Source organism: Geodermatophilus sp. SYSU D00710 (assembly GCF_054050195.1).
The window spans coordinates 1-54968 of sequence record NZ_JBJGYX010000011.1 but is presented as its reverse complement, the minus strand read 5'-3'; the positions used below and the strand labels follow the sequence as shown (position 1 = coordinate 54968).

At 76.4% G+C, this 54968-nt stretch carries 62 protein-coding genes (1 of these 62 running past the window's edge); 28 read left to right on the top strand and 34 right to left on the bottom strand.

The genetic code is table 11. The annotated features are described in order from the left end of the window. The 4 genes from ACI78U_RS07410 to ACI78U_RS07395 form a co-directional block, all read right to left on the bottom strand. Positions 1-524, bottom strand: partial view of a DUF4192 domain-containing protein gene (locus ACI78U_RS07410; protein ID WP_456874645.1) — the beginning only. 562 nt of this gene lie to the left of the window's left edge; only the first 524 of its 1086 coding nucleotides appear in the window; it begins with the start codon at positions 522-524; the stop codon falls past the left edge of the window. 117 nt (positions 525-641) lie between these two features. Then, entirely contained in the window at positions 642-1310 is a 669-nt protein-coding gene (locus ACI78U_RS07405) for a DUF6875 domain-containing protein (RefSeq protein ID WP_456874644.1), read from the bottom strand. Between the two features lie 133 nt (positions 1311-1443). Next, a complete protein-coding gene (locus tag ACI78U_RS07400) occupies positions 1444-2181 on the bottom strand; it encodes a hypothetical protein (protein ID WP_456874643.1) in 738 nt (245 codons plus the stop codon). Between the two features lie 54 nt (positions 2182-2235). Continuing rightward, complete coding sequence (locus ACI78U_RS07395) at positions 2236-2529, bottom strand: Dabb family protein (protein WP_456874642.1); 294 nt, start codon at positions 2527-2529, stop codon at positions 2236-2238. Positions 2530-2582: 53 nt separating this feature from the next. On the opposite strand from ACI78U_RS07395, the gene ACI78U_RS07390 reads away from it, so the two are divergent. From ACI78U_RS07390 to ACI78U_RS07370, 5 genes are read left to right on the top strand one after another with little or no spacing between them, the layout of a single operon-like run. Then, positions 2583-3836: a glycosyltransferase family 4 protein gene (locus ACI78U_RS07390; protein ID WP_456874641.1), complete on the top strand. Its 1254-nt coding sequence runs from the start codon at positions 2583-2585 to the stop codon at positions 3834-3836. Continuing rightward, positions 3830-4615 (top strand): methyltransferase domain-containing protein, encoded by a 786-nt coding sequence (locus tag ACI78U_RS07385; RefSeq protein ID WP_456874640.1) that lies wholly within the window; start codon positions 3830-3832, stop codon positions 4613-4615. The genes ACI78U_RS07390 and ACI78U_RS07385 overlap by 7 nt, the downstream gene beginning before the upstream one ends. 37 nt (positions 4616-4652) lie before the next feature. Beyond that, the gene (locus tag ACI78U_RS07380; protein WP_456874639.1) at positions 4653-5690 is read left to right on the top strand and encodes a prenyltransferase; all 1038 of its coding nucleotides are present in this window, start codon (positions 4653-4655) and stop codon (positions 5688-5690) included. After that, positions 5687-6571 (top strand): glycosyltransferase family 2 protein, encoded by an 885-nt coding sequence (locus tag ACI78U_RS07375; protein ID WP_456874638.1) that lies wholly within the window; start codon positions 5687-5689, stop codon positions 6569-6571. Before ACI78U_RS07380 ends, ACI78U_RS07375 begins: the two co-directional genes overlap by 4 nt. After that, the gene (locus ACI78U_RS07370) at positions 6568-7503 is read left to right on the top strand and encodes a glycosyltransferase family 2 protein (RefSeq protein WP_456874637.1); all 936 of its coding nucleotides are present in this window, start codon (positions 6568-6570) and stop codon (positions 7501-7503) included. The genes ACI78U_RS07375 and ACI78U_RS07370 overlap by 4 nt, the downstream gene beginning before the upstream one ends. A 59-nt stretch (positions 7504-7562) precedes the next feature. On the opposite strand, the gene ACI78U_RS07365 is transcribed toward ACI78U_RS07370, so the two are convergent. Genes ACI78U_RS07365 through gdhA form a run of 5 tightly spaced genes read right to left on the bottom strand, consistent with a single transcriptional unit; the run spans position 7563 to position 11722 of the window. Next, a complete protein-coding gene (locus ACI78U_RS07365) occupies positions 7563-7901 on the bottom strand; it encodes a TraR/DksA family transcriptional regulator (RefSeq protein WP_456874636.1) in 339 nt (112 codons plus the stop codon). Further along, positions 7891-8508, bottom strand: a complete 618-nt coding sequence (locus ACI78U_RS07360) for a class I SAM-dependent methyltransferase (protein ID WP_456874635.1) — start codon at positions 8506-8508, stop codon at positions 7891-7893. The genes ACI78U_RS07365 and ACI78U_RS07360 overlap by 11 nt, the downstream gene beginning before the upstream one ends. Beyond that, positions 8505-9785 carry a YibE/F family protein gene (locus tag ACI78U_RS07355; protein ID WP_456874634.1) on the bottom strand — a complete coding sequence of 427 codons (1281 nt, stop codon included), beginning with the start codon at positions 9783-9785 and terminating at the stop codon, positions 8505-8507. The genes ACI78U_RS07360 and ACI78U_RS07355 overlap by 4 nt, the downstream gene beginning before the upstream one ends. A gap of 50 nt (positions 9786-9835) precedes the next feature. Next, positions 9836-10315, bottom strand: coding sequence for an STAS domain-containing protein (locus ACI78U_RS07350; protein ID WP_456874633.1), 480 nt, complete (start codon positions 10313-10315; stop codon positions 9836-9838). Positions 10316-10372: 57 nt separating this feature from the next. After that, positions 10373-11722, bottom strand: a complete 1350-nt coding sequence (gdhA, locus tag ACI78U_RS07345; protein ID WP_456874632.1) for an NADP-specific glutamate dehydrogenase — start codon at positions 11720-11722, stop codon at positions 10373-10375. 254 nt (positions 11723-11976) lie between these two features. Here gdhA and ACI78U_RS07340 point away from each other — a divergent pair, with 254 nt between their 5' ends. Both ACI78U_RS07340 and ACI78U_RS07335 read left to right on the top strand, forming a co-directional pair. Next, positions 11977-12462 carry an Hsp20/alpha crystallin family protein gene (locus ACI78U_RS07340; RefSeq protein WP_456874631.1) on the top strand — a complete coding sequence of 162 codons (486 nt, stop codon included), beginning with the start codon at positions 11977-11979 and terminating at the stop codon, positions 12460-12462. A gap of 103 nt (positions 12463-12565) precedes the next feature. Next, on the top strand, positions 12566-13048 hold the full coding sequence (locus tag ACI78U_RS07335; RefSeq protein ID WP_456874630.1) for a MerR family transcriptional regulator: 483 nt from the start codon (positions 12566-12568) through the stop codon (positions 13046-13048). Between the two features lie 36 nt (positions 13049-13084). Here the strand turns inward: ACI78U_RS07335 and ACI78U_RS07330 are convergent, their stop codons facing one another. Continuing rightward, positions 13085-13666, bottom strand: a complete 582-nt coding sequence (locus tag ACI78U_RS07330; protein ID WP_456874629.1) for a TetR/AcrR family transcriptional regulator — start codon at positions 13664-13666, stop codon at positions 13085-13087. Between the two features lie 64 nt (positions 13667-13730). On the opposite strand from ACI78U_RS07330, the gene ACI78U_RS07325 reads away from it, so the two are divergent. Beyond that, the gene (locus tag ACI78U_RS07325; RefSeq protein ID WP_456874628.1) at positions 13731-14624 is read left to right on the top strand and encodes an oxidoreductase; all 894 of its coding nucleotides are present in this window, start codon (positions 13731-13733) and stop codon (positions 14622-14624) included. A gap of 76 nt (positions 14625-14700) precedes the next feature. Here the strand turns inward: ACI78U_RS07325 and ACI78U_RS07320 are convergent, their stop codons facing one another. Both ACI78U_RS07320 and ACI78U_RS07315 read right to left on the bottom strand, forming a co-directional pair. After that, a complete protein-coding gene (locus tag ACI78U_RS07320) occupies positions 14701-15630 on the bottom strand; it encodes a M56 family metallopeptidase (protein ID WP_456874627.1) in 930 nt (309 codons plus the stop codon). A 1-nt stretch (position 15631) separates the two neighbouring features. Continuing rightward, positions 15632-15997 (bottom strand): BlaI/MecI/CopY family transcriptional regulator, encoded by a 366-nt coding sequence (locus tag ACI78U_RS07315; protein WP_456874626.1) that lies wholly within the window; start codon positions 15995-15997, stop codon positions 15632-15634. Positions 15998-16164: 167 nt separating this feature from the next. Between ACI78U_RS07315 and ACI78U_RS07310 the strand changes: the two genes are divergently transcribed. Genes ACI78U_RS07310 through cydC form a run of 3 tightly spaced genes read left to right on the top strand, consistent with a single transcriptional unit; the run spans position 16165 to position 22100 of the window. Beyond that, complete coding sequence (locus tag ACI78U_RS07310) at positions 16165-17709, top strand: cytochrome ubiquinol oxidase subunit I (RefSeq protein ID WP_456874625.1); 1545 nt, start codon at positions 16165-16167, stop codon at positions 17707-17709. A gap of 12 nt (positions 17710-17721) precedes the next feature. Then, entirely contained in the window at positions 17722-18729 is a 1008-nt protein-coding gene (cydB, locus tag ACI78U_RS07305; RefSeq protein WP_456874624.1) for a cytochrome d ubiquinol oxidase subunit II, read from the top strand. After that, entirely contained in the window at positions 18726-22100 is a 3375-nt protein-coding gene (gene cydC, locus ACI78U_RS07300; protein WP_456874623.1) for a thiol reductant ABC exporter subunit CydC, read from the top strand. The genes cydB and cydC overlap by 4 nt, the downstream gene beginning before the upstream one ends. Before the next feature lie 17 nt (positions 22101-22117). Here the strand turns inward: cydC and ACI78U_RS07295 are convergent, their stop codons facing one another. Together ACI78U_RS07295 and ACI78U_RS07290 are read right to left on the bottom strand one after the other, a co-directional pair. Further along, positions 22118-22471: a hypothetical protein gene (locus tag ACI78U_RS07295; RefSeq protein ID WP_456874622.1), complete on the bottom strand. Its 354-nt coding sequence runs from the start codon at positions 22469-22471 to the stop codon at positions 22118-22120. 98 nt (positions 22472-22569) lie between these two features. After that, entirely contained in the window at positions 22570-23217 is a 648-nt protein-coding gene (locus tag ACI78U_RS07290; RefSeq protein ID WP_456874621.1) for a hypothetical protein, read from the bottom strand. A 19-nt stretch (positions 23218-23236) separates the two neighbouring features. Between ACI78U_RS07290 and ACI78U_RS07285 the strand changes: the two genes are divergently transcribed. The 3 genes from ACI78U_RS07285 (at position 23237) to ACI78U_RS07275 (ending at position 25367) form a co-directional block, all read left to right on the top strand. Further along, a complete protein-coding gene (locus tag ACI78U_RS07285) occupies positions 23237-23500 on the top strand; it encodes a hypothetical protein (RefSeq protein WP_456874620.1) in 264 nt (87 codons plus the stop codon). A 29-nt stretch (positions 23501-23529) separates the two neighbouring features. Then, positions 23530-24837 carry a PP2C family protein-serine/threonine phosphatase gene (locus ACI78U_RS07280; RefSeq protein ID WP_456874619.1) on the top strand — a complete coding sequence of 436 codons (1308 nt, stop codon included), beginning with the start codon at positions 23530-23532 and terminating at the stop codon, positions 24835-24837. A gap of 134 nt (positions 24838-24971) precedes the next feature. Beyond that, on the top strand, positions 24972-25367 hold the full coding sequence (locus tag ACI78U_RS07275; protein ID WP_456874618.1) for a nuclear transport factor 2 family protein: 396 nt from the start codon (positions 24972-24974) through the stop codon (positions 25365-25367). A 3-nt stretch (positions 25368-25370) separates the two neighbouring features. On the opposite strand, the gene eutC is transcribed toward ACI78U_RS07275, so the two are convergent. From eutC to ACI78U_RS07250, 5 genes are all read right to left on the bottom strand, one after another. Next, on the bottom strand, positions 25371-26156 hold the full coding sequence (gene eutC, locus ACI78U_RS07270; protein ID WP_456874617.1) for an ethanolamine ammonia-lyase subunit EutC: 786 nt from the start codon (positions 26154-26156) through the stop codon (positions 25371-25373). After that, positions 26153-27565 carry an ethanolamine ammonia-lyase subunit EutB gene (locus tag ACI78U_RS07265; RefSeq protein ID WP_456874616.1) on the bottom strand — a complete coding sequence of 471 codons (1413 nt, stop codon included), beginning with the start codon at positions 27563-27565 and terminating at the stop codon, positions 26153-26155. Before ACI78U_RS07265 ends, eutC begins: the two co-directional genes overlap by 4 nt. After that, the gene (gene eat / locus ACI78U_RS07260) at positions 27562-29028 is read right to left on the bottom strand and encodes an ethanolamine permease (protein WP_456874615.1); all 1467 of its coding nucleotides are present in this window, start codon (positions 29026-29028) and stop codon (positions 27562-27564) included. The genes ACI78U_RS07265 and eat overlap by 4 nt, the downstream gene beginning before the upstream one ends. Positions 29029-29140: 112 nt before the next feature. After that, entirely contained in the window at positions 29141-30022 is an 882-nt protein-coding gene (locus ACI78U_RS07255) for an SDR family NAD(P)-dependent oxidoreductase (protein WP_456874614.1), read from the bottom strand. 69 nt (positions 30023-30091) lie between these two features. Beyond that, on the bottom strand, positions 30092-30490 hold the full coding sequence (locus tag ACI78U_RS07250; protein WP_456874613.1) for a hypothetical protein: 399 nt from the start codon (positions 30488-30490) through the stop codon (positions 30092-30094). Positions 30491-30607: 117 nt separating this feature from the next. Here ACI78U_RS07250 and ACI78U_RS07245 point away from each other — a divergent pair, with 117 nt between their 5' ends. The 5 genes from ACI78U_RS07245 to ACI78U_RS07225 all read left to right on the top strand — a co-directional run bounded on the left by ACI78U_RS07245 (position 30608) and on the right by ACI78U_RS07225 (position 34117). After that, positions 30608-31234, top strand: a complete 627-nt coding sequence (locus tag ACI78U_RS07245; protein WP_456874612.1) for a hypothetical protein — start codon at positions 30608-30610, stop codon at positions 31232-31234. 146 nt (positions 31235-31380) lie between these two features. After that, positions 31381-31650, top strand: a complete 270-nt coding sequence (locus tag ACI78U_RS07240) for a DUF2277 domain-containing protein (RefSeq protein WP_456874611.1) — start codon at positions 31381-31383, stop codon at positions 31648-31650. 116 nt (positions 31651-31766) lie between these two features. After that, positions 31767-32297: a hypothetical protein gene (locus tag ACI78U_RS07235; RefSeq protein ID WP_456874610.1), complete on the top strand. Its 531-nt coding sequence runs from the start codon at positions 31767-31769 to the stop codon at positions 32295-32297. Between the two features lie 43 nt (positions 32298-32340). After that, entirely contained in the window at positions 32341-32844 is a 504-nt protein-coding gene (locus tag ACI78U_RS07230; RefSeq protein WP_456874609.1) for a PGPGW domain-containing protein, read from the top strand. A gap of 82 nt (positions 32845-32926) precedes the next feature. After that, positions 32927-34117 carry an FUSC family protein gene (locus ACI78U_RS07225; RefSeq protein ID WP_456874608.1) on the top strand — a complete coding sequence of 397 codons (1191 nt, stop codon included), beginning with the start codon at positions 32927-32929 and terminating at the stop codon, positions 34115-34117. A 7-nt stretch (positions 34118-34124) separates the two neighbouring features. Here ACI78U_RS07225 and map read toward each other — a convergent pair whose 3' ends face one another. Next, positions 34125-34907: a type I methionyl aminopeptidase gene (gene map / locus ACI78U_RS07220; protein WP_456874607.1), complete on the bottom strand. Its 783-nt coding sequence runs from the start codon at positions 34905-34907 to the stop codon at positions 34125-34127. A gap of 52 nt (positions 34908-34959) precedes the next feature. Next, complete coding sequence (locus ACI78U_RS07215) at positions 34960-35208, bottom strand: hypothetical protein (RefSeq protein WP_456874606.1); 249 nt, start codon at positions 35206-35208, stop codon at positions 34960-34962. 146 nt (positions 35209-35354) lie between these two features. On the opposite strand from ACI78U_RS07215, the gene ACI78U_RS07210 reads away from it, so the two are divergent. Beyond that, the gene (locus ACI78U_RS07210; protein ID WP_456874605.1) at positions 35355-35906 is read left to right on the top strand and encodes a DUF6328 family protein; all 552 of its coding nucleotides are present in this window, start codon (positions 35355-35357) and stop codon (positions 35904-35906) included. 87 nt (positions 35907-35993) lie between these two features. Next, the gene (locus ACI78U_RS07205; RefSeq protein WP_456874604.1) at positions 35994-36380 is read left to right on the top strand and encodes a hypothetical protein; all 387 of its coding nucleotides are present in this window, start codon (positions 35994-35996) and stop codon (positions 36378-36380) included. 60 nt (positions 36381-36440) lie between these two features. Here ACI78U_RS07205 and ACI78U_RS07200 read toward each other — a convergent pair whose 3' ends face one another. After that, the gene (locus ACI78U_RS07200; RefSeq protein ID WP_456874603.1) at positions 36441-37835 is read right to left on the bottom strand and encodes a DUF222 domain-containing protein; all 1395 of its coding nucleotides are present in this window, start codon (positions 37833-37835) and stop codon (positions 36441-36443) included. Between the two features lie 10 nt (positions 37836-37845). Further along, positions 37846-38370 (bottom strand): very short patch repair endonuclease, encoded by a 525-nt coding sequence (locus tag ACI78U_RS07195; RefSeq protein ID WP_456874602.1) that lies wholly within the window; start codon positions 38368-38370, stop codon positions 37846-37848. 65 nt (positions 38371-38435) lie between these two features. Here ACI78U_RS07195 and ACI78U_RS07190 point away from each other — a divergent pair, with 65 nt between their 5' ends. Further along, positions 38436-39866 carry a hypothetical protein gene (locus ACI78U_RS07190; protein WP_456874601.1) on the top strand — a complete coding sequence of 477 codons (1431 nt, stop codon included), beginning with the start codon at positions 38436-38438 and terminating at the stop codon, positions 39864-39866. Here the strand turns inward: ACI78U_RS07190 and ACI78U_RS07185 are convergent. From ACI78U_RS07185 to ACI78U_RS07160, 6 genes are all read right to left on the bottom strand, one after another. Continuing rightward, a complete protein-coding gene (locus ACI78U_RS07185) occupies positions 39781-40533 on the bottom strand; it encodes a glycosyltransferase (RefSeq protein ID WP_456874600.1) in 753 nt (250 codons plus the stop codon). The genes ACI78U_RS07190 and ACI78U_RS07185 overlap by 86 nt on opposite strands. Then, positions 40530-41387 carry an NAD-dependent epimerase/dehydratase family protein gene (locus tag ACI78U_RS07180; protein ID WP_456874599.1) on the bottom strand — a complete coding sequence of 286 codons (858 nt, stop codon included), beginning with the start codon at positions 41385-41387 and terminating at the stop codon, positions 40530-40532. The genes ACI78U_RS07185 and ACI78U_RS07180 overlap by 4 nt, the downstream gene beginning before the upstream one ends. Next, the gene (locus ACI78U_RS07175) at positions 41384-42175 is read right to left on the bottom strand and encodes an aldolase/citrate lyase family protein (RefSeq protein WP_456874598.1); all 792 of its coding nucleotides are present in this window, start codon (positions 42173-42175) and stop codon (positions 41384-41386) included. The genes ACI78U_RS07180 and ACI78U_RS07175 overlap by 4 nt, the downstream gene beginning before the upstream one ends. 59 nt (positions 42176-42234) lie before the next feature. Beyond that, on the bottom strand, positions 42235-43296 hold the full coding sequence (locus ACI78U_RS07170) for an ABC transporter ATP-binding protein (RefSeq protein WP_456874597.1): 1062 nt from the start codon (positions 43294-43296) through the stop codon (positions 42235-42237). Further along, positions 43293-44810, bottom strand: coding sequence for an ABC transporter permease (locus ACI78U_RS07165; protein ID WP_456874596.1), 1518 nt, complete (start codon positions 44808-44810; stop codon positions 43293-43295). The genes ACI78U_RS07170 and ACI78U_RS07165 overlap by 4 nt, the downstream gene beginning before the upstream one ends. An 83-nt stretch (positions 44811-44893) precedes the next feature. Beyond that, positions 44894-45931: an iron ABC transporter substrate-binding protein gene (locus ACI78U_RS07160; protein WP_456874595.1), complete on the bottom strand. Its 1038-nt coding sequence runs from the start codon at positions 45929-45931 to the stop codon at positions 44894-44896. Positions 45932-46103: 172 nt separating this feature from the next. Here ACI78U_RS07160 and ACI78U_RS07155 point away from each other — a divergent pair, with 172 nt between their 5' ends. Genes ACI78U_RS07155 through ACI78U_RS07145 form a run of 3 tightly spaced genes read left to right on the top strand, consistent with a single transcriptional unit; the run spans position 46104 to position 48462 of the window. Continuing rightward, positions 46104-47138: an ATP-binding cassette domain-containing protein gene (locus ACI78U_RS07155; protein WP_456874594.1), complete on the top strand. Its 1035-nt coding sequence runs from the start codon at positions 46104-46106 to the stop codon at positions 47136-47138. Beyond that, complete coding sequence (locus ACI78U_RS07150) at positions 47135-47983, top strand: ABC transporter permease (RefSeq protein WP_456874593.1); 849 nt, start codon at positions 47135-47137, stop codon at positions 47981-47983. The genes ACI78U_RS07155 and ACI78U_RS07150 overlap by 4 nt, the downstream gene beginning before the upstream one ends. A gap of 32 nt (positions 47984-48015) precedes the next feature. After that, the gene (locus ACI78U_RS07145; protein WP_456874592.1) at positions 48016-48462 is read left to right on the top strand and encodes a GNAT family N-acetyltransferase; all 447 of its coding nucleotides are present in this window, start codon (positions 48016-48018) and stop codon (positions 48460-48462) included. 21 nt (positions 48463-48483) lie between these two features. Here the strand turns inward: ACI78U_RS07145 and ACI78U_RS07140 are convergent, their stop codons facing one another. Continuing rightward, positions 48484-49020, bottom strand: coding sequence for a DM13 domain-containing protein (locus ACI78U_RS07140; protein ID WP_456874695.1), 537 nt, complete (start codon positions 49018-49020; stop codon positions 48484-48486). Positions 49021-49117: 97 nt separating this feature from the next. Here ACI78U_RS07140 and ACI78U_RS07135 point away from each other — a divergent pair, with 97 nt between their 5' ends. Continuing rightward, positions 49118-49501 (top strand): PaaI family thioesterase, encoded by a 384-nt coding sequence (locus tag ACI78U_RS07135; RefSeq protein ID WP_456874591.1) that lies wholly within the window; start codon positions 49118-49120, stop codon positions 49499-49501. Positions 49502-49513: 12 nt separating this feature from the next. On the opposite strand, the gene ACI78U_RS07130 is transcribed toward ACI78U_RS07135, so the two are convergent. Then, on the bottom strand, positions 49514-49756 hold the full coding sequence (locus ACI78U_RS07130) for a hypothetical protein (RefSeq protein WP_456874590.1): 243 nt from the start codon (positions 49754-49756) through the stop codon (positions 49514-49516). Positions 49757-49904: 148 nt separating this feature from the next. Between ACI78U_RS07130 and ACI78U_RS07125 the strand changes: the two genes are divergently transcribed. Beyond that, entirely contained in the window at positions 49905-50186 is a 282-nt protein-coding gene (locus tag ACI78U_RS07125; protein WP_456874589.1) for a DUF427 domain-containing protein, read from the top strand. A gap of 30 nt (positions 50187-50216) precedes the next feature. Here ACI78U_RS07125 and ACI78U_RS07120 read toward each other — a convergent pair whose 3' ends face one another. The 3 genes from ACI78U_RS07120 to ACI78U_RS07110 all read right to left on the bottom strand — a co-directional run bounded on the left by ACI78U_RS07120 (position 50217) and on the right by ACI78U_RS07110 (position 52566). After that, positions 50217-50642, bottom strand: a complete 426-nt coding sequence (locus ACI78U_RS07120) for a hypothetical protein (protein ID WP_456874588.1) — start codon at positions 50640-50642, stop codon at positions 50217-50219. Positions 50643-50758: 116 nt separating this feature from the next. Further along, positions 50759-51730 (bottom strand): ferritin-like domain-containing protein, encoded by a 972-nt coding sequence (locus tag ACI78U_RS07115; RefSeq protein WP_456874587.1) that lies wholly within the window; start codon positions 51728-51730, stop codon positions 50759-50761. Between the two features lie 86 nt (positions 51731-51816). Beyond that, complete coding sequence (locus ACI78U_RS07110; RefSeq protein ID WP_456874586.1) at positions 51817-52566, bottom strand: TetR/AcrR family transcriptional regulator; 750 nt, start codon at positions 52564-52566, stop codon at positions 51817-51819. Between the two features lie 103 nt (positions 52567-52669). Here ACI78U_RS07110 and ACI78U_RS07105 point away from each other — a divergent pair, with 103 nt between their 5' ends. Continuing rightward, positions 52670-54856: an MMPL family transporter gene (locus ACI78U_RS07105; RefSeq protein WP_456874585.1), complete on the top strand. Its 2187-nt coding sequence runs from the start codon at positions 52670-52672 to the stop codon at positions 54854-54856. The last annotated feature ends 112 nt before the right edge of the window (positions 54857-54968 follow it).

The window sequence follows — 54968 nt, the reverse complement described above, 5'->3', positions numbered from 1 at the left end:
ACGGCGCCACCGGCGACCGCGGCCGCCGCCAGCGGGCTGGCGCCGCCGGGGACGGGCGTGCCGGCGCCGGGCTCGCAGCAGGCGTGGGGACAGTCGTAGTCCCACCAGCGTCCGCCGCGGACCAGCAGCGCCTCGCGGACCGACACGTCCTGCGCGTCGAGGGCGAGCACCAGCTCGTGCACCGCGTCGCGGTGCGGCAGCTCCGGCCAGGGCTCGGGGACGCCGACCTCGGGCGGCAGCACGGGCAGGCCCGCGACGTCGGGCGCCTCGGACACCACCGCGAGCAGCACCGCGTCGGGACCGTCGGTGACGACCTTGGCGGCGAGGGTGCGGGCCAGCGCGGCGGCCGCGCCCGGAGGCGGGAGGTCGGCGCGCACGGTCAGGCCGACCCGGCTGCCGCCGGGCCCGCGCAGGCTGACCAGCACCAGCGACTCGGCCGGCCGGAAGCCGAGCAGGTGCGGCAGGGCCGCGGCGACCTCGCCGCTGTCGGAGAGCCGGATGACGGGGATCGGGGGTTCGTCCACGCCGCCGACCCTGGGTGGACGACGAGGCCGGCGGGCCCGATCACCCTCGGCTGTGGAGCGGCCGGGACCCTGTGGACGGCCGGGACCCGGAGTGTCAGCCGGCCGTGCCGGCGCAGGTCACCGGTCGCGGCGGGCGTTCCACGGCAGGCGGCGGAGCTCCCCGGCGAGCTCGTGCACCGCCGCCTCGCCGAAGCGCCGCGCCCAGTGGCCCAACCAGTCCTCCTGGTCCAGGAAGAACTTCCAGTCGCTGACCACCCCGTGCCGCACGAACAGGAACGGGACCGGCGACTGGAACGGCCGGAACCCCCCGTTGTAGATCGCGGTCGACCGGTTGCCGTCGTAGAACGGCCCGAACACGATGCCGTCCTCGACGTAGGACGGCACGGCGATCTGCTGCAGGACGTCGTCGAAGACGCCCTGCGCACGCTCGGCCGGCAGGTCCGGGAAGACGACGACCGTCACGTCGTAGGTGGTGTCCCCGCCGTCCGCGGCCCCGGCCTCGAGCAGCCGGCGCCTGTGGCCCTCCACCAGCTCGACGACGCGGGGCACGCCGCCGTCGCCGACCTGCTCGGGAGCCAGCCAGAGCCGCTGGCGTTCGAGGGACGTGGGCACGAAGGGGCAGACGGGGCCCGGCCGGCCGAGCTCGTCGTGCGGCCGGACGATGAAGCTCCGGATCCAGTCGGCGACGGCGCGCAGCGCGTCCCTGTCACGGTCGGCCAGACCACTCGTCCTCCCCTCGCTCTCGAGGTCCTCGAGGAGGAACAGGTCAGCGGTCGGTGTCGACATCGGGGCCTCCCGTGGGCGGAGAGCCGGCGCCGGTCGCCGGTCCTCCCGAGCCTGCCCGTCCCCGGCTGCCCGTCGCCCCCGTGAACGGCCCTGGTCCGCACCCGGGCGTCACCGTGCCCCGCGCGCACCGGCCTCAGTCGAGCGCGGCGGCCTGGGTGTCGTAGGCCTCTTCGAGCAGGCCGGTGAACGCCGTCGGGTCCGGCCGGCCGCCCGAGGTGTCGGTGGTGAGCAGCACCAGCACCCGCTCGCCGTCCTGCACGACGCCCACCAGCGCCGGCACGGTCACCTGCTGCCCGTCGGGCCCGGTCGCGGTGGTGGTGAAGACGATCCCGGCCGAGCCGTCGCCCAGGTCGGGCACGGTGAGCTCGTCGAAGGCGATGGTCACCGTGCCGACCTCCGGGGAGGTGACCTGCACCGACCGGCAGCCCGCCAGCTGCTCGCCGAAGGCCGTGAGCGCGTCCTCGGCCGGGCCGCCGGAGGCCAGCGACTGCACCGTGGTGACCGTCCCGAGGACGGCGACCTGCGCGGCGACGTCGTCGTCGTACTCGTCGAACGACGGCTGGGTGCCCTGCACCGCCGGTGCGCACTCCGGCGGGGTCACCTGCACGTCCCCGGCCGCGCCGCCGGCGGCCGCCGCGCCCTGCGCCAGCTGCGCCTCGGTCAGCGGGGTCACCTGCGCGCCCGGCCCGAAGGCGTCCGCGGGCAGCAGGCCCGGCGCGAGGTCGGTGCCCGACGCCGGGGACCCGGACGCCGGGGCCGAGGACGCCGTCGACGACGCGGGCGAGGCCGTGCCCTCGACCGCACCGCCCGCGCACCCGGTGAGCAGGACGGCGGCCGCCAGGCCGGCGGAGGTGCGCAGACGGACGCTCATGATCGCGACGCTAACCGCGGGGGGACGCCGCCGCAGACCGGTTCCCCGGGCGGGTCACAGCTCGTACTGGACGGCGCTGCGGGCGGCCAGGTACGGGCGGACGTGCGCGGCGATCACGGCCAGGTGCACCGGGTCGGTCGCGTATCGGCGGAACGCCTCGGCGTCGGCGAAGTCGGCGACCAGAACCGTGTGCGCGTTGCCCTCGACCAGCCCGGCGTCGGCGGCCACGGTGAACGCCAGCGGACCGGGGACCTGCTCGGGCAGCCGGCGCAGCGCGGCGACCGTCTCCGCGCGGCGGTCCTCGTCGGCGGCGTCGGACCAGGTGAAGTGCACGACGTGTCGGATCACACCGGTCACCCTGTCAGCCGGGCGGACCGGAGGGGGTCGGTAGTGTCCGGCGCATGGGACGACGGCTGCGGATCGCACTGCTGTCGTACCGCAGCAAGCCCCACGGCGGCGGGCAGGGCGTCTACGTCCGGGCGCTCTCGCGGGAGCTGACCGCCCTGGGCCACTCCGTCGAGGTGCTCAGCGGCCAGCCCTATCCCGAGCTCGACGACGGCGTCCCGCTGACCCGGGTGCCCAGCCTCGACCTCTACCGCGAGCCCGATCCGTTCCGCACCCCGCGGCCCTCGGAGTTCCGCGACTGGATCGACGTCGCCGAGTGGGCCGCGATGTGCACCGCCGGCTTCCCCGAGCCGCTGACGTTCACCCTCCGCGCGGCCCGCCTGCTGCTCCCGCGCGCCGCGGAGTTCGACGTCGTCCACGACAACCAGAGCCTGGGCTACGGGCTGCTGCGGCTGGTCCGCGCCGGGGTCCCGACGGTGGCCACCGTGCACCACCCGGTGGCCATCGACCGGCAGCTCGAGCTCGCCGCCGCGCCCACGCTGCGCCGCCGGCTGACGCTGTCCCGCTGGTACGGCTTCACCGCGATGCAGGCGCGGGTCGCGCCGCGGCTGGACGCGGTCACGACGGTGTCGGAGAGCTCCCGCCGCGACATCGAGACCCACCTGCACGTGCCCGCGGCCGGCGTCGAGGTCATCCCCGTGGGCATCGACCCCGGCGTCTTCACCCCGCCGCCGGCCGGCCGCCCGCGCGAGGTCGACTCGATCGTGGTCACCACCAGCGCCGACGTCCCGCTCAAGGGCCTGGTGCACCTGCTCGAGGCGCTGGCCAAGCTGCGCACCGAGCGTGCGGTGCGGCTCACCGTGGTCGGCACCGCCCGGCCCGGCGGCCCCGCCGAGTCGGCGCTGGACCGCCTGGGCCTGCGCGACGCCGTCCGGTTCACCGGCCCGCTGCCCGAGGCCGACCTCGTCCGGCTGCTGCAGTCGGCGACGGTGGCCGCGATCCCCTCGCTGTACGAGGGCTTCTCGCTGCCGGCGGTAGAGGCCATGGCGTGCGGCACCCCGCTGGTGACCACCGACGCCGGCGCGCTGCCCGAGGTCGTGGGCACGCAGGCCGGGCTGCGGGTGCGGGCCGGCGACGTCGACGAGCTGACCGCGGCGCTGCGGATGGTGCTGGAGAACCCCGCGCTGCAGGAGCAGCTGGGCCGCGCCGGCCGCCGACGGGTGCTGGCGGCCTACACCTGGCGGGCGACCGCCGAGCGGACCGCCGACTGGTACGCCCGCGTGCTGGAGGAGAAGGGCCGCCCGTGCTGACCGTCGACTACGACCTGCTCGACCTGCGGCCGGGGGCGACCGTCCTGGACCTCGGCTGCGGCGAGGGCCGGCACGCCTTCGAGGCCTACCGCCGCGGCGCGCGCGTGGTCGCCGTCGACCGGGGCGGGTCCGAGGTGGAGACGACGAAGCGCTGGCTGGAGGCGATCGCGGAGGCCGGCGAGGCGCCCGAGGGTGCCCGGTACGAGGTGGTGCGCGGCGACCTGCTGCACCTGCCCTTCCCCGACGCGAGCGTCGACCGGGTCATCGCCTCGGAGGTGCTCGAGCACGTCCCCGACGACGCCCGGGCGATGGCCGAGATCGTCCGGGTGCTCAAGCCGGGCGGGCGGGCGGTGGTGACCGTGCCGCGGTACGGCCCCGAGCGGGTGTGCTGGGCGCTGTCGGACGCCTACCACGCCAACGAGGGCGGCCACGTGCGCATCTACCGCGGCGACGCACTGCGCGCGCGGCTGCGGGTCGCCGGGCTGGTGCCGGGCCGGAGCCACCACGCCCACGCGCTGCACGCGCCGTACTGGTGGCTCAAGTGCGCCGTCGGCGTGGAGCGCGACACCGCCGTCGTGCGCGCCTACCACCGGCTGCTCGTCTGGGACCTGACCAAGCGGCCGTGGCTGACCCGGACCGCCGAGCGGCTGCTCGACCCGCTGATCGGCAAGAGCCTGGTGGTCTACGCGGACAAGCCCGCCGCCGGTGGCGCGGGCCGCGCCGGCCGCCGCACGGTCACCGCGGCCGGGGAGCGGGAGCGGACCGCTGCCACGCGCTGACCTCCCCGAGCTCCCCGGTGTCCTCGACGGCGCCGCCGTGCGCCGCACGGTGGCGGCGATCGCGGCGGAGCAGGGTGCCGACGGTGCGCTGCCGTGGTTCCACGGGGGGCAGCTGGACCCGTGGGACTCGGTCGAGGCGGCGATGGCGCTGGAGGTGGGCGGCGAGCACGGCCGCGCCGCGGCCGCCTACCGCTGGCTGGCCGGCCGGCAGCGCCCCGACGGCTCCTGGGCCGCGGAGTACCGCGCCGGCGGGGAGACCTCGCCTGCCGTGGAGAGCAACCACGCCGGCTACCTCGCCGTGGGCGCCTGGCACTCCTGGCTGGCCAGCCGCGACGAGGCGCTGGCCGGTGAGCTGTGGCCGGTGGTGCGCCGCGGCCTCGACCTCGTGGTGCGCATGCAGCTCGACAGCGGCGCGGTGGGCTGGGCGCTGCGGCCCGACGGCAGCCCCGACGACACCGCGCTGCTGACCGGCAACGCGAGCCTGTTCCAGTCGCTGCGCTGCGGCATCGCGCTGGCCGGGCTGGTCGGGGACCCCCAGCCGGACTGGGAGCTGGCCGTCACCGGCCTCGGGACGGCGCTGCGCAGCGAGCCCGGCGCCTTCGCCGACCGGTCGCGGTACTCGATGGACTGGTACTACCCGGTGCTGGCCGGCGCGGTGACCGGCGAGGCCGCGCGGGCCCGGCTGGCCGCCGACTGGGACCGCTTCGTCGTCCCGGGCCTGGGTGCCCGCTGCGTCGCCGACCGCCCCTGGGTGACCGGCGCGGAGACCTGCGAGCTGGCGCTGGCGCTGGCCGTCGCCGGCCAGCCCGAGGCCGCGCGCGAGCAGGTGGCGGCCATGCAGCACCTGCGCCACGACGACGGCTCGTACTGGACGGGGCTGGTCTACGCCGACGACGCCCGCTGGCCGGTCGAGCGCACCACCTGGACGGCGGCGGCGGTGGTGCTCGCCGCCGACGCGCTCTCCGGGGCGACCCCGGCGTCGGGGCTGTTCGCGGACCCGTCCGCGCTGCCGGCGCCGGGCACCGAGGACGCGCCCGGTTCGGCGGCCCCGCTGCCGGGCAGTCGACAACCGTGACCAGCACGACCGAGCACCCCGACACGTCCCCGCCCCCCACCGCCGACGGCGTCACCGTCGTCGTCATGAGCCGCGACCGGCGCGACGACCTGCTGGCGACCCTCCCCCGGCACGAGGCGCCGGTGGTGCTGGTCGACAACGGCTCCACCGACGGGACGGTGGACGCCGTGCGGGCGGCCCTGCCCGAGGTGACCGTGCTGCCGCTGACCGAGAACGTCGGTGCCCGGGCGCGCACCATCGGCGCCGGGCACGCCGGCACGGAGTTCGTGGCCTTCGCCGACGACGACTCCTGGTGGGCGCCGGGCGACCTCGCCCGTGCCGCGGCGGTCATGCGCGCCCACCCGCGGCTGGCGGTGCTGAACGCGCGCGTCCTGGTCGGCCCGGAGGAGCGGCCGGACCCGCTGTGCCCCGAGCTGGCGGCCAGCCCGCTGGGCACGCCCCCGCACCTGCCCGGCCCGCGGCTGCTCGGCTTCATCGGGTGCGCGGCGATGGTGCGCACCGAGGCCTTCCTCGCCGCCGGCGGCTTCGACCCGGTGGTGCGCTTCCCCGGCGAGGAGGAACGGCTCGCGCTCGACCTCGCGGCGGCCGGCTGGGACATCGCCTACGTCGACTCGGTGACGGTGCACCACCACCCCTCGACGCGGCGGTCCGACCCGGCGGAGCGGCGGGCGGCGATCTGGCGGTCGAAGGCGCTCACGGCGGTCATGCGGCTGCCGTGGCACGACGTCGCGCGCACCGTGGGAGCCGCACTGCGGGCCGGCGCCGCGGAGCGGCGCGGCCTGCGGCGGGCGGCGCCGGACCTGCCGGCCGCGCTGCGCCGCCGTCGCCGGGTGCCGGCGCACGTGCTCGCCGACCTGCGCCTGCTCGCGGGGGACGCGTGACGGCCACCCAGGCCCGGCCGGAGGCCACCGGCACCGGGCCGGACCCACGGGTCGCCGTCGTGGTGATCACCCACCAGCGGCGCGACGAGGTGCTGAGCGCGCTCACGCGGCTGGTGGCGCTGCCCGAGCGGCCGCACGTGGTGGTGGTCGACAACGGCTCGACCGACGGCACCGCCGACGCGGTCCGCGAGCGGTTCCCGGCCGTCGATCTGGTGGCCAGCCCGGAGAACCTGGGCGCGGTCGGCCGCAACGTGGGCGTCGCCCGGCTCGCCACCCCCTACGTCGCCTTCTGCGACGACGACACGTGGTGGGACCCGGGGTCGCTGCGGACCGCCGCCGACGTGCTCGACGCCCATCCGCGGCTGGCCGTGGTGACCGGGCGGATCCTCGTCGAGCCCGGCGGCCGCGAGGACCCGATCGTGCCGGAGCTGCGCGACTCCCCCGTCCCCGGCGCCGACTGGCTGCCCGGGCCGGCGCTGGGCTCGTTCCTCGCGGGCGCCAGCGTGGTGCGCCGGGAGGCGTTCCTGGAGGTCGGCGGCTTCTGCGAGCGGCTGTGGCTGGGCGGGGAGGAGGAGCTCATGGCCGGCGACCTCGCCGCCGCCGGCTGGGAGCTGTGCTACCTGCCCGCGCTGACCGTGCACCACCAGGCCTCGCGGGCCCGAGACTCCCACCGCCGCCGCCGCGACGGCATCCGCAACACGCTGTGGACGACGTGGCTGCGGCGCCCGCTGCGGCCGGCGCTGCGCCGCACGCTGCACCTGCTGGCCACGCTCCCCCGCGACCGGGTGACCGTGCAGGGGCTGCTGGCCGCGGTGCGCGGCGTCCCGTGGGTGGTGCGCGAGCGCCGGGTGCTGCCCCCGCACGCCGAGGCGCGCTTCGCCGCACTCGACGCCCTCCAGCGGCGCAGCACGGCACGGAGGTACGTCAGCTGACCGGCGAGGCATAGGAAGCTTTCCGCACGTCTACGGGCTCCGCACGTGCGGAGAGCTTCCTATGCCCGGCGAGTCGCGCAGTCGATGCAGGTGCGGGCCGTGGGACGGGCCTCCAGGCGCTCGGGGGCGATCGGCCGGCCGCAGGACTCGCACCGGCCGTAGGTGCCGGCCTCCACGGCGGTGACCGCGGCGTCGACGTCGGCCAGGCGGCGGCGCGCCTGCTCGAGCAGCGCCGCCACCTGCTGCCGCTCGAACGCGATCGTGGCGCCCTCCGGGTCGTGCTCGTCGTCGGCGTTGGACGCCTGCGAGGCGGCGACGATCTCGTCGAACTGGCGGGTCAGCGCCTCGATCTGCGCCTGGGCGGCCGCCCGCTCCGCCCCCAGCGGGTCAGCGCTCACGGCGCAGCAGCCGCAGGGAGCCGGTGCCGGGCAGCTCGGTGAAGTCGCCGGTGGCCAGCACCCGCGTGTAGACGCCGAACGGGGCCTGCCCGCCGTCGGCGGGGTCGGGGAAGACGTCGTGGATGGCCAGCGTCCCGCCGACGGCGAGCTTGGCCACCCAGGCGTCCTGGTCGCGGCGGGCGGACTCCTCGGTGTGGCTGCCGTCGAGGAACAGCAGCGCCGGCGGGGTCGACCACAGCGGCGCCAGCACCTCCGACCGCGCGACGACGGCGACGACGACGTCCTCGGCGCCGGCGTCGGCGATGGTGCGGCGGAACCGCGGCAGCGTGTCCACCAGCCCGACGGCGGGGTCGACCAGCGACGGGTCGTGGTACTCCCAGCCGGGCTGGTGCTCCTCGGAGCCGCGGTGGTGGTCGACGGTGACCACCTGCCGCCCGGTCTCCCGCGCGGCGGCGGCGAGGTAGAGCGCGGACTTCCCCATCCAGGAGCCGATCTCGAGCAACGGCCCGGGGACGGCGACGGCGCGGGCGGCCTCGTACAGGGCGCGGCCCTCGTCGGCGGGCATGAAACCGGGGGCCGCCTCCGCGGCGGCCAGGAGATGGCTCATCGGGCGAACCTCGCACGCAGGGCCGACATCCGCCGCTCCGGGGCTGCGCCCGCCGCCGTCCCGGCCGCGGTGGCGAAGAACGCGCCGGCCGCCGTCGTCACCGGGACCGCCAGCACCAGCGCGATGGCGCCCACCATCGTCCGGATGACCTCCTCGGCCAGCGCCGAGCTGGTCAGCACGACCCCGGCCGGCTGGGCGTAGATCTCGAACAGCAGCAGCAGCGGCAGCGCGGCCCCGGCGTAGGCGAACACGATCGTGTACACCGTCGAGGCGATGTGGTCGCGGCCCACCGCCATGCCGCGGCGGTAGAGCGCCCGCCAGCCCATCGCGGGGTCCACCTCGTGCAGCTGCCACAGCGCCGAGGCCTGGGTGATCGTGACGTCGTTGAGCACGCCGAGCCCCGCGACGACGACGCCGGCGATGACCAGCCCGGAGAAGTCGAGCGTCGGGTCGTACGTGAGCAGCTGGGTGGTCTCCTCGCTGGTCAGGCCGGTCAGCCGCGCCGCGGCGACCGATGCCGCGCCGAGCCCGGTGACCAGGGCCAGGCCGAACAGCGTGCCCACGAGCGCCGTCGTCGTCCGGGCGGAGAAGCCGTGGGCGAGGTAGAGGACGACGAACATGATCGCGGCCGAGCCGACGAGGCTGACCAGCGTCGGCGAGGAGCCCGCCAGCAGGGCGGGCAGCACGAACTGCAGGAGGATGAAGAACGCGAACGCGAGTCCCACCAGCGCGGCCAGCCCGCGCAGCCGGGCGACCGCGACGGTGACGAGCGCGAACGCGATCGCCAGCGCGAGCATCGGCGTGCTCCGCTCGACGTCGTAGAACTGGTAGCTCGTGCCGCCCTCGGCCCCGGGGTCGCGGGTGAGCACGATGGTGTCGCCCTCCCCGATCCCGTTGGCGACGACGTCGGCCTGCAGGTCGACCTGCTGGAACTCCCCGGCGCCGGGCCCCTCGAGCACCTCGACGACGGCGGTCGCGCAGGTGGCCTGGGAGGTGCCGGCCTCGCCGCAGGGGAACGTCTGCAACGACACGACCCGCCCGTCGGGATAGGTGGTGCCCGGGGGGAGGAAGGTCTCGGCGACCTGCTGGGCACGGGTCGGCCCGTCGTCGGGCCAGAGCACGACCAGGCCGACGACGGTGGCCAGCCCGGCGGGGACGAGCAGCAGCAGCATCAGCCACACGGCCCGGCGCCGGCGGGTCAGCGTCTCCGCGCTCGGCGGCGGCGCGTCGGGGTCCGCACCGTGGGAGTGGCCGTGGGAGGAGGAAGAGGGCGGCACCCGGTCAGGCTAGGAGCCGCGTCCCTCCGGGCCCCGCCCGACACCGGGGCTCAGGCGCTGCGCCCGTCGGGCCCGTCGGGCCGTCGGGTCTGGGCGCCGGAGGGCGGCGAGCCGCCGCCGTCGGCCGGCCCCGCCTCGGGGTCGACCACCTCGAACCGCCGCCAGAGGCCGGTCAGCTGCAGCGGCCGGACGACCGCGATCGGCGGCGAGACCAGCGCGACGGTGACCGCCCGCGGCTGCGTCATGCGCTGCAGCTGCACCAGCACCGCCATCCCGGCCGAGTTCATGAACGTCACCCCGGCCAGCTGCAGCTCCAGCCGCGAGAGCGTGGGCACCGACAGCAGCTGGTCGGTGACCGCGCGGACCAGGGGACGGCGGGCGGTCTCGGTCAGCTCGCCGGTGACGGTCACCCGGCTGACGTCACCGTCGAGCTCCACGGCGACGTCGGGGGCCTCGCCGTCGTGCCGGCCCTCTGCCTCGGGGCCGTGGTCGGCCGTGGCGCCCTCGTCCGGCGGTACGGAGTCGTCCATGTACGCGCACTTCCCGCTGCCCGCGGATCCCATGCCCGGGCGGCCGCCAGGAGCGCCTCAGACCAGTCCGTGCGCGTGGACGGCCTCGGCGACCTGCAGGAAGCCGGCGACGTTCGCGCCGAGGACGAGGTCGCCCGGGGAGCCGTACTCCTCGGCGGTGGCGGCGCACCGCTCGTGGATGCCGCGCATGATCTCCTCCAGCCGGGCCTCGGTGTGCTCGAAGGTCCAGCGGTCGCGCGAGGCGTTCTGCTGCATCTCCAGCGCGGAGGTGGCCACGCCCCCGGCGTTGGCGGCCTTGCCCGGCGCGAAGCCGATCCCGGCCTCGCGGAACACCCGCACCGCGTCGGGGGTGGCCGGCATGTTGGCGCCCTCGACGACGTAGCGGCAGCCGCCCCGGGCCAGGACCGCCGCGGCGTCCCCGTCCAGCTCGTTCTGCGTCGCGCTGGGGACGGCGACGTCGCAGGGTACGTCCCAGATGCTGCCGCCGGCCACGAACGACGCCGACGGGACGCGCTCGGCGTAGGCGCCGATCCGGGCCCGCTCGACCTCCTTGACCTGCTTGAGGACCTCGAGGTCGATGCCCTTCTCGTCGACGACGTAGCCGCTGGAGTCCGAACAGGCGACCACCGTGCCGCCGAGCTGGTGCACCTTCTCGATGCCGTGGACGGCGACGTTGCCCGACCCGCTGACGGTGACCCGCCGGCCGTCGAAGGACTCCCCGGCGGCCTCCATCATCGCCTCGGCGAAGAAGGCCGCCCCGTAGCCGGTGGCCTCCGTGCGCACCAGCGCTCCGCCCCAGCCCAGGCCCTTGCCGGTGATGACCCCGGACTCGTAGCGGTTGGTGATCCGCTTGTACTGGCCGAACAGGTAGCCGATCTCGCGGGTGCCCACCCCGATGTCACCGGCGGGCACGTCGGTGTACTCGCCGAGGTGCCGGTACAGCTCGGTCATGAAGGACTGGCAGAAGCGCATGACCTCGGCGTCGGAGCGGCCCTTGGGGTCGAAGTCCGAGCCGCCCTTGCCGCCCCCGATGGGCATGCCGGTGAGCGCGTTCTTGAACACCTGCTCGAAGCCGAGGAACTTGACGATCCCGAGGTTGACCGACGGGTGGAAGCGCAGCCCGCCCTTGTAGGGCCCGAGCGCGGAGTTGAACTCGACGCGGAAGCCGCGGTTGATCTGCACCTCCCCGGCGTCGTCCTGCCAGGGCACCCGGAAGATGACCTGCCGCTCGGGTTCGCAGATCCGCTCGACGGTCTTCATCTCGGTGTACTCGCTGTGCCGGCCGAGCACCACGGCCAGCGACTCGAGGACCTCGCGGACCGCCTGGTGGAACTCCGGCTCCGCGGGGTTGCGGCGCAGCACCTCCTCGTGGATGCGCTCGACCACCGGCGGGAGGCTGTCGGCCACGGCTGTCCTCCACTCCTCGACCGGATCCGTTCCGGATCCGCGACCCCATGATGCCGTCCGGGTACCGGCGTCCCCCTCGGGGGAGGAGGGCGCCCGAGACGTGCGGAGCCGCCGGCCTCGTCGAGGGGGGCCGGGAACAACATCCGCAGATGGACGTTTACACGAGTGCACGACCGAGGTAATCTCAAGTCGCCACTAGAGGTCCTGCCTCGGGCAGCGAACACCACACGGACACACCAGGAGGTGCACCGGCCATGATGCTGACCGCCTACGACCCGTTCGCCGCCACGTCCGCCGCCTTCCGCGCGCTCGACCAGCTCTCCGGTCGCGGCGGCACCGCCCGCGCGCTGTCGGGCATGCCGATGGACGCCTACCGGGTCGGCGACAAGTTCGTCGCCCACTTCGACCTGCCCGGCGTCGACCCCGGCTCGATCGACCTGTCCATCGAGGGCACCACGCTCACCGTCAGCGCCGAGCGCTCGGTGCCGCAGCTGGAGAACGCCGAGTGGGCCGTGGCCGAGCGTCCCTACGGCGCCTACACCCGGCAGCTGGTCCTGGGTCGCAGCCTCGACACCGACCGGCTGGAGGCCAGCTACCACGACGGCGTCCTGACCGTGAGCATCCCGGTGGCCGAGAAGGCGCGGGCCCGGAAGATCACCGTCACCCGTGCCGACGCGCCGACCCCCGTCGAGGGGCGCACCATCGAGCACGACAACGAGCAGCGCGCCGTCGAGAGCTGACCGGCGCACCGATCGGTGACCCGAGCGCGGGGCCGGGCCGCGACGGCCCGGCCCCGCGCCGTTCCCGGGCGGTCCCCGGGCCCCCGTCCGACGAGGAGTCCCCGTGAGAAGCGAGGCCAGGCACACCGCCGGCGACGGCGGCCCGGCCGGGGACGCCGCACCCGACCACGCCACAGCCGACGGCACCACGACCGACGGCACCACGGCCGACGGCACCACGACCGACAGCGCCGCCGCCGACGCCGTCCGGCAGCTCGACGACCCCGACTACCCCGCGCTGACCATGAGCCAGGCCGCGGCGCTGCTCGGCGTGCAGGCGGCCTTCCTGCGCAGCCTCGACGGCTCCGGCGTGCTGCACCCGCACCGCTCGCCCGGCGGCCACCGGCGCTACTCGCGCCACCAGCTGCTGCTCGCCGCCCGGCTGCGGGGCCTGCTCGACGAGGGCCACCCGCTGGCCTCGGCCGAGGTCATCGTCGGCCTGCAGGACGAGCTGGCCGACGCCCAGGCCGACAACGACCGGCTCCGCGACGCCGTCGACCGGCTGCGCTCACCGCGCGCCGCAGCCGGGGAGCCGGACGGCACCTGACACCCGGGCCCAGGGCCCGCCGGTCAGTGCGACCGGTCAGCGCGGCCGCAGGCCGTCGAGGAGCGCGTCGACGGTCTGCACGAGCAGCGCGTCGACGTCGGCGCCGCGGAGCACGCCGCTGACCGAGAGCGCGGCGACCCCGTGCAGGGCGGCCCACAGCGCCGTCGCGAGCGCTCCGGGGTCGCCGGCGCACACCTCCCCGCGGGCCTGCGCATCGGCGATCAGCGCGTCCGGCCCGGACAGCCCCGGGCCGTCGTGCGACTCACCGGCGGCCTTGCCGGCGAACATCAGCTCGAGGAGGGCCGGCTCCCCGGTGGCGAAGTGCACGTAGGCGCGGCCGAGAGCGAGCAGCCGGGGCCGCAGCCCGGCCTCGGCGCCGGGGTCGGCGGCGGCCAGGGCGGCGTCGAGCCGCTGCCAGCCCGAGCGGGCCAGCGCGGTCAGGAAGGCCTGGCGGTCGGGGAAGTGCCGGTTGGGGGCGGCGTGGCTGACGCCGAGGTCGCGGGCCAGCGCCCGCAGGGACAGGTCGGCGACCGTGCCGGTGCGCAGCTGGTGCGCCGCCCGCTCCAGCAGGGCGGCCCGCAGGTCGCCGTGGTGGTAGGGCTGCTCGGGTGCACGCACGTCGGAGGAGCGTAGTCCGAGTAGACGTTGACCACATTGTTGACGCCGACTACATTCACTCGGCATGACGAAGTCCTCGTTCACCGTCCCGTCCCAGGCCGGCCGCACCGCCGTCGTCACCGGCGCCACCAGCGGGCTGGGCCTGGCCACCGCCCGGGCCCTGGCCGCCGCCGGCGCCCGCGTCGTGCTCGCCGTCCGCGACACCGCCCGTGGCGAGGCCGCCGCCGCGGGCCTGCCCGGCGACGTCGAGGTGCGCCGGCTGGACCTCGCCGACCTCGCGTCGGTGCGCGACTTCGCCGCCGCGTGGCGCGGTCCGCTCGACGTCCTCGTCAACAACGCCGGGATCATGATGGTCCCCGAGGCGCGGACCGCCGACGGCTTCGAGCTGCAGTTCGGCACCAACCACCTGGGGCACTTCGCGCTGACCAACCTGCTGCTGCCGCACGTCACCGACCGGGTGGTCACGGTCTCCTCGGGGGCGCACCGCATGGGCTCGATCGACCTCGCCGACCTGAACTGGGAGCGGCGGCGCTACTCCCCCGAACGCGCCTACGGCCAGTCGAAGCTGGCCAACCTGCTGTTCACGCTCGAGCTGCAGCGCCGGCTGACCGCGACCGGCTCGCCGGTGCGCTCCGTGGCGGCGCACCCGGGGTGGTCGGCGACCGCGCTGCAGGGCCGGACGGAGAACCGGGTCAAGCACGCGGCGATGGCGCTGGGCAACCGGCTGGTCGCCCAGTCCGCCGAGCAGGGCGCCCTGCCCACGCTGTTCGTGGCCACCGCCGACCTGCCGGGCGGCAGCTACGCCGGCCCCGACGGCGCCTTCGAGATGCGCGGCGAGCCGACCCTGGTCGGGCGCACCCGCGCGGCCAGCGACCTCGACCTCGCGGCCCGGCTGTGGGCGGCCTCCGCGGAGCTGACCGGCGTCGACTTCCCGGCCACCCTCCCGGCCGGCGTCTGAGCACTTCCGCGGAAGTGCACGGCGCACCCCGTCCGGTGCGGCCCACCAGCCGCGCACGTCGGCGGAAGTGCACGGACTAGAGGGCGGGGAGGAGCAGCAGGGCGGTCGGGACGAGCAGCAGCAGCCCGGCGCCCAGCAGCGCCGCGGCCCGGCCCGCGGGAGGCAGGGGCTCGGGCGGCGCCAGCAGCCGCACCACCCGGGCGGCCACCGCGCTGCCGGCCACCGACAGCGCGCCGCTGGGGACCCCGCCACCCGCTCCCCCGGCCGCCACGACGATCGCCTGCGCCAGCGTCCGCCGCGGGTCCGTCCCGCGCAGCGAGGCCAGGGCGCGGTCGTCGGCGCGCATCTCCACCAGCTCCCGGACGGCGGCGTGCGCCCGCGCCGCCGCCGGGAGCACCGGCAGCGCCGTCTCCCACGCCACGAACGGCAGCAGGTAGAGGTGGTGCCGCTCGGCGAGGTGCGCACGCTCGTGGGCGACGACGGCGGCGAGCTGGTCGTCGTCGAGCTCGGCGACCATGCCCGAGGAGAGCACCAGCAGGGGGCGGGCGCCCGGGATGCAGAAGGCCACCGGCGCGGGGTGCTCGAGCAGCCGGGCGTCGGGCGCGGCGGCCGCGGGCCGGACGACCAGCTCGAGCAGCTCCCGGTGGCGGCGGCGGGTGCGGGTGGTGCGGACCCAGGACAGCGCGAGCACGCCCAGCAGCTCCAGCGCGAGGACGGCGGCCAGCGTCAGGGTGACCCAGTGGTCGCCGCGGACGGGGTCACGGGCGGGGTCGCCGGTGAGCACCGCCGCACCGGCCTCGGGCAGCGAGTGACCCCAGGGCGCCAGGCCGTGCACCAGCAGCGCGCCGATGATCGACAGACCGCCGGCCAGCCCGATCGCCTGCCAGCACACCAGGGCCACGAGCGGGTCGCGGCGGGGCCAGCGGGCGCGTCCCAGCAGCGCCGGGACCGGCCAGGCCAGCGCCGCGGCGAGGACCGCGAGCGCCGCGGCGGTCGCGGGCAGCACGTCAGCGGGTGCCGGCGTCCGGCGCGCTCCCGTCCAGCAGCCGGCGGAGCAGCCGCGCCTCCTCCGGGTCGACGCCGCCGACGAACCGGGCCAGCACCGCCTGCCGGTCACCGGACCGGCCGAGCACCTCGTGCATCAGCTCGGCGGCGTGCTGCTCCCGGGTCGCGGTCGGGCGGAAGCGGCGCGGCCGGGCGTCGTCGTGCTCGACGAAGCCCTTGCCCTCCAGACGGGACAGGACGGTGTGCACGGTGGTCAGCGCCAGCTCGCGGTCGGCCAGCGCGTCGCGCAGCTCCGCCGCGGCGACCGGCCCCTCGGCCGCCCACAGCACGTCCATGACGGTCCGCTCCAGGTCCCCCAGCGACGCCACGACTCCTCCTGTCGATCGGTTCTACCCAGCGTAGAACGCTCGCGCCACCCCCCGCACGGAGGCTGTCGCGCACCTCACGCCAACATCTTCTACGCGCCGTAGAGAAGCAGTTCTACGAGGCGTAGAAAGGAGGTGCCGGGAGTTCCGGCAGGTGAGGAGCAGGTGCCGTGGACGTCCTGGACATCGCCCGCTGGCAGTTCGGCATCACGACCGTCTACCACTTCCTGATGGTCCCCCTGACCATCGGCCTGGGGATCCTGGTCGCGGTGATGCACACCCTCTGGCTGCGCACCGGCAAGCCCGAGTGGCTGCGGATGACCCGCTTCTGGGGCCGCGTCTACCTGGTCAACTTCGTGCTCGGCGTGGCCACCGGCCTGGTGCAGGAGTTCCAGTTCGGCCTGGCGTGGAGCGAGTACTCCCGCTTCGTCGGCGACGTCTTCGGCTCGCTGCTGGCGATGGAGGCGCTGCTGGCCTTCTTCCTCGAGTCGACCTTCCTCGGCCTGTGGATCTTCGGCTGGGGCCGCATCCCGCAGAAGCTGCACCTGGCCGCGCTGTGGGCAGCCGTCGTCGGCTCGATCGTCAGCGCGTACCTCATCATCGCGGCCAACTCGTGGATGCAGCACCCGGTCGGCGTCACCGTCGGCCCGGACGGCCGCCCGCAGCAGGTCGACTTCCTCGCCGTGCTGACCAACAACACGGCCCTGGCCGCCTTCACCCACGCGATCGTCGCGGCGCTCATGGTCGCCGGCGCCCTGCTCGTCGGCATCGGCCTCTACCAGCTGCGGAAGCGGAGGCTGGCGCAGGCCCCCACCACCGACGTCGACCACGCCGTCTGGCGGCGCTCGGTCCGGCTGGGCGGCTGGGTCTCACTGGCCGCCTTCGTGCTGGTCGCCGTCACCGGTGACTGGCAGGGCAAGCTCATGTACCACCAGCAGCCGCTGAAGATGAGCTCGGCCGAGGCGCTGTGCGAGACCGAGGCGCCCGCGCCGTTCTCGGTGTTCGCCTGGGCCAAGCTCGGCTCCAACGAGTGCGACGACGTGCACAGCATCACCGTCCCGGGGCTGCTCTCCTTCCTCGCGCACAGCGACTTCTCCACCGCCGTCCCCGGCATCGAGGACCTGCAGGAGCAGTACGCCGAGGTCTACGGCGCCACCTACCCCGACGACCCGAGCTTCGGCGACCGCGCCGGCCAGCCCATCGACTACACCCCGGTGCTCGCGGCCACCTACTGGAGCTTCCGGCTGATGATCGGCATGGGCGCCGTGTCGGCCGGGGTGGCGGCCTACGCCCTGTGGGCCACCCGCCGCGGGCGCGTGCCGACGTCACGGGTCGGCGTCTACGGCTCGCTGCTGGCCGTCGGGGCGCCGTTCGTGGCCAACTCGGCCGGCTGGGTCTTCACCGAGATGGGCCGCCAGCCCTTCGTCGTCCACCCGAACCCCGACGTCCCGGTCGGCGAGCAGGTGTACTTCTTCACCGCCCAGGCCGTCTCCCCCGGCATCACCGCCGCCGAGGTGTGGACCTCGCTGATCAGCCTGGGCCTGCTCTACGGCGCCCTGGCCGTGGTGGAGCTGTTCCTGCTCGTCCGGCTGGTCCGCCGCGGGGTCACCACCGGCGACACCACCCCGACGCCGCCGGCGGTGGGCAGCTCCCGGCGGGACGGCGACCGGGACGACGACAACACCGACGACGACGTCCTCTCCTTCGCGTACTAGGAGCACCCGACCATGGACCTGCAGACCCTCTGGTTCGCCGCCGTGGCGGTGCTGTGGACCGGCTTCCTGCTGCTCGAGGGCTTCGACTTCGGCGTCGCGGCGCTGCTGCCGGTGCTCGGGCGGCGGACCGCCGACCGGCACCTCATGCTGCGCACCATCGGCCCGGTGTGGGACGGCAACGAGGTCTGGCTGATCACCGCCGCCGGGGCGGTGTTCGCCGCCTTCCCCGGCTGGTACGCCACCTGGCTGCCGGCGCTGTACCTGCCCTTCGTCGTGGTGCTGCTCGGCCTGATCGTGCGGGCGGTGGCCTTCGAGTGGCGGCACGGCTCGCACGACCCGCGCTGGGACGCCGCCTGGACCCGCGTCATCACCGGCGGCTCGCTGGTGGCCGCGGCCGGCGTCGGTGCGGCGCTGGGCGCGACCACGCTGGGCCTGCCGATCGACGCCGACGGCACCCGGGTCGGCGGCGCGTTCGCGGGCCTGGGCTGGTCGTCGCTGCTCGGCGCGGCGGCGGTGCTCGGCTTCTCGCTGGTCCACGGCGCGCTGTTCCTCGCGCTCAAGACCGACGGCCCGGTCCGGCTGCGGGCGCGGGCGTTCGCGCTGCGCTGGTCGCCGGTGGCCGCGCTGCCGCTGCTGGCCTGGGCCGGCCTGGTGCAGCTGCGCTCGGGCACGGCGGTCACCGCGGTGCTGTGGCTGGTGGCGGCGCTCGCCGTCGTCGTCGCCTGGACCCGGGTGCGGCTCGACCGCGAGGGCCAGGCCTTCGCCGGCTGGGCCACCGTGCTGCTGGCCTCGGCGGCCACGCTGTTCGGCGCGGCCTACCCGGTGGTGCTGCCCTCGACGGTCGACCCGGCGTTCGACGTGACCATCGCGGCGGCCTCGGTCAGCGACTACACGCTCACCGTGATGACCTGGGTGGCCGCGGTCGGGCTGCCGGTGGTGCTGGCCTACCAGGCCTGGACCTACTGGGTGTTCCGGAAGCGGCTCACCGCCGAGCCGGAGCACGAGGCGGTGGCCGCGTGACCTCGCGGGGGCCGCTCGCGCCGCTGGCCGGCGTGCCGGGGCTGCCCGGCGCGCTGGCCCGGGCGGCGGCCGCCGCGCTGGTGTCGACGGCGGGGCTGGTGCTGCTCGCCGCCGGCCTGGCGCACGCCGTCGCCCGCGCCGCGGGGTACGCCGACGGCGCGGTGACCGGCCCGCTGGCGCTGGCTGCGGCCGGCGCGGTGGTGCGCGCGCTCGCCGGGACCCTCGGCGAGCGGGCCGCCGCCCGCGACGCCCGCCGCGCCGAGGACGCGCTGCGCCGCGCCCTGCTCGACCGGCTGGCCTCCTCCCCGGCCGCGGTCGTCGCCGCCGGCGGTCCGGCACCCGCCGCGGTGCTGGCCACCACGCGGCTGGCCGACCTCGCGCCCGGCCTGGCCGGCTACCTGCCCGCTCTCGCGCAGGCGGCGCTCGTGCCGCCGGTGCTGCTGGTCGTGCTCGCCGCCACCGACCTGCTGTCCGCGGGTCTGGTCGCGGTCACCCTGCCGCTGGTGCCGCTGTTCCTCGCGCTGGTCGGGCTGGCCACCCGCGACGGCACCACCGGCGCCGCGCGGGCGCTGGACCGGCTGGCCGCGCACGTCGCCGAGCTGGTCCGCGGGCTGCCGGTGCTGGTGGGCCTCGGGCGGGCCGCCGAGCAGGTGGCCGCGCTCGCCGAGCTGGGCGAGGCCTCGCGCCGGCGGACGCTGGCCACGCTGCGGCTGGCCTTCCTCTCCGCACTGGTCCTCGAGCTGATCGCCACGCTGTCGGTCGCGCTGGTCGCGGTCACCGTGGGCCTGCGGCTGGTGCACGGCGACCTCGACCTCGCCGTCGGCCTGACCGCGCTGCTGCTCGCCCCGGAGGCCTTCGCGCCGCTGCGCGCCCTGGGCACCGCCCACCACGCCGGCGAGGCCGCCACGCTGGCCGCCGCCGAGGCCCGCGCGGTGCTCGCGGCGCCGGTCCCGCCGGCCGCCCCCGAGCCGGACGACGCCGACCCCCGCGACGCCGACCCCCGCGGCGCCGAGGTCGCCGTCGCCGGGCTGACCGTGCGCCACCCCGGCCGGGCGGTGCCCGCGCTGCCGCCCACCGACCTCGTGCTGCGCCCCGGCGAGCTGGTCGTGCTGCGCGGCCCCAGCGGCTCGGGCAAGTCGACGCTGCTCGCCGCACTCACCGGCGCCCTCGACCCGGCCGCCGACGTCGCCGGCACCGTCACCGGGGTGCCGGCCGGCGGTGTCGCGCTGGTCGCCCAGCACCCGCGGACGACCGCGCCGACGGTCGCCGACGAGCTGCGCCGGCACGCCGCGCCGTCGCCCGGCCCGGACGCCGTGGTCGCCGAGGCGTTCGTCGTCGAGGCGCTGGAGCGGGTGGGCGCGGGCGACCTCGCCGGCCGCGACTGCGCCACCCTCTCCCCCGGCGAGCTGCAGCGCGTGGCGCTGGCCCGGGCGCTGGTGCGGGTCCGCCGCGGCGCCCGGCTGCTGCTGGCCGACGAGCCCACCGCGCACCTCGACGAGGCCTCGGCCGCCCGCGTCGCCGCCGTCCTGGCCGGCCTGCGCGGCACGGTCACCGTCCTGCTGGTCACGCACGACCCGGCGCTGGCCGCGCTGGCCGACCGCACGGTGACGCTGTCCGGTGCCGCCGCCCCCGCTGTGGCATCTCCTCCTGCCTCCGCGAGATCGGCGGTCTCGTGGCGATCGGCGCCCGATGACCACGAGAGCGCCGATCTCGCGGGGGGAGGGAGCAGCGGCGCGACGACGGCGCTCGGCTGGCCGCGCCGGGCGCTGCTGCGGGCGGTCGCGGCGGGCACGGCCTCGGCCAGCGCCGGCGTCGCGCTGACCGCCGTCTCCGGCTGGCTGATCGTCCGCGCGGCGGAGATGCCCCCGATCCTCACGCTGCTGGTCGCCATCGTCGGCGTCCGCGCCTTCGGCCTCGGCCGGGCGGTGCTGCGCTGGGTCGAGCGGCTCACCGCGCACGACGCCGCCCTGCGCATGGCCGCCGACCTGCGGGTGCGGGTGTGGCGCGCGCTGGCCGCGCAGGGCGTGGCCGCCGACCGGACGCCGGGCAGCGCGCTGGCCCGGGTGGTCGGCGACGTCGGGCTGGTGCAGGACCTCTCGGTGCGCGTGGTCCCGCCGGCGCTGGTCGCCGCCACCGTCCCGGCGCTCACCCTCGCCGGGCTGGCGCTGGTCTCCCCGGCCGCCGCGGGCGCCGCCGCGCTGGTGCTGGCCGCCACCGCCGCGCTCGTGGTGCTGGCGCACCGCCGCGTCGACGCCGGTGCCGCCCGCGCGGAGGGCACGCTGCGGGTCGCCGCGCTGCGCGAGGTCACCACGGCGCTGGAGGGCGCGGCCGACCTGCGCGCGCACGGTCTCGCCGCCGCGACCGCCGCCGACCTCGCCGCCGTCGCCGCCCGCCGCTCGGCCGCCGCGGCCACCGGCGCCCGGGCCGGCGCACTCGGCAGCGGGCTGGTCGTGCTCGGCACCGGCCTGGCCGCGGTGCTCGCCACCGCCGTCGGCGCGGGCGCCGGGCTGCCCGGCCCGGCGGTGGCGGTGCTGGGCCTCGCGCCGCTGGCGCTGGCCGAGCCGCTCACCGGCCTGGTCACCTCGCTGCAGCGGCGCGGCGCGCTGGCCGACGCCCGCGCCCGCCTCGACGCCGTCCTCACCGCCCCGGTGCCCGCCGACCCCGCCGCCCCGCGGCCGGCCCCGGCCCCGGTGCGCGACCTCGCCGTCACCGGCCTGACCGCCGGCTGGCCCGGGGGGCCCGACGTGCTGCGCGGGCTGACCGCGCGGGCCGGCGCCGACGGCGGCTGGCTGGTGGTCCGCGGCCCCTCGGGCGCCGGCAAGTCGACCCTCCTCGCGGTGCTCCTCGCGGCGCTGCGCCCGCGCGGCGGCAGCTACACGCTGGGCGGCGCCGACACCGCGACGCTCACCGGCGACGCGGTCCGGGCGCGGACGGCGTGGCTGCCGCAGGAGGCGCACGTGTTCGCCTCGACCATCCGGGCGAACCTCGCGCTGGCCGCCCCGCGCGGGGAGCTGGCCGGCGCCGACGGCGCGGCGCGGATGACCGCCGCGCTCACCGCGGCCGGCCTCGGGCCGCTGCTGGCCGGGCTGCCCGAGGGCCTCGACACCCCGGTCGGCGCCGGCGGCACGGCGCTGTCGGGCGGCGAGCGGCGCCGGCTGGCCGCGGCCCGCGCCCTCCTGGCCGACCGCGACGTCGTCCTGCTCGACGAGCCGACCGCCCACCTCGACCCGCCGACCGCCGCCACGCTGGTGGCCGACCTCCGGCAGGCGCTGGTCGGGCGGGTGGTGGTCTGCGTGACCCACGACGACGCCGTCGAGCGGCCCGGTGACACGGTCCTCGACCTCGGCGCGCGGGAGGCCGTGCCCGCCTGAGGGACGGGCGGGACCGGTCAGGCCGCCATCGCGCGCGGGCGGAGCGGGCCGCCCGGCGGGACCCGGCGCACCTCGAAGCCGGGGCTGCGGGGCAGCAGCGGGTCGGCGACCACGGGCAGCCCGGCGGGTTCCCCGAGCAGGCCGGCGGCGAGCCCGGCCGGGCGCAGCTGGCCGTGCAGGCGGTCGAGCAGCTCGGGCCGCACGCGGATCTCGCGCGGCGGCGCGGCGCCGGGCTCCCAGGCGACGGCGAGCAGGTCGCCGACCAGGCGGGAGCGCGGCGCGGCCACCGGCGTCACCGGGGCGATCGGGGTGACCGGGGCCACCGGCGTCACCGGGGCGGCGGTGTGGACGGCGAGGGTGGCGGTGGCCATGGCGAGCCTCCTGGGCGGTTCCCCGTGCTCGGTCCAGCTGTCTCCTGTGAGGTCCTGCCTACCCCTGAGGTGTGACAGTTCCGGGCTGATACCGGGGGTCAGCGCGGGACCTCGACCGGGACCTCGACCGGGATCTCCGGGCCGAGCGTGGCGCCCTGCAGCAGCCGCAGGTCGTCGCCGGACCAGAAGCTGCCCGGGTCGTACCAGTTGCGCGGCCGGTCGGCCGGCAGCAGGCCCATCGCGGTGTAGGTGGCGGCCACCAGCTCGGCGCAGAACACCGTCTCGGCGGCGGTGCCCCGGCGCAGCCGCCCGTTGAGCCAGCCGCCGACCAGCCCGCGGGTGGTCGGGAACGGCCGGCCGTCGAACCGCGCGACGGTCCGCAGGACGGCGTCCTCCATCTCCCGGGTCACCCCGCCGTCGTCGGCCGGGCCGACCAGCTGCCGCAGCCAGGCGCGCTGGCCGTAGCGCTGCCGCCAGGTGCGGACGGCGTCGCGCAGGTCGTGCAGCTGCACGCCGCGCTGGTGCTGCCCGGTCCAGGCGTCGGGCAGCGAGCGGCCGAGCTCGGCGTGCCACAGCAGCGGCGGGAGGTCGTCGAGGACGACGGCCATGCCCACGTGGTTGACCGGCGCGTTGGTCAGCGCCCGGATCGCCCGGTCGGCCACCGAGGCGCCGCGGAACACCCAGACGTCGCCGGTCCGGGTGAGCTCGACCGCCTCGTCGAGGGAGAGCGCGCGGGGCCGGGACACGCGGCTACGTTAGGCGACCGTGCGGGCACCCAGGCGGACGTGGAAGCTGCTCGGCCTCGCCGGGCTGGCCGGGGTCGCGGCCACCGGCGCGGTGCTGGCCCGCGACGAGCGGCAGCGCCGGGCGCACACCCCCGAGGACGTCCGTGCCCGGCTGCACGAGCGGCACGCCGCCGCCGCGGCCGCCGCGGGGGACGGCGGGCCCGGCGACGAGCCGCCCGGCCCGGTCGAGGTGCCGCCGCGCCGCCGGTTCCCCCGGATCCGGTTCCGGTCCCGCCGCGTTTGACCCGTCGGGGGCCCGGTCATGCCCAGCGAGTGGCCGGGGACGGGGCGAGCGACGGAGGCGGGGCGTACCGGGCCTTCCGCGACGTCGGGGGCCGGCACCCCGCGGTCGAGAGCGTCGGCGAGCGGCTGCTCGGCGCGTTGCTCGACCGCGCCCACCTGATCCCGCCGCGGCTGGTCGGCCCGCTGGTCGCGCAGGAGCTGCACCGCGCCGGCGCCGAGGAGGTCGCGATCCTGCTGCAGGACGTCGACCAGGTCGACCTGCACCCCCTGACCGGGCCCGGCCTGTCGGGCAAGCCGGTGCCCATCGCCGACGGCCCGGCCGGCGCCGCGTTCGCCGGCGACCGGATGGTCGACGAGCCGCTCGCGGACGGCCGGGTCCGGCTGCACCTGCCGATGCTCGACGGCTCCGACCGGGTGGGCGTCCTGTCCGTGGTGCTCCGGGCGCCGACCGAGGCCGACCGGCGGCTGGCGCAGCGCGCCGCCGGACTGGTCGCGGACCTGCTGGTCACCAAGGACGCCTACACCGACACCTTCGCCCGCGTCCGCACCCGGCAGCCGATGACGCTGGCCGCGCAGCTGCAGTGGCAGAGCCTCCCGCCGCTGTCGATGACCACCCCCGACGTCGACCTGTCGGGCATCCTCGAGCCGGCCTACGAGGTCGGCGGCGACAGCTTCGACTACGCGCTCGACGAGCACGTGCTGCACCTCGCCGTCTTCGACGCCATGGGCCACGGCCTCACCGCGGCGGCGATGGCCTCCGTCGTCCTCGCCGGCTACCGGCACGGCCGCCGCCGCGACCTGTCCCTGACCGAGACCTATGCCGAGATGGACCGGGTCGTCGGCCAGCTCTTCCCCGGCCGGTTCGCCACCGGGCAGATCGGCCGGCTGGACACCGAGACCGGCGAGCTGAGCTGGGTCAACGCCGGGCACCACCCGGCGCTGTGGGTGCGCGGCGGCCGGGTCGTCGGCGAGCTCACCGGCCGGGCCAGCCGGCCGATCGGCTTCGGCAGCGCGGACCCCGAGGTGCACACCGTCGGGCTCGAACCCGGCGACCGGGTGCTGTTCTTCACCGACGGCGTCGTCGAGGAGCGCCTCGACGGCGGTGAGCAGTTCGGGGAGGCCCGGCTGCGGGAGCTGATCGAGGCGACCACGTCCGAGGGCCTGGCCGCCCCCGAGACCGTGCGCCGCCTCTCCCATGCGCTGATGGCCGCCCGGGCCGGCCGCACCAGTGACGACGCCAGCCTGCTGCTCGTGGAGTGGAAGGCACCGCCGCGCGACGACGAACTGGCGCCCGACATCCCCGAGGCCCGCCCCACGGGGGCCGACAGCCGCCGCTGACGACTCCCCGGACGCCCCGGCAGACGCAGCGCCACCGCCACACCGGGCCGCGCACCGGCCCCTCCTCCCGCGGTCCCGCCGGGCCGACACTGCTCGCGCCGTCACGGGGGACCGTCCTCGGGAGGGAGCGCACCGTGTCCGACCACCCCAACCTGATCCGCATGCGCGAGGGCTACGAGGCCTTCGGCAAGGGTGACCTCGACCGCCTCCGGGAGCTGTGGCGCCCGGACATCCGCTGGCACGAGCCGGGGGACAACGCACTGTCCGGCCACTACGCCGGCGTCGACCAGGTCTTCGCCCTCTTCGGCCGGCTGTTCGAGATCACCGAGGGCAGCTTCCGGGTCGAGGTTCGGGCGACCTTCGCCGACGACACCGACGGCGTCGCGGTCGTGCGGCTCACCGCCCACCACGGGGACCGGGACATCGACGTGGTCGCCGCCCACCTGTTCCGCTACGACGAGGACGGTCGCGTCGCCGAGTTCCAGGAGGCGCACACCGACCAGGCCGCGGTGAACGCGTTCTACGCCTGATCCTCAGCCGGCGGGGAGCGCCGGCCCCTCGTCCTTGAGCGCCACGCCCGACGCCCCCAGTTCCCGCGCGGCCGACAGCAGCGCGGCGACGGTGTCGGCGGCCTGCGCGTAGGACAGCCCGTGGGGTGGGCGGACGTTCGAGACGCAGTTGCGCTCGGCGTCCACCCGCCCCGGCCGCGGGTCCCAGGTGAGGTAGACGCCGAGCGAGTCCGCCGACGACAGCCCCGGCCGCTCGCCGATCAGCACCACGACCGCGCGGGCGCCGAGGGCCTCCCCCACCGCGTCGCCGAGGGCCACCCGCGCCTGGGTGGCCACGACCGGCGGCGCGAGCGTCCAGCCGGGCAGCCGGTCGCGCAGCGCGGCGACCAGGCCGGGCCCGTGCGCCTGCACCGCGCGGGGCGAGAGCCCGTCGGCCAGCACGACCGCCAGGTCGGCGTCGGCCCGCGGCAGCGCCGTCCCCTCGGCGAGCCGCCGGCCCAGGTCGGGACGCTGCAGGTAGGTGGCCCGGTCGGGCGCGGCCGAGGCGACGACGAGCACCTCGCCGCCGAGGTCGGTCCGCAGCGCGTCGACGTCGAGCGGCGAGTGGACGGCGTCGCGGGCGGCGGCGTGCGCGGCGCGGAACTCCAGCTCGCGGGCGGTGGGCAGCGCGTCACCGGCGCGGCCGAGCGCCACCCGCGCGCGGGTCGCCGACCGCAGCACCGACCACGGGTCGTCCCCGACCACGGTGCCATTGTCGCGATCAAGGCTCTCCTGGGTGCCTTTGTCGCGGTAAAGGCTGTTCTCGGTCACGGGGTCGCCGCCGCGAGCAGGGCGCGGGCGGCGGGCGCGTCGGGGGCCAGCTCGCGCACCCTGCCGCCGTCGTCGAGCAGGTCCATGCGGGCCAGCCACGCCTCGAACTCCGGCGCCGGCCGCAACCCCAGCACCTGGCGCGCGGTGAGCACGTCGGAGAACGACAGCGACTGGTAGTGCAGCATCACGTCGTCGGCGCCCGGGACGGCGATGACGAACGAGCAGCCGGCCGCCCCGAGCAGCAGCGTCAGCGTGTCGGTGTCGTCGCCGTCGACCTCGGCGTGGTTGGTGTAGCAGACGTCCACGCCCATCGGCAGGCCGAGCAGCTTGCCGCAGAAGTGGTCCTCCAGGCCGGCGCGCAGCACCTGCTTGCCGTCGTAGAGGTACTCGGGGCCGATGAACCCGACGACGGTGTTGACCAGCAGCGGCTCGAAGTGCCGGGCGACGCCGTAGGCGCGGGCCTCCAGCGTCTGCTGGTCCACCGGCCGCCCGCCGATCCCGAGGTGGGCGCCCGCCGACAGCGCCGACCCCTGCCCGGTCTCGAAGTAGGTGACGTTGTCGCCCACCGTGCCGCGGCCCAGCGCGAGCGCCCCGGCGCGGGCCTCGGCGAGCAGGTCGAGGGTGACCCCGAAGCCGCGGTTGGCCTCCTGGGTGCCGGCCACCGACTGGAACACCAGGTCCACCGGCGCGCCCTGCTCCAGCGCCCGCAGCGTGGTGGTCACGTGGGCCAGCACGCACGACTGGGTGGGGATGTCGTAGCGGCTGATGACCGCGTCGACCAGCTCGAGCAGCGCCACGGTGCGGGCCGGTGAGTCGGTGGCCGGGTTGATGCCGATGACGGCGTCGCCGGAGCCGTGCAGCAGCCCGTCGAGGATCGAGGCGGTGACCCCCACCGGGTCGTCGGTCGGGTGGTTGGGCTGCAGCCGCGACGCCAGCCGACCGGGCAGGCCGATCGTGCTGCGCAGCCCGGTGACCACCCGCGTCCGCCGGGCGACGGCGACCAGGTCGGCGGTGCGCATCAGCTTCGACGTCGCCGCGACCATCTCCGGCGTCAGGCCGGGCGCGAGCGCGCTGATCGCCGCCTCGTCGCCGGCCGCCGTCCAGGCCAGCAGCCGGTCACGGAACTCCCCCACCGTCAGCGACGCGGCCGGGGCGAAGGCGGCGGCGTCGTGGGTGTCGAGCACCAGCCGGGTGACGTCGTCCTCGTCGTAGCCGACCACCTGCTCGTCGAGGAAGGTGGCCAGCGGCAGGTCGGCCAGCACCGTCTGCGCGGCCACCCGCTCCTCCGCCGACTCCGCGGCGCACCCGGCGAGCACGTCCCCGGAGCGCGGCGGCGTCGCCTTCGCCATCAGCTCCACCAGCGACGGGAACTCGAAGGTGTGCCCGCCGAGGGTGGCCCGTCGTCTCACTCCAGCTCCTCCTCCGCGGCGGCGAGCAGCTCGAACTCCTCCTCCGGCGCGGAGGCCACCAGGTGGTGCCGGCTGTAGAGGGCGAACCAGGCGAGGAAGACGACGTAGGCCGCGAGCGTCCACAGTGCGGCGGTCACGTCGACGAGGAAGGTGGCCACCACCGCGGCGGCCGCCAGCACCAGCGCGACGCCGGTGGTCGCCGTGCCGCCAGGGGTCCGGTACGGCCGCGGGAGGCCGGGCTCCCGACGGCGCAGCACGATGTGGCTGAGCATCATCAGCACGTAGGAGACCGTCGCCCCGAAGACGGCCATGTTGAGCAGCATCGCGCCCTGGCCGGTGAGCGAGAGCACGAAGCCGATGGCGCCGGGGACGAGCAGCGCCAGCACCGGCGCCTTCCGGGAGTTGGTCACCGACAGCGCGCGCGGCAGGTACCCGGCGCGGGAGAGCGCGAAGGTCTGCCGCGAGTACGCGTAGATGATCGAGAAGAAGCTGGCCACCAGCCCGAACAGGCCGGCGTAGTTGACCACCCGGGTGAGCCCCTCGGAGGCGCCGGCGCCCGCGAGCGCGTCGACCGGCGGGTTGCCCGAGCCGGCGATCGCCTCGGACCCCGCCGCGCCGGGGGTGAACACCAGCATGAGGACGGCGAGCACGACCAGCACGCCCATGGCCGCGACGATCCCGCGCGGCATCGACCGGGCCGGGTCGCGGGCCTCCTCGGCGGCCAGCGGCACGCTCTCGACGGCGAGGAAGAACCAGATCGCGAACGGGAACGCCGCCCAGATGCCCATCAGCCCGTACGGCAGGAAGGACGAGGCGCCGGCCGCGTCGGTGGGCGCGATGTCGAGCAGGTTGCCCGCGTCGAACTGCGGGATGGCGCCGACCAGGAAGACCACCAGCCCGGCGAGCGCGACGACGGTGACGGCGAACATCGCCTTGAGCGCCTCGCCGACACCCATCAGGTGGATGCCGATGAACAGCGCGTAGACCACGAGGTAGACCCACCAGCCGTCGGTGATCCCGAACAGCCCGAGGGACTCGACGTAGGCGCCGATGAACGTGGCGATCGCCGCGGGCGCGATGGCGTACTCGATGAGCACCGCGACGCCGGTGGCGTAGCCGCCCCAGGGGCCCAGGGCGCGCCGGGCGAAGGTGTACCCGCCACCGGCGGTCGGCAGCGCCGAGCCCAGCTCGGCCAGCCCGAACACCATGGCGGTGTACATGACCGCCATGAGCACGGTGGCGATCAGCAGGCCGCCGAAGCCGCCCTCCCCCAGGCCGAAGTTCCAGCCGGCGTAGTCACCGGAGATGACCGCCGAGACGCCGAGGCCGGCCAGCAGCAACCAGCCCGCCGTCCCGGTGCGCAGCCGGCGCCGCTCGAGGTAGCCGGCGTCGACGCGCTCGGCCTCGACTCCTCCGTGGGCCGGCCGGGCCGGGGTGGGACGGGCGGTGGGATCGGCGGTCATGGGCGCTCCCGACGTCGGCCCGCCGTCGGCGGGGAGCGCCAGCCTGGTCCCGCGCCGGGTGCCGGGTCAACGGGGTGCGACGGAACGGAACGTGCCGTTCACGCAGCCGGCCTCACGGGATCCCGTGCCACCGCCCGCTGGTCGCGTTGCCCTCCGGCCTGGACTCGAAGACGTTGCCCGCCGTCGGCGGGGTCCGGTCGTCGTCGGCGAGGGCGAAGACCCGCAGCAGCGGGCCGACGAGCGCGTCGTAGAGCGCGGGGAACAGCCGGAAGCCGAGGATGACGACCGGGTTGGCGAAGCCGGACTGGACCAGCCGCCGCGGCCGGTCCAGCCGGGCAACGACCGAGCGGGCCACCCGCTCCGGGGAGTAGATCGGGATCGGCGGGCGGCCCTTGAGCCCGATGTAGCTGCCGGCCTGCGAGTAGATCGGCGTGTTGACCCCACCCGGTGCCACGGCGGAGACCGAGATGCCCGGGACGTCCCGGGTCTCCTGCTGCAGCGTCCGGACCATGGCCAGCTGACCCCACTTGGCGGTGGTGTAGCTGCCCATGAACGGGGTGGTCACCGACGCCAGCAGCGAGCTCACGACCACCAGGTGGCCGGCGCCCTGACGGCGGAACACCGGCAGCACCACCCGGGCGAGGTTGCCGGTGCCGTGCAGCGTGGTGTCGACGACCCGCTCGAACACCTCCTTGGGCAGCTCCTCGAGCCGCCCGTAGGCCACCACCGCGGCGGAGTGCACGACCACGTCGAGGCTGCCGAAGCGGGCGACCGTGCCGTCGACGGCGGTGCGCAGCGCGTCCTCGTCGAGCACGTCTGCCGGGCAGACGACGACGTCGGTCGCGCCCTCCGCCTTCACCTCGGTCGCGGTCTCCTCCAGCGCCTCCCGGCCGCGGGCCAGCAGGACCAGGTGCGCCCCGCGCTGGGCGAACAGGCGGGCGGTGGCGCGGCCGATGCCGCTCGAGGCCCCGGTGATCAGCACGGTCTGCGGCATGCGGCGACGTCTCCTCGGCTCGAGCTGCCGGGGAGGTGGACGGGCCCGGCGCGGACGGACCGGGAGCGCCTACCCCGATCCGTTGCCCGCCATGCGATCGAGCACGTCGAGCAGCCGGCCGGGGCCGGTGACCGCCGTCCCCTCCGGCAGCCGGGCGCGCAGGCCGCGGTCGGCGGTCACCGCGAGCACCGCCCGGCCCTCGTCGGCCAGGCCGGCGGCGGTGCGCGCCAGCGCGTCGTCGCCGCTGCCGGCCGCGCGGACCAGCCGGACGCCGTCGGGCGCCGGGACGTCGCGGGCGGCGCCCTCGACGACGACCACCACCTCCTCGACCAGCGCCCCGTCGACCCGCCGGCCGGGCACCCCGGCGAGCCGCCGCAGCAGCCGGGCGGTGGCACCGGCCCGGTCCCGCCACCAGCCGTCGGGGCGCGCGCCGACGACGTTGGCCGCGTCGACGAGCAGGACCGTCACGGCGCGGCCTCCTGTCGGGTGAACGCGGCGGGGCTCCGGTTCGCGGTGATCACCGCCGGGTACCCGCAGGTCAGCGAGGCGGTCCCGACGGGCCGCCAACGACACGAGGAGGACCGGGTGGCGACCAACGACCGTACCCAGTACGACCACGACGCGACGATGACCGGCGAGGGGGCGCACGCCACCCGCGGCCCGGCCCGCGACGCCGTCGCCGCGCAGCGCGACCGCTTCGGCGGGATCAAGTGGGGGGCGGCCTTCTTCGGCTGGCTGTCGGCCAACGGGCTGGCCGTGATCCTGATCGCCCTGGTGTCGGCGGCCGGGGTGGGGCTGGGCCTCGCGCAGGGCGTCGACAGCGTCGGCGAGGCCACCGACCAGGCCGCCGGCATCGGCCTCGGCGGCGCGATCGCCGCCCTGGTGGTGCTCTTCCTCGCCTACCTCGCCGGTGGCTACGTCGCCGGGCGGATGGCGCGCTTCAGCGGGGTGCGCCAGGGGCTGGCGGTGTGGCTGATCGGCCTGCTGGTCGTCGTGCTGCTCGCCGTCCTCGGGATCGCCTTCGGCGCCGAGTACAACGTGCTGCAGCAGCTGAACCTGCCGCGCATCCCGGTCGACGAGGGCACCGCGACCACCGCCGGCATCGTCACCCTGGCCGCGATCTTGGTCGCGACGCTGGTCGGGGCGCTGCTCGGCGGCAAGCTCGGCACCCGCTACCACCGCCGGGTGGACCGCGCCGGTTACGGCGTCTAGGAGGACCACCCTTCCCCCACGCCTCGCACGCTCGGCGTGGGCCCCTGGAGGGTGGCCGTTCCACCACGTCACCTGTCGAGCCGGTGCGGTCTCCGGGCATCGGAGACCGCACCGGCTCGACACCGGGCGGGCCTACGCTCCGCCGCATGTGCCGGAACATCCGTCCGCTGTCGAACTTCGAGCCGCCGGCCACCGACGACGAGGTCCACGCCGCGGCGCTGCAGTACGTGCGCAAGATCAGCGGTGCGACGAAGCCCTCGCGGGCCAACGCCGAGGCCTTCGACCGCGCCGTCGCCGAGGTGGCCGCCGCCTCGGCCCGGCTGCTCGACTCCCTGGTCACGACGGCGCCGCCGAAGGACCGCGCCGTCGAGGCGGAGAAGGCCCGCGCCCGCGCCGCGCTCCGCTACGGCACCTGACGCCGGGCACCTGACGCCCCAGCGGGTCGTGCACGATCGACCGCCGCCCGCGGGCATGGCGCGGGTCGGAACGGGTAGGTCGGGAACTCCGCTTCCCCGACGACAGGAGTCAAGTCATGGCCCGCAACACCCTGTCCCGCGCGCTGCACGACCTCGGCCTGTCCGCCTGGTTCGGCGGAACGCTGGCCAACGCCGTCGCCCTCAACGCCGCCGCCGGCGAGGCCGGCAAGGACACCGGCCGGGTCGCCAACGAGGGCTGGAACCGCTGGACGCCGGTGAACGCCGTCGCGATCGGCGCCCACCTCGTCGGCAGCGTCGGCCAGCTGCTCGGCAACCGCGGCCGCGTCGCCAAGCAGGAGGGCGTGGCGACGATGTCGGCGGCCAAGACGCTGCTCACCGCCGCGGCCCTGGGCGCCACCGCCTACAGCCGCTCGCTGGGCATGGTCGTCAACAGCCAGAGCAACCCCTCGGCGAAGTCGGGCACCAAGCCGACCAAGCGCACCAAGGCCGAGATCGCCGCGGCCCAGGAGCAGCTGCAGACGCTGCAGTGGGTCATCCCGGCGCTGACCGGCGCCCTGGTGTGGGTGAGCTCCTACGCCGGTGAGCAGCAGCGGCCCAGCGAGGTCCTGCGCGGCGTCTCCCGCTGACCGCACCCGAGAGCGCACCCACCCGACGACCCAGCGAGGAACCGTGGACCGCACCGACACGCGCAGCGTGACCTTCACCGGCAACCGGGTCGCGGAGGACCGGCGGCACGGCGGCGGACCGGCGGGGGCCACCCGCTGCCCCGACTGCACCGACGGGCTGGGCCAGCCGCGCCCGGTCGAGACGGGGTCGTGGCGCGACCGGGTCCGGCGCAACCCAGCGCTGGCGCTGCCCTACCGGATCGCCGTCTTCGTCGCCGGCCTCCTGTTCGTGCTGCTCGGCCTGGCGCTCACGGTGCTGCCCGGGCCGCTCACCATCCCGCCGGTCCTCGTCGGGCTGTGGGTGTGGTCCACGGAGTTCGAGTGGGCGCGGCGCATCTTCGTCACCTTCCGACGCAAGGCGGTCGCCGCGTGGCGGCACGCGAAGCAGCACCCGGTGAGCTCCCTCGCGGTGACCGTCGGCGGCCTCGCCGCCGCCGCGCTGGTGTTCTGGGCGGTGGGCCACTTCCAGCTCGTCGACCGGGCGAGCAGCGCACTGGGCCTGGGCTGACCCGCACTCCCGGCCGCCGTCCGCACCCCGCGGACGGCGGCCGGCGCGCGTCCGGGCCCGTGCGGCCCTGAGACTGGGACCCGTGGCCGGACCGCGCGCCCTCCCCGCCCGGCTGTCCTGGCTGGTGCGGCGCGGGCGGACCCCCGGCCTGCGCACCGCGAAGACCGTCCTGGCCGCGGTGCTGGCGTTCCAGATCGCCTCCTGGCTGGACACCACCAGTTCGCCGATCCTGGCGCCGCTGACCGCACTGCTGGTCGTGCAGCTGACCCTCTACGAGACGGTGGCGACGGGCTGGGAGCGGATCGCGAGCGTCACCGCCGGCGTCCTGATCGCGGTGCTGTTCGCCGCTGTGGTCGGGCTGACCTGGTGGAGCCTGGGGCTGGTCGTCGCGCTCTCGCTGCTCGTCGGCCGGCTCCTGCGGCTCGGCCCCCACCTGGCCGAGGTGCCGATCAGCGCGATGCTCGTGCTGGCGGTGGGCGGGGCGGAGGACGCGGCGCTGGGCCGCATCTGGGAGACGCTCATCGGCGCGGCGGTCGGTGTGCTGGTGAACCTGCTCGTCGCCCCGCCGCTCTACGTCCAGCCGGCCGGCGACGCGATCGCCGAGCTGGCCGAGCGCATGGCCGCCTACTGCGAGGACCTGGCGGCCGCGCTGCGCGGCCCGTGGTCGCGCCGGCTCACCGCCGAGTTCCTGGACCGCGCCCGCGGGCTCGGGACGGAGGTCGCCCGGGCCGACCGCCGGCTCGACCGCACCGAGGAGAGCGCCCGCCTCAACCCGCGGGGACGGACGGCCCGCGAGGCCCAGCCACGGCTGCGCAACACCCTCACCGCCCTCGAGCGCATCCACGTCACCCTGCGCAACCTCGCCCGCGTGCTGCTGGACCGCACCTACTTCCTGCCCGAGGACGAGGCCGACCGGGCCTGGTCGCCGGCCGCACGGGAGGCGCTGGCCGACGTGCTGGTCACCGTCGCGACGACCCTGCGCGAGGCCGGCGCCGTGGCCGCGGGCACCGCACCGGCCTCCGGCATGGACGCCGCCCGGCTCGCCGCGCAGCTCGAGCTGCGGAGCCGGCTGGCCGAGGCCCTCCTGGTCGACCCCCGGGCGGACCCGGCCGCCTGGTCGCAGCACGGCACCCTGCTCGACGCCGTGGACCTGCTGCGGGTGGAACTGGGCAGCGCGCTGCGCCCGCCGTCGGCCTCCTGGGCCCCGCCGCCGCTGGCCGGGGCGCAGCGGCTCGCCGTCCGCCGGGCGGTGGCGCGACGCCGGCGCCGCTGACCGGGGTTCAGGTGCGGGTGAGGACGACCGGGCCGTCGTCGGTGACCGCCACGGTGTGCTCGACGTGGGCGGCGCGCCGGCCGTCGGCGGTCACGACCGCCCAGCCGTCCTTCTTGTGCCGGTAGCGCTCGCCGCCGGCCAGCAGCATCGGCTCGATCGCCAGCGTGCTGCCGGCGTGCAGCCGCACCCGGTCCAGCCCGGTCTGCGGGCGGTTGGGCACGAACGGCGGCTCGTGCATCGAGCGGCCGATGCCGTGTCCGCCGTGGTCGGGCAGGTGGGCGAACCCGTGCCGGCGGGCGACGGCGTCGATGGCCTGGGCGACGTCGAGCAGCGTGGCGCCGGGGACCGACGCCGCGATGCCGGCCGCCAGCGCCTCCTCGGTCGCGGCCACCAGGCGGGCGTCCTCCCCGGTCCCGCCCGACCCGATCCGCACGGTGATGGCCGCGTCGCCGTTCCAGCCGTCGACCACGGCGCCGCAGTCGATGCTCAGCAGGTCGCCGTCCTTGAGCCGCTGGCCGCTGGGCCGGCCGTGCACCACGACCTCGTTCGGCGACAGGCACAGCGCGCCGTTGTAGGCCGTCGGCGCCCAGGCCGGCTTGTAGCCGAGGAACGACGACGTCGCGCCGGCCTCGCGGATGCAGGTCTGCGCCAGGTCGTCGAGGTCGCGCAGCTTGACGCCGGGGACCGCCGCCGCCCGCACCGCCTCGAGCGTCTGCGCCACCACCCGTCCGGCGTCGCGCATGGCGTCGAGTTCGTCGGCGGTACGGGAGGGCAGCAGGAGCAGGTCCACACCCCGACGGTACGAGACCTCTCCCGGACGTCCGTGGTGGCGGCGACGGGTGTCAGCCGGCGGGGTCGCGGCGGACGTCGGCGGGGTCCGGCGTCCGGAAGACGGTGTCCACCCGGTCGACCTGGGGTGCCTGCGCGCGGGTCGCGTCGGGACCGTCGGTCTCCGCGGATCGGTCGGGTTCCTCCCCGCCGACCCCGAAGCCCTCGGTCGGCGCCGGTCCTCCCGCGCCGGGGTCGGCGGCGGCGATCTCGTCGGGCGGACCGCTCGAGTTGGGCGTCATGGGCTCCCACATCGACGTCATGGCGCTCCGGTACCCACCCGACGCCCGGGTGGGTGACCCCAGGGTGGACGGCAGGTGACGAGGAGGTGTCTGCTGGGCATACAGACCGGATCGCGGCGGGGCGAGGGCCCAGGGGGTCCGCAGCGGGCGGAGGAGGAGCCGGACAGATGACCACCACGGGTTCGGGACAGCGGGCAGGGCGGGACACGCAGCCGGGCCCGGCGGGCGGGGACGCGTACGCCGGTGACGGCGAGCGGCGCGAGACCCACGCCGAACGGGTCGACCGGGAGCTCATGGAGCTGCTCAACGAGCTGCGCGTGGCACTGCCCGGCGTGCAGTTCCTGTTCGCCTTCCTGCTGGTGGTGCCCTTCCAGCAGGCCACGGGCCGGGCGACGGACTTCCAGCGCGACCTCTACTTCGTGACCCTGGTGGCTGTCGTGGTCGCCACCGCCCTGCTCATCGCCCCGGCAGCCCAGCACCGCGCGCTGTTCCGGCAGCACGACAAGGAGGACCTGCTGCGGCGGAGCAACCGCTTCGCCGTCCTGGGTCTGAGCGTGCTGGCCGTGGCGATCGTCGCGGCGGTGGTGCTCGTCATCGACTTCCTCTTCGCCCTCCCCCAGGCGCTCATCACCGGCGGAGTGATGGCGGCGCTGCTCGGGTGGCTGTGGATCGCCAGCCCGCTGGTGCAGCGTGCCCGTGGAGGCAGCGCCGGCGAGTGAGCCAGAGGCGCCCAGGGCCGCCCTGCGGGTCTCCTCCGGCACGCCCGGCGTCCCGGGGGCGGTGGCCGGTGGTGGGTGGAGGTCCGCATGAGCAGTGCCCGGGCGGCGGCCGTGGTGACCTGGGTGTGCGCCGCCGCGTTCGGGCTCCCGGTCATCCCGGTCGTCCTCGTCCTGGCTCGGAGCCGGGCCCTCCCCTCCCTGTTCGGGCTGTTCCCGGTGTACGGCGGGCCGTGGTCGTCGCGACTCGCCGCGGACGCACTCACCTGGCTGCTCCTCACCTTTCTCGGCGTGTGCCTGCTGGTGGCCTGGACGGCGGTCATGCTGTGGAACGGCTCGCGGAAGGGTGGCGTGCTGAACCTCGCCCTGCTGGCGGTCGAGGCCGTGTTCTGGTTCGGCTTCGCCCTGCCGGGGCCCGTGGTGCTCGGCGCTCTCCGCGTGTTCCTGGTCGTCCGCGCGTGGCCGTCCCTCCGCTGACCACGGTGTGACCCGCAGCCGGCCGGGGTCCTCGGCGTGTGCGCGCAAGGAGGACCCGCCTCAGAACGGGGGTGGGTCGTCCGGGTCACCGGCTGGTGGTCCGGTGTCCTTCGGTGGTGGCTCGGGTGCTGCCGGGGGTGGGCGTACGCCGGGTGGGCGGGTGGTGCGGGTGATGCCGGAGGGTGTGGTGACCGTCAGGGTGCCGTCGGGGTGCAGGTGGAAGCGCCAGCCGCGGGCGAAGGTCTTGAGCCGGTGGTGGGAGCGGCACAGGCAGCACAGGTTGGCGCAGTCGGTGGCCCCGCCGTGGGCGTGCGGGAGGACGTGGTCGGCGTCGGCCCAGCCGACCCGCTGGCCGCAGGTGGGGAACCGGCAGGTGCGGTCGCGGGTGCGGACGAACGCCTGCTGCGCCGCCGACGGGGTGTAGCGGTCGACCGGGTCGGGCCGGTCGAGCACCGCGCACCCGCACACCTGGCCCCGGTGGCGGTCGCAGCCTGTGCGTGCCAGCCGGCGCAGCCGGTCCAGCGTGCCGGTGGCGCGCAGGGTGCCGTCGGCGTCGGTGAGCGCCACCGTCACCGACCCGCCCTCGGGCGCCCGCACCCCGAGCGCGTCCAGCTCGCGCAGCAGCTCGCGCAGGTGGGCGGCGGTGATGGGCAGCCCGTTGACCTCCCCGGCCTCCTCGCTGTCGCCGGCCAGCGCGGCGAGGCCGGCGATGATCTGCAGGTGCGCGGTCACCGCCGGGCCGGTCTGCCACGGGCGCTGCAGCAGGTCGGCGACCACCTCCACCGGCAGGTCCGCGGCCAGCGTGGCCATCCCCTCCAGCGGCGAGGGATCCACCCGCACGTCCGCCCGGCGCCGCGCCTGCTCCTTCCGCCGGCCGACGGCGTCGGCGTCGAGGTCGAGCAGCAAGGCGAGGGCCTGCTGCTTGAGCCGGCCCACCGTCCACTGCGCGGCCGCGGGCAGCAGCGCCGCCTCGATCCGCCGTGCGATCCCCGCGTCGGCGTGTTCGAGCACGTCGACCAGCGCCCGGGCGCGGGTCTCGTCGAGGGCGCCGGCGGCCAGCGCCGCCCAGGTGGCGGGCAGGCGCTCCCGGTACACCCACGCCCGGTGCGCCAGGTGGTTGGCGGTGCCCCGGCCGCAGTTGAGCACCACCGCCAGCTCGGCGGTGAAGAACTCCGACACCCCCGGCAGCTCGGTGTCCGGCTGCCACGACCGGGCACCCGGCGTGCCCGGCGGCGGATCGTCGTCATCGGGCGAGTCGTCGGCCAGCCCGAGCACCAGCTCCGCCTCGTACGCGGCGGTCATGGCCTCCAACCGCGCGACCCGTTGCAGCTCGGCGGCCTTCTGCTCCCGCGACAACAGGGACACCGGCAGCCGGCGGAACGGCGCGGGCGTGTCGATCACCGCGGCGAGCAGCGCCTGCTCCACCGGCGACCGGCGCTCCGCGACCTCCTCCACGACACCGAACCTACGGCGGGGGTACGACAGAAACAGAACCCTGACCAGGAGGAACGCGACCGAGCACCGCACAGATCGCGTCGGCGACGTCGTCTGGGTCCTCGTGCTCCCAGAACCGCAGCACCCGCCAGCCCAGCCCGGTGAGGACGGCGTCGGCGCGGCGGTCGCGGGCCACGTTGCCGGCCAGCTTGGCCGCCCACCACGCCCGGTTGGCCTTCGGCAGGTGGCCGCAGGTCGGGCAGCCGTGCCAGAAACAGCCGTCGAGGAAGACGACCAGCCGGCGGCCCTTCCACACGATGTCGCCCCGTGCCCGCGTCTCCCGGCACGGCCGCACGTCCACACGGAAGCGGATCCCCCGCGCGTGCAGCCGTCGGCGGACGGCGAGCTCGTGCCGGGTGTCGCGCCTCCCCTGCCGTCGGAAGCGCGCGGCCACCACCTCCGACGACGGCGCCGGCGCGGGACCAGGGCCGGCCGTCGGCAACGGGCTGGCGGTCACCGAGGGGCCGGCCATGAAGGAGGGGCCTGCCGATGGCACCCGGCCATGCTGCACCGACGCACCGACACCGACCGACAGGTGAGGTTCGCCTACCCTTCCTCTCCGTGACCGCGACGGCCGACCGGACGCTCGAGACGCCCGGAGCGCCCGCACCGCAGCGCTGGTCCCCGGTCGAGCTGGTCCCCCCGGCGGTGCTCGGCCTCCTCTGCGCGGTCCTGCTCGCCCCCGGCCACGGGATGTGGTTCGACGAGGCCTTCACCGCCGAGGTCGCCCGCCGCCCGCTGGCCGACATCCTGCGCGCGATCGCCACGGGCGAGGGCGTGACCAGCTACCTCATCGACGTCCCGCCGTCGTACAACGCGCCCTACTACCTCGTCGTGCACGCCTGGGTGTCGCTGCCCGGCCTGGGCGGCGACACCTCGCTGCGGGTCCTGTCGGTGCTCGCCACCGCCGGCGGCCTGGCGCTCGTCACGCGCGCGGTCACCCGGCTGGCCGGGCGCGCCACCGGCGTGCTGGCCGGGCTGGTGCCCGCCTGCGCCCCGCTGCTGCTCGAGCAGGCCGTCGAGGCCCGCAGCTACGGGCTCGCGGTGCTGGCCACCGGCGGGGCGCTGCTGGGCCTGGTCCGCCGGCTGCAGGAGGGCCGCGGCCTGCTGCTGTTCGGCCTCGCCGGCGCCGGGATGGGCCTCATGCACTGGTACGCGGTCACCGTCCTCGCCGCGTTCGTCGTCGCGGCGCTGCTGCTCCGCGGACGGGCTGCCACGAGGGTCGCCGCCGTCGGCGCGCTCGCGGCCGCGCCCGTGGGAGCCCTGGTCGGCGTCAACCTGCTCAACGGCACCGGGTCGCGCAACGCCGAGCACCTGCGCGACACCGGCGGCACCCTGGCCGACCTCGCCGTCGAGGCCTGGGCCGGCGGTCGCACGCCGCTGCTGTACCTCACCGTCGGCCTGGCCGTGGTCGGCGCGCTGCGCGGTGCCGGGGTGCGCGTCGTCGGCGTCTGCTGGGTGCTGGTGCCGCTGCTGCTCCTGCTGGCCGCCGAGACCGTCCGCCCGGTGTACCTGCCGCGCTACCTGCTGGTCGGGCTGATCGGCCTCGGCGTGCTCGCCGCCGCGGGCGTGACCGCGCTGCCGCGGGGCGCGCGGACGCCGGTGGCCGCGGCCCTGCTCGGCCTGTCCCTCGTCGCCGGCTCGCCGCTGGCCGTCCGCGAGCCGCGGGAGCGCTCCGACGACGCCGTCGCCCTGCTGCTGCGCGAGCAGCGCCCCGGCGAGCCGGTGGTGGCCGCCGACCAGCGGGCCGCGATGGGCCTGGACCACTTCGTCCGCACGCAGGGCCCGCGGCTGCGCCCCGACGTCGTCCTGCCGCCCGACGACGCCCCCGCCGACGCCGACCGCGTCTGGCTCGTACGGCGGCTGGTCGACGGCGAGCCGGTGCCCACCGACGACGACGCGGTCCTCAGCGACGCCGGGCTGTCGCTGACGCGGACCTGGGACCTGCCGGCGGTGAAGACCGACCTGGTCGTGCAGCTCTGGACCCGCTGACCGCCCACGCCAGCGACCGCAGCGACTGGCGCAGCCGGGCGCGGGAGGTCCACGCCGACTCCCCCACCGGCCGCCGGTCGCGGGCGACGGGCACGCTGGTCAGCGGCACCCCGGCCAGGCCCGCGGCGAGGACGACACTGGGCGCCCGCCCCTCCAGCACCGCGGACACGACGGCGTCGCGCACCGCGGGCCCGAGCGCGAGGAAGGCGCCGGCGTCCGGCGGCAGGCCGGTGAGTGCGGCCGCGACCCGCCGGTGGAGCCCGCCGGTCAGCCGCCGCACCGGCGACTCGTAGCGGCCCCGGCGGCCGGCGAAGACCGCGCCGACGTCGCCCCGGGCCAGCCGGTCGAGCAGCACGGGCACCGCCTCGGGCGGGTCCTGCAGGTCGGCGTCGAGGCACACCCACGCGTCGGCGTCCTCGGCGGCCAGCCCGGTGGCCAGCGCCCGGTGCTGGCCGGCGTTGACCGCCAGCGCGGTGACCCGCACCCGCGGGTCGGCGGTCGCCAGCTCCCGCGCGACCGCCAGGCTGGCGTCGGGTGACGCGTCGACGACCAGCCGCAGCACCCAGTCCCGACCGTCCAGCGCCGCGGCCAGCCGGGCGTGCAGCGGCCGCAGGGTGGCCTCGTTGCCGTACACGGGGACGACGACGGCGACGCGCGGGGAGCTCACGCCGCGGCCCACGTGCGTGCCAGCCCCTCGGCCAGGTCGACCTCCGGCGTCCAACCCAGCAGCGCACGGGCCGCCCGCGGGTCGCACACCCAGTCGGCGGTGTCCCAGTCGCGGCCCGGGTGGGCGCCCGGCGCAGTGGCGATCGGCCGGCCGGTGACCCGCTCGGCGGTCGCGACCAGCCCGGCGACGTCCGTCTGCACCCCCGTGCCGACGTTGACCACCGCCCCGGGCGGGAGGTCGTCGGCCAGTGCCGCCCGGACGCAGGCGTCGACGACGTCGCCGACCCACACCCAGTCGCGGCGGCTCACCCCGGCCGGGAGCGGCACCGTCGCGCCGGTGCGGGCGGCGCCGAGCACCACCGGCACCAGCCGGGTCGGGTGGTCGCCGGGGCCGTAGACCTGGAAGGCCCGCAGCACCGCGGCGCGCACCCCCCGCTCGGCGGCGGCGGCCTGCAGCATCAGCGAGCCGGCCGCCTTGGTGGCGCCGAAGAAGCCGCGCGGCCGCAGCGGCGCGTCCTCCTTCAGCGGCGCCGGACCGGCCGCGTACTCGGTCGAGGAGCCGAGCCGCACGACCGCGCGGCAGCGGTCGGGCAGCGCGTCGACCAGCCAGGGGCTGGTGTTGACGGCCACGGTGGCGGCCCGCTCGGCGGCGGTGGCCTTGGCCCGCCCGGCGGCGAGGGAGAAGACGACGTCGGGATCGGCGGCGCGCACCGCCGCGGCGGCGGCGACCGGGTCGGCGAGGTCGACCTGGGCGCGGGTCAACCCGGTGACCGCCCAGCCGTCGGCCCGCAGCCGGGCCACCAGGTGCCGGCCGACGAAGCCGCCCGCCCCGGTGACCAGCGCCCGGCCGCTCACGCGGGGACGGGCACGGGCGCGGCGGCGTCCTCCACGGCGGCCACGAACGCGGCCCGCCGCCCGGCCGCGGTCAGTGGGCCGGCGGCGGCCATGACCTCCAGCGAGGCGAGCAGCCGCGGCACCTCGGTGAACGGGTCGCGCCCGGCCATGTCGGCGGTGAACGAGCGGCGGAGGAAGGTGAAGTCGGTGCCCAGCCGGACCAGCTCCGCGGCCAGCAGGTCCCCGGGCACCGGGAACCCGCCGCCGGGCAGGGTCAGCCCGCCGACGCCGAAGGGCACCGGCACCGCGGCGCGGACGGCGTCGACCGTGCCGTCGACCAACGGCCGGAACAGCTCGGTCGAGCGCCGGTCGATGCGCAGGTCGTTGAGCCCGACGTAGAGGCGCGACAGCGGCCGCGCGGCCAGCTCGGCGACCCGCTCGACGGCGTCCTGCGTCTCGACCAGGATCCCCAGCCCGCAGCGGCCGGCGACCAGGTCCAGCGCGCGGTCGACCTCCTCGGGGGTGCGCACCATGGGCAGCAGCACCTCGTCGGCCCCGGCCGCGACCGCGTCGGCGACCTCGCGCGCGGTCCACGGGCCCGCGGCGTTGACCCGGCACAGCAGCCGCCCGTCGGTCGCCGCGCGCACGCGGACGAGGTCCTCGAGGGTGTCGGCGTTGATCTGGGTGCCCTCGCCGGCCTGCCGGCGGTGCTTCCCGCGGCGCTCCCAGTCGACGACGATGCCGGCCGCGCCGGCGCTGACGACGTCCCGCCCCCAGGCGGGGTCGACGGTGAAGAGGAACAGGTCCACGAGAGGTGAGCGTAGGCACACCTAACTAACGCCCCGCACCCAGCCTCCCCGAGGTGCCTTCATCCCGACAATGGCTGCAGTCGGGCCGGGGCGCCCGGAGCCGGGAAGGGCACGGCGGGGCCGGCGACGACCACCCCCACCTCGGCGCCCTCGTCGGGCAGCGCCCCGCCGTCCGTGCGCGCACTGACCCGCAGCCCCGAGGGCAGCTCCAGCTCGATGCGGGCGTCGTGGCCGTAGAAGTCGACGCCGCGGACCCGCGCGCGGGCGCCCGCCCCGGCCGACAGCCGCAGCTGCTCGGGCCGCAGCAGCACCCGGACCGGGCCGTCGGGGCAGGGCCGGCCGAGCTCGAGCTCGCCCAGCTCGGAGGCGACCCGCCCGCCGGCGGCGGTGCCGTCGAGGACCACGGCCTCCCCGACGAAGGAGGCGACGTCGAGGTCGTGCGGCTGGCGGTAGAGCGTCCGCGGGTCGGCGAGCTGGGCGAGGGTGCCGCCGCGCACGACCGCCACCTGGTCGGCGGTCGACAGCGCCTCGGCCTGGTCGTGGGTGACCAGGACGGCGGTGGCGCCGGTGGCCCGCAGCGCGTCGGCGACCGCCCGGCGGGTGTCCTCCCGCAGCGCGGCGTCGAGGGAGGAGAACGGCTCGTCGAGCAGCACCAGCGAGGGCTCGGGCGCCAGCGCGCGGGCCAGCGCCACCCGCTGCTGCTGGCCGCCGGAGAGCTGGTGCGGCGCGCGGTCGGCGAGCGCGGCGTCGAGGCCGACCAGCGCCAGCAGCCCGGCGATCCGGGAGCGGTCGCGGCGCAGCCGCCGGGGCAGCCCGAAGGCGACGTTGCCCGCGACGCTCAGGTGCGGGAACAGGCCGCCCTCCTGCGGCACGAAGCCGATCCCGCGCAGGCGGGCGGGGACCGCGCGCCCGGCCCCGGCCACCACCCGGCCGCCCAGCTCGACGGTGCCGGCGTCGGGGTCGTCGAACCCGGCGACGATGCGCAGCAGCGTCGTCTTGCCGCAGCCGGAGGGGCCCAGCAGCGCGGTGGTCGTCCCCGTCGGGACGTGCAGGTCCAGCCCGGTCAGCACTGGGGTGCGGCCGTAGGACTTGATCAGGCCGGTGACGGTCAGCGCGCTCATGGGGTCGGACCTCGTCGGACGGTGCGGGGCAGGACGTCGCGGGACAGCAGCACCGTCGCCGGCGCGGACAGCAGCACCATGACGACGGCGTAGGGCGCGGCGGCGCCGTACTCGAGGGCGCTGCTCGCCGACCAGAACGCCGTCGCGAGCGTCTCGGTGCCCGTCGGGGCGAGCAGCAGCGTGGCGGTGAGCTCGGTGACCACCGCGAGGAACACCAGCGCCGCGCCCGCGCCGATGCCGGGGGCCAGCAGCGGGAGGGTCACCCGCACCAGCCGGGCCGGGGCCGCGACGCCGAGGGAGGCGGCGACGTCGTCGTGCACCGGCGGGGACTGCTCGACCGCCGCCCGCACGGTGACGATCGCCCGGGGCAGGAACAGGATCGCGTAGGCGGCCAGGAGCACCGGCACGGTCTGGTACAGCGCCGGCAGGAACCGGATGCCCACCGCCACCAGCGCCAGGGCGACCACGATCGCCGGCACGGCGCTGCCCAGGTAGGTGGCGCGCTCGAGCAGCGTGGCCAGCGGCCCGCGGCGGCGCACCGCCAGCCACCCGGTGGGCAGTGCCAGCGCGGTGGTCACGACCGCGGCCGCGGCGGCCAGCGCGAGCGTCGTCCCGGTGGTGGCGGCCAGGGCCGCGCCGTCGACCCGCGCCGAGGTGCCGGTGAGGAACCACGACACCAGCGCGCCGGCCGGTACCAGCAGCGACAGCCCCACCACCGTCGTGAGCGCCAGCAGCGCCGGGGCGGTGAGCCGCCCGAGCGGCGCCGGGCGCGGCCGGCGGGCGGCGCCGGACCCGGTGCGGGCGTAGCCGCGGGTGCCGCGCAGCCGGACCTCGGCCAGCAGCAGCACCAGGCACAGCAGCACGAGGACGCCGGCGAGCATGGTCGCCGCCGGGCCGTTGAACGTGGCCCGGTACTGGTCGTAGACGGCGGTGGTGAAGGTCGGGTAGCGCAGCATCGCCAGCGCGCCGAACTCGGCGAGCACGTGCAGCGCGACCAGCAGCGTCCCGCCGAGGACGGCCACCCGCAGCTGGGGCAGCTGCACCCGCCGGAACACCGCCCAGCCCGACAGGCCCAGCCCCCGGGCGGTCTCCTCCAGCGCCGGGTCCAGCCCGCGGAAGGCGGCGACCGCGGGCAGGTAGACGAACGGCGCGTAGGACAGCGACACGACCAGCAGGGCGCCGCCGTAGGTGTCCAGGCCGGGCAGCAGCGAGATCCACGCCGAGGCGGTGACGAACGCCGGCAGGGCCAGCGGCGCCACCAGCAGCACGTGCCACACGCGGCGGCCGGGTAGCGCGCTGCGCTCGACCAGCCAGGCCGCCCCGACGCCGAGCACCGCGCACACCGCGACGCTCCCGGCGACCAGCGCGAGGGTGTTGCGCAGCAGCTCGGCCACCCGCGGCCGGAACACCAGCTCGGCCACGCCGCTCCAGCCGACCTCGACGGCGGCCACCGCGATGTGCGCCAGCGGCAGCAGCGCCAGCGCGGCGACGGAGGTGGCCAGCAGCACCGTCACCGGCGAGCGCCGGGCCCGGGACGTGCGCCGGCCCCGCGACGCCGGTGCGGTCGGGGTCGCGGCGGTCGGTCCGGCGGCGGGGCTCAGAGCAGACCCACCTCCTGCATGAGCTCGGTGACCCGCTCCTGGTCGAGGGAGGCGGGGTCGACCGGGGGCGCGCCGAGCGTCTCCAGCGGCGGCAGCGCCTCGGCGGAGGGGACCCCGGTGCCGACGGCGTACTCGAGGGCGGTGCTCTCGGCCAGCTGCTCCTGCGCCTCGGCCCCGGTCAGGTAGGCGACCAGCCGCTGCGCCTCCTCCGGCTGGTCGGACGAGGCCAGCACGCCGGCACCGGACACGCTGAGGAAGGCGCCCGGGTCCTGGGCGGCGGGGTCGCGGACCCCGAAGTAGTGCAGCCGGGCGTCGTCGCCCTTGAGCCCGCCCTCGGCCTGGTCGCGGTACCAGTAGTAGTGGTACATGACGCCGGCGTCGATCTCGCCCTCGTCGGCGGCGACCATCACCGCGGTGTTGCTCTGGTAGACGCCGGCGTTGCGCTCCAGGCCCTCCAGCCACGCCCGGGTGGCCTCCTCGCCGCGCAGCGCCAGCACCGCGGCGACGATCGCCTGGAAGTCCGCGCCGCCGGCCGCGATGCCGATGCGGCCCTCCCAGGCCGGGTCGGCCAGCTCCATGATCGAGGCGGGCAGCTGGTCCTCCGCCAGCGCGGCCGGGCTGTAGACGAGCACGGTCGAGCGGGCGGCGAAGCCGGTCCAGGTGCCCGACGACGGCCGGAACGGCTCGCCGACCTGGTCGAGGGTCTCCTGCTCCAGCGGCGCCAGCAGGCCCTCGCGGTCGAGCACGGCGATCGACGGGCTGTTCTCGGTGAGGAAGACGTCGGCGGGCGAGGCGTCGCCCTCCTGCACGATCTGGTTGGCCAGCTCCGCGTCGTTGCCGTCGCGGAACTCCACCTCGATGCCGGTCTCCTCGGTGAAGCCCTCCAGCATCGTGCGCACGAGGCTCTCGTGCTGGGCGCTGTAGACGGTGAGCGTGTCGGCGTCGGCGGCACCGGCGCTGCCGCAGGCAGCCAGGGCCCCGGAGAGGCAGACGGCGGTCAGCGCGGCAGCGGTCGCCCGCCCGGGCCTGGTCACGGGTCCTCCAAGAGACGTGGACGGCGGTGTCGTCAGCCGCCCAGGGTAGGCACACCTAAGCAGATGCGCCGACGGCGCGGTCGGCGATGAGTCCCGCCGCCGTGGCCGGTCCTCCTGTCAGACCCGTGCGGGACCGTGCGGGCACCCGACACGGACGCAGGAGGTGGGGCACGTGACGGCGTACGTCGGCGACACCGTGCCGGCCGGGGATCGAGCAGCGGGGGACGACGACGTCCCGGCGATCGAGGCCACGGGGCTGGTCAAGCGGTTCGGCACGACGACGGCGGTGGCCGGCGTCGACCTGTGCATCCCGCAGGGCGGGGTGCACGGCTTCCTGGGTCCCAACGGGGCGGGCAAGACCACCACCATCCGGATGCTGGCCACCCTCGTCCCGCCCGACGCCGGGCGGGCGCGGGTCTTCGGCCACGACGTCGTCACCGAGGCCGACGCCGTCCGCGCGCGGGTCAGCCTCACCGGCCAGTTCGCCTCGCTCGACGAGGACCTCTCCGGCGCGGAGAACCTGCTGCTGCTCTCCCGCCTGCTCGGCTACTCGCGGGCCGCGGCCCGGCAGCGCACCGACCAGCTGCTGAGCGCCTTCGGTCTCACCGAGGCGGCCGGCAGGCAGGTCAAGCAGTACTCCGGCGGCATGCGGCGGCGGATCGACATCGCCGCGAGCATCGTCGTCCGGCCCGACCTGATCTTCCTCGACGAGCCGACCACCGGCCTCGACCCGCGCAGCCGCACCCAGGTCTGGGACGTCGTCCGGGCGCTGGTCCGCGGCGGCACCACGGTGCTGCTGACCACCCAGTACCTCGACGAGGCCGACCAGCTCGCCGACCGCATCTCGGTGATCGACGCCGGCCGGGTGATCGCCGAGGGCACGCCGAGCCGGCTGAAGGCGTCGGTGGGCTCGGGCACGCTGCACGTGCGGCTGCTCGACCCGGCCCGCCGCGGCACCGCGCGCGAGCTGCTCCAGCGGGTGCTGGGCGTGCCGGTGGCCGAGGACGGCGACCCCGCCGCGCTGACCGCCCGCGTGCCCGAGGCGGGGCCGGCCGCCCGGGCGCTCACCGCACTGGAGGCGGCCGGCATCGAGCTGGCCCAGTTCGCGCTCGGCCAGCCGAGCCTCGACGAGGTGTTCCTCGCCCTGACCGGCCGGCCCGCCGAGGACGCCGGCACCCCCGCTCCCGACCCGGAGGACCGACGATGACCGCCCTCGACAGCGCCCCCGCCCGGCTCGCGGCGCCCGACACCGACGCGGTGCTGGCCGCGCTCGGGACCGGGGAGCGCCCGCGGCCCCAGGGCCCCCTGGCCGCGTCGGCCACCTTCGGCTGGCGGACGCTGCTGCGGATCAAGCACGTCCCCGAGCAGCTGTTCGACGTCACGGTCTTCCCGGTGATGCTGACGCTGATCTTCACGTACCTCTTCGGCGGCGCCCTGGCCGGCTCGGTCGAGGCCTACGTGCAGTTCTTCCTGCCCGGGATCCTCGTGCAGAGCATCCTCATGATCACGATGTACACCGGCGTCGCGCTCAACACCGACATCGAGAAGGGCGTCTTCGACCGCATCCGCTCGCTGCCGGTCTGGCGGCCCAGCGCGCTGGTGGGGGCGCTGCTCGGCGACGTCGTCCGGTTCACCCTCGCCTCGGTCGTCGTGCTCGGGCTGGGCATGGCGCTGGGGCTGCGGCCCGGCGGCGGGGCGGTGGGCCTGCTGGCCGCCGTCGGCCTGCTGCTGGTCTTCGCCTTCGCCCTCGGCTGGATCTGGACCTACCTGGCGCTGCGGCTGCGCACCCCGCAAGCGGTGATGGGCTGGTCGATGATGGTGCTGATGCCGCTGACGTTCGGCAGCAACATCTTCGTCGACCCCGCGACCATGCCCGGCTGGCTGCGGTCGGTCGTCGAGGTCAACCCGGTCAGCCACCTGGTCAGCGCGGTGCGCGGCCTGGTGCACGGCGGGGTCGCCGGCTCCGACGTGCTGTGGGTGCTGGCGTGGGCGGTCGCGCTGGTCGCCGTCCTCGGCCCGCTGACGATGCGCCGCTACCGCGACCGCGCCTGAGCACCGCCCGGGCGGTGCGCTACAACGGGCGGGTGCCCGCCGAGTCGCCCGTCCTGCGCACCGCCCGTTTCGCCGAGCTGACCCCGTTCGAGGTCTACGCGCTGTGCCGGCTCCGGGTCGACGTCTTCGTCGTCGAGCAGCGGTGCCCCTATCCCGAGCTCGACGGCCGCGACGTCGAGCCGGCCACCCGGCACCTGTGGTTCGACGAGGACGGCGCGGTGCTGGCCACCCTCCGGGTGCTCGACGACGGCGCGACCCGCGCCATCGGCCGGGTCGCCACCGCCGCCGGCGCCCGCGGGCAGGGGCTGGCCGCGCGGCTGGTCGAGGCCGGGATCGAGCTCTGCACAGGGGCGCCGATCACGCTGGGCGCCCAGGCCCACCTGCAGGGCTGGTACGAGCGGTTCGGCTTCCGTCCCAGCGGCCCGGGGTACGTCGAGGACGACATCCCGCACGTGCCGATGCGCCGCGAGCCGGCGTGAGCAGGACCGCCGGGTGACCGGTCAGGTCGCCGCCACCGGGGCGAGGTCGGCCGCGCCGAAGGCGGCGTCGAAGCGCTCGCACCAGATGACGACGCTGGTGTAGGCCGCCGCGTCGACGCCGTCGGGCACGGCGTAGTTCTGGTTGCCCACGTTGCCCTTGAGCACCCCGAGGTCGACGAACTCGTCCGCGAAGGCCGCCGCGTCGCCGTCGGCGGGGTTCTGCGAGAGGTAGACGTAGAGGGTGGGCCCGTTGGAGGTCTCGAAGTCCTCCAACCGGACGACGGTCGAGCCGTCGGGCAGCCGGACCACGCGGACGGTGCCGACCGTCTCGTGCTCCAGGGAGACGAACGTGCCGGCGGCGAGGTCGACCGGGCCGGCCGGCAGCGCGCTGCCGATCCCGCCGGTGGGGTCCGCCGCCCCGGCCGCCGCCGAGGGCAGGCCCTCGTCCACCCGGCTGTCGTAGAGGAGCTTCTGCGGCTGGAACCACACCAGGGTGACCACCCCGAGCACCACCGCGACGACCGCCGCGCCCAGCCAGATCCACGTCCTCCGCCGCATCGACACGGCGGCGGACCATAGCCGCGCCCCCCGGGTCCGGGAACCGTTCCGCGCGCCGTCCGGGCGTGGCCGGCGGCCGGGCGGGTACCGGCCGGGCATGGCGGACGACGGGGACGTGGGCGGTTTCGCCGGAGGGCTCGGCGCGCGGCTGGCGGGCAGCGACGACGGCGCGGCGACGCTGGCGTTCGAGGTGCGCGACGAGCACCTCAACCCGGCGGGGACGCTGCACGGCGGGGTCGTCGCGACGCTGGTCGACACCGCGATGGGGCAGGCGGTGCGCACCACCACCGCCGACGGCGAGGTGCCCGCGACAAGCCAGCTGACCGTGACCTACCTGCAGCCGGGGAAGCCGGGGCGGCTGGAGGTGCGGGGCCGGGTGCGCACCCGCGGTGAGCACCTGACGATCTGCGAGGCCGACGTCGAGCAGGACGGCCGTGCGGTGGCGCACGCCGTCGCCACCTTCGCGCTGCTGGACCGCTGACCCGCGGGCGGCTCAGGTGGTGAGGAGCGGGGGCGCGGCCACGTCGACGACCAGCGCGGCTCCCTCCACGTCGTCGTCGTAGACCTCGTCGTCGTCGCCAGTGCCGCACTGGCTGACCAGCAGGATGAACGCGAACACGGCCACGAGCAGGGCGAGGAAGGTGCCGAAGAACACCGCGCGGCCCCGCCGCGGACGCGGCGGCGGCATCCCTCGGCGCGGGTCCTGGGGATCGGGTGGGCGGGCGGCCTGGGACACGGCGGCGCTCCTCGTCGTCGGGGAGGGGACCACCCGGTGGCGGGACCGCCGGGAGGTGACGCGGTCGGCGCGTCCCCCGTCCCATGCCCAGCCCACCGGCGGGTACGCGTGACCGGCGCGCCCCGGGCCGGAGGGGGACGATCGCGGCATGGCCACCGCGACCTGGAACGGGACCGTCATCGCCGAGTCCGACGACATCGTCACCGTGGAGGGCAACGCCTACTTCCCGCGCGAGTCCGTGCGGGACGAGGTGCTGCGTCCCTCCGACACGCACACCACCTGCCCGTGGAAGGGCGTGGCGTCGTACTACTCGCTGGAGGTGGACGGGCAGGTCAACCGCGACGCCGCCTGGTTCTACCCCGAGCCGAAGCCGGCGGCGGAGGAGATCACCGGACGGGTGGCCTTCTGGCGCGGCGTCGAGGTCCGCTGACCGGAGGACCTCCCTGCCCGGGGTCCTCCCTCAGCTGCCGGGGCGGTCGCCGGCCAGCGCGCGGGCGTCCGCGGCGGCCTGCGGGTCGAGGACGCCGGCGCGCTCCTGGCTGTCGATGACGCGCTGGTAGGCCGCCCAGGCCTCGCCCGGCGGGACGTCGAGCGCTTCGGCGATCTGGTCCCAGCTGGCCCCGCCGCGCAGCGCGGCGCGGAAGCCGACCAGCTGGCTGTCGTGGGCCTTGCGGGCGATGACCTCGCCGAGCGCGAGCAGCTCCAGCGACTCGGGCACGTCGAGGGAGGTGGAGTCGTCGAGCAGCGAGCTCCACGAGTCGTCGTCGCGGCCGGCGTCCGCGGCGGGGGACGTGGCCCCGGAGTCCCGCCGGCTCAGGAAGTCCAGGCGGGTGGCGGCGGTCTGGAGCGAGAACTCCTGCTCCAGCACCTCGGGTGTGATGCGCATGCCGCCACGATCCCCGGCCGCCGCGGCGGGTCAAACCCGGTGCGACCGAGGTCTCCCCGAACGGCGGACGGCCCGCACCCCGGGCGGGGTGCGGGCCGTCGACGGCGGAGCCGGGGTCAGCTGTCGACCCCGACGACCTCCTTGGCGACCGCGGCCAGGGCGGTCTGCGCGGCGCTGACCACCTGGGACCGGTTCTTGTGGGTCTCCTCGTAGCGGATCAGCACGTTGATCTGGTGCGGGTCGCGCAGGGCCTTGGCGGCCTTGGCGGCGTCCGCGGTCGACAGCGAGTCGAAGCCCTTGACCGGCAGCTCGTCGGCGGAGACGTCGCCGAGCTCCTCGCGGGCGGCCTTGGCGGCCTCGGCGGCCTCGCGGTTGCCCTCGCGGCGGGCGATCCGCTCGGCCCGGCGCAGCGTGGCGGCGCGGCCGACGGCGAGGGTCTCGCGGACGGCGTCGGAGAGGGTCGAGGCCTTGTCGGCGACCTCGCCGAGCTCGTCCTCCACCTTCTGCCGGCGCTGCTGCGCGGTGTCGAGGGCGTCGTTCACCCGGTTGGCGACGAAGCGGTACGGGGCGAAGGCCGCCCGCGTGGCGACACCGGCGACCTGCTGGAACGGCGTCGGCTGCAGCGCGGCGGGACCGCCGAGGGCCTCCTCGGCCAGGACGACGGTCAGCCACTCGATGGTGGCCTCGTGGGCCCGCACGAGCCCCTCGGCGAGGCGCTCGACCTTGGCCAGCCCGGCCTTCTTGCCGAGCACCTTCAGGTAGGTGGCGCGGTCGTGCAGCTGGTGCTCGAGGGTGAGGTCCTGCAGCAGGGCCTCCTCGATCGGCGTGGCCTGCTCGACGGTGGCCTTGAGGACGGCCGAGAGCCGGCCCACGACCGGGGTGACGAGGTCGGGCGCGCCACCGAGCTCGCGCAGCTCGGCGGTGATCAGCCGGGTGCGCTCGGCGGCGTTGTCGGCGTTCTGGGTCAGCTCGCGGCGCACGGCGTCGGTGCGGGCCTGCGACACCCGGGTGCGGGCGATCTGCTCCTCGGTCTGGGTGAGCAGGACCAGCGCGCGGAGCTGGTTGACGATCTTGGCGTGGTCGGTCACGACGGATGGACTCCAACGATCGGGGATGACCGGACGAGTTCTGTGTGCCCCACTCCCCCCGGCCGCTAACTCCTGCAAGCGGATTGCTAGCGGTGAGGTGCGTCACCCACCGGGGGCACCCAGTCGTCGGCGACGCCGAGCCGCTCCCCCATCGCGTGCATCTCCGCCTCGAACAGCGGGCCGGCGTCGGCGAGGGCGAAGCGCAGGTGGCCGAACACCTCCATGCAGACCATCCCGTAGAGCCGAACCCAGCAGGAGAGGAACACCGACATGACGCCCAGCGGCAGCGCGACGGGCAGCTCGGTGCACCACTCCCGCAGCTGCTCGCGGTAGTCGGGGTCGAGGTCGTCGTCGGCCGGCACCGGGAACGGCCGCCGCAGGTAGACCGCCGCGAACAGGGTGGCGAAGACCCCGCCGAACCGGCGCCCGGCCTCGGCCGCCGGCCCCTCGCCGTCCTCCGCCTCGGGGACGACGCCGTCGGCCGCACTGCCGAACAGCAGGCCGAACTCCGCCGGGTGGGTGGTCGCCCAGGTGCGGAACGCCCGCGCGGTGACCAGCAGCTGGGTGCCCGGCCGGGGCGGGTCGACGGCGTCGCGCGCGGCCTCCATGACGTCGCAGAGCTCGTCGTAGAGGTCGGCGACCACCCGCTCGACCAGCTCCTCGCGGCTGGCGAAGTACCGGTAGAGCGCGGGTGCGGTCAGCCCGACCTCGCGGGCGATGGCCCGCAGCGCCAGACCGTCGACGCCGTGCTCGACCAGGACGGCGCGGGCCGCGGAGCGGATGTCGCGCAGCGTGTCGGCGCGCGCCCGCTCCCGGCGGCTCAGCGGCTGTGCCATGGCTCCCCCTCGCCGACCGGTTGACAGGAGTGAACGGTGTATGCAGAGTTACCGCCGTTCGCTAACGCCGTTCACGATCCTACCGCGAGACAGGGAGGCGGCCGTGTTCGAGGCCCTCGGACGAGTGGTGTACCGGCGACGTCGGGCCGTGCTGGCACTCAGCGCCCTGGCCGTCGTCCTCGCCGGTGTGTGGGGCACCGGCGTGTTCGGCCGACTCACCGGGTCCGGCTTCGAGGACCCGGCCAGCGAGAGCGCCCGGGCCGCGGAGCTGGCCGTCCGGGAGCTGGGCCGCGACAGCGCCGACGTCGTCGTCCTGTACCGCAGCGACGACCTCGTCGTCGACGACCCGGCCTACCGGGAGGCGGTCACCGCCTCCCTGGCCGGGCTGCCCGGCGGGGTGGTCGAGCGGACGACGACGTGGTTCGACACCGGCGCCGAGCCGCTGGTGAGCGAGGACCGGCGGTCGACCTACGCGGTGCTGCAGCTGGCCGGGGACGCCGACGAGCGCATCGACGCGGTGGAGGTCGTCGAGGCGGAGCTGTCCGCGCCCGGGCTGGACGTCGCGATCGGCGGCGGCACCACCGTGGAGCGGGACATCAACGAGCGGGTCGCCGCGGACATCGCGCGCGCCGAGATGATCTCGCTGCCGGTGCTCGCGGTGCTGCTGGTGGTGGTCTTCGGCAGCCTGACCGCCGCGGGCCTGCCGCTGGCCATCGGCGTCACCGCCATCCTCGGCTCGTTCGCGGCGCTGCGGGCGGCCAGCGAGTTCACCGACGTCTCGGTGTTCGCCGTCAACGTGGTGACGATCCTGGGCCTGGGCCTGGCGATCGACTACGGGCTGTTCGTGGTCAGCCGGTTCCGGGAGGAGGTCCGCCGCCAGCCGAGCGTCGAGGACGCCCTGGCCCGGACCATGGCCACGGCCGGCCGCACGGTCGCCGTCTCCGGGGTCACCGTCGCGCTCTCCCTGGCCGGTCTGCTGATCTTCCCCCAGGTCTTCCTGCGCTCCATGGGCTTCGGCGGGATGAGCGCCGTCCTGATCGCCATGCTGGCCGCGCTCACCCTCCTCCCGGCGCTGCTCGCCGTGCTCGGCCCCCGGGTCGACGCGCTCGCGGTCCCGTGGCGGCGCCGCCGCGCGGCCACGGCCGGGACCGGCCGGGGCGGCTGGGAGCGGATCGCCCGCGCGGTCATGCGCCGGCCGGTCGTGGTGACCGTCGCCGTCGTCGGGCTGCTGCTCGCCCTGGCGCTGCCCTTCCTGCGGGTGGAGTTCGGCGCGATCGACGAGCGGGCGCTGCCGGCCGGGACCGAGAGCCGGGTGGTGGCCGAGACGATCGACCGGGACTTCCCCGCCACGCCGTCCGGCCCGGTGACGGCGGTGCTCACCCTCGCCGACCCGGTCGACTCCCCCGAGGGCGCCGCGGCGCTGCAGGGCTACGTCGAGGACCTCGCCGCGGTCGACGGCGTGGAGGGCGCCACGGTGACCGGCGCGGCCGGGAGCACGGCGCGGGTGTCGCTGGCCTACACCGGCGACCCGGTCGACGCCGACGCCCGCGAGCTGGTCGCCGCGGTGCGCGACGTCCCCGCCCCACCGGGCGGCACGGTGCTCGTGGGCGGGGAGAGCGCGGTGATGACCGACCTGCTCGACAGCCTGGCCACGCTGCTGCCGTGGATGGCCCTGCTGGTCGTGGGGACCACGCTGGTCCTGCTGTTCCTGGCCTTCGGCTCGGTGGTGCTGCCGGTCAAGGCGGTGCTGATGAACGTGCTCTCGCTCGGGGCCTCGTTCGGCGCGCTGGTGTGGATCTTCCAGGACGGCAACCTCTCCGGCGTCCTGGACTTCACCTCGACCGGCTTCATCGAGGCGACCCAGCCGATCCTCGTGCTGGCCATCGTGTTCGGCCTGTCGATGGACTACGAGGTGTTCCTGCTGTCGCGGATCCGGGAGCAGTACGACCTGACCGGCGACAACACCACCGCGGTCGCCACCGGGCTGCAGCGCACCGGCGGCATCATCACCAGCGCCGCCCTGCTGCTGCTGGTCGTCATCGGCGCGTTCTCGCTGTCGGGGATCACCTTCATCAAGATGATCGGCGTGGCGATGGCGATCGCGATCGTCGTCGACGCGACCGTCGTCCGGGTGCTGCTCGTGCCGGCGTCGATGCGGCTGCTGGGCCGGGCCAACTGGTGGGCGCCGGGGCCGCTGCGGCGGGTGTACGCCCGGTACGGCATCCGGGAGTCCGACGGCGAGGTCCCGGTCCCGCGGGAGCGGGTGCCCGAGCCGGCCGGCGTCGGCTGAGTACCGGTCGCACCGGCTCCGCGGGACCGCCGCGGAGCCGGGGGGGGGGGTGAGCGGGGGGGTTGCGGCGGGGGCCCCCCCCGGCGGCGGCGGGGGTGCAGCCCCACGAAAC

Coding starts and splice junctions, on each gene's coding strand:
- ACI78U_RS07110 (WP_456874586.1), bottom strand. CDS start 52,566: ATGGCACAGCCGCTGAGCCGCCGGGAGCGGGCGCGCGCCGACACGCTG.
- ACI78U_RS07295 (WP_456874622.1), bottom strand. CDS start 22,471: ATGGCCACCGCCACCCTCGCCGTCCACACCGCCGCCCCGGTGACGCCG.
- ACI78U_RS07120 (WP_456874588.1), bottom strand. CDS start 50,642: ATGCGCATCACACCCGAGGTGCTGGAGCAGGAGTTCTCGCTCCAGACC.
- ACI78U_RS07170 (WP_456874597.1), bottom strand. CDS start 43,296: ATGAGCGCGCTGACCGTCACCGGCCTGATCAAGTCCTACGGCCGCACC.
- ACI78U_RS07215 (WP_456874606.1), bottom strand. CDS start 35,208: ATGACGTCGATGTGGGAGCCCATGACGCCCAACTCGAGCGGTCCGCCC.
- ACI78U_RS07390 (WP_456874641.1), top strand. CDS start 2,583: ATGGGACGACGGCTGCGGATCGCACTGCTGTCGTACCGCAGCAAGCCC.
- ACI78U_RS07235 (WP_456874610.1), top strand. CDS start 31,767: ATGGCCCGCAACACCCTGTCCCGCGCGCTGCACGACCTCGGCCTGTCC.
- eat (WP_456874615.1), bottom strand. CDS start 29,028: ATGACCGCCGATCCCACCGCCCGTCCCACCCCGGCCCGGCCGGCCCAC.
- ACI78U_RS07405 (WP_456874644.1), bottom strand. CDS start 1,310: ATGTCGACACCGACCGCTGACCTGTTCCTCCTCGAGGACCTCGAGAGC.
- ACI78U_RS07240 (WP_456874611.1), top strand. CDS start 31,381: ATGTGCCGGAACATCCGTCCGCTGTCGAACTTCGAGCCGCCGGCCACC.
- ACI78U_RS07400 (WP_456874643.1), bottom strand. CDS start 2,181: ATGAGCGTCCGTCTGCGCACCTCCGCCGGCCTGGCGGCCGCCGTCCTG.
- ACI78U_RS07255 (WP_456874614.1), bottom strand. CDS start 30,022: ATGCCGCAGACCGTGCTGATCACCGGGGCCTCGAGCGGCATCGGCCGC.
- ACI78U_RS07205 (WP_456874604.1), top strand. CDS start 35,994: ATGAGCAGTGCCCGGGCGGCGGCCGTGGTGACCTGGGTGTGCGCCGCC.
- ACI78U_RS07135 (WP_456874591.1), top strand. CDS start 49,118: ATGGCGGACGACGGGGACGTGGGCGGTTTCGCCGGAGGGCTCGGCGCG.
- cydB (WP_456874624.1), top strand. CDS start 17,722: ATGGACCTGCAGACCCTCTGGTTCGCCGCCGTGGCGGTGCTGTGGACC.
- ACI78U_RS07150 (WP_456874593.1), top strand. CDS start 47,135: ATGACCGCCCTCGACAGCGCCCCCGCCCGGCTCGCGGCGCCCGACACC.
- ACI78U_RS07125 (WP_456874589.1), top strand. CDS start 49,905: ATGGCCACCGCGACCTGGAACGGGACCGTCATCGCCGAGTCCGACGAC.
- ACI78U_RS07210 (WP_456874605.1), top strand. CDS start 35,355: ATGACCACCACGGGTTCGGGACAGCGGGCAGGGCGGGACACGCAGCCG.
- ACI78U_RS07360 (WP_456874635.1), bottom strand. CDS start 8,508: ATGAGCCATCTCCTGGCCGCCGCGGAGGCGGCCCCCGGTTTCATGCCC.
- ACI78U_RS07140 (WP_456874695.1), bottom strand. CDS start 49,020: ATGCGGCGGAGGACGTGGATCTGGCTGGGCGCGGCGGTCGTCGCGGTG.
- ACI78U_RS07325 (WP_456874628.1), top strand. CDS start 13,731: ATGACGAAGTCCTCGTTCACCGTCCCGTCCCAGGCCGGCCGCACCGCC.
- ACI78U_RS07340 (WP_456874631.1), top strand. CDS start 11,977: ATGATGCTGACCGCCTACGACCCGTTCGCCGCCACGTCCGCCGCCTTC.
- ACI78U_RS07350 (WP_456874633.1), bottom strand. CDS start 10,315: ATGGACGACTCCGTACCGCCGGACGAGGGCGCCACGGCCGACCACGGC.